Here is a 41,543-nt window from a genome sequence, read left to right as displayed (position 1 = left end):
CATCGCGTTCAACATGCGCCGATGGGCGACAATCGCAGCATAAGCTTCACCCCGAACACAGCCACCTAGCCTTCAGCCCCAATCCGAAAGACGTCCCTCTTCCCTCTCACGGCCAATAAGTCCAATTACGCAACAGGCCCGCAAGGGGAGAGGGTAAGAAAGGAGCGAATACATGGCCGCCCTCCCCGACATTCCGCTCCCCGCATCGATCCGCTCGCGCTACGTCGAGAACATCAACGGCCTGCGCATGCATGTGCTGGAGGCGGGCTACGAAACACGCGGCCGGCCCTGCCTGCTCCTGCTGCACGGCTTCCCCGAGCTCGCCTTCAGCTGGCGCAAGGTGATGCCTGCCCTTGCCGAAGCCGGCTACCACGTCCTCGCGCCGGACCAGCGCGGCTATGGCCGCACCACCGGCTGGGACGCGAGCTATGACGGCGACCTCGCGTCCTTCCGCTTGCCCAATCTGGTGCGCGACGCGCTCGGGCTGGTGCATGCCTTCGGTTATCGCCATGTCGATGCCGTGATCGGCCACGACTTCGGCAGCTCGGTTGCGGCATGGTGCGCGCTGATCCGGCCCGATGTGTTCCGCTCGGTCGTGATGATGAGCGCGCCGTTCGGCGGTCCGCCGTCGCTGCCGTTCAATACCGTGGATGGGCAAGCAAAACCCACGGCGGAGGATCCCGTGCATCGCGAGCTCGCCGCGCTGCCGCGCCCGCGCAAGCACTACCAGTGGTACTATTCGAAGCGCGAAGCGAACCGCGACATGCACGAGGCGCCGCAGGGCGTGCACGATTTCATGCGCGCCTACTACCACCACAAGAGCGCGGACTGGAAAGCCAACGCGCCCTACCCGCTCCAATCCTGGTCGGCCGGCGAGCTTGCGAAACTGCCGACCTACTACATCATGGATCTCGCGGACGACATGGCCGCCACCGTGGCGAAGGAGATGCCGTCGGCCGCGGAGATCGCCGCCAACAAGTGGCTGCCCGACAGCGAGCTTGCCTTCTACGCCGCCGAGTATCGGCGCAACGGATTCCAGGGCGGCCTGCAATGGTATCGCTGCGGCACCTCGGGCGCGTTCGTTCCCGAGCTGCAAACCTGGTCCGGCCGCAGCATCGACATCCCCTCCGCCTTCATCTCGGGCAAGCAGGACTGGGGCACCTATCAACGCCCCGGCGTGTTCGAGGCGATGCAGGCCAGGGCGTGCACCAACATGATCGGCTGCCATCTCGTCGACGGCGCCGGCCATTGGGTGCAGCAGGAGCAGCCGGCCGAAGTCAGCCGTCTCCTGCTCGCGTTCCTGCACAGCGCTCGCAACAGCGCCTGACACCGATCGCACTTTAACCCGCGTCCGTAACGATCTAGAGTAGCGCCGGATCAGGAAGCGGAGCCCGTCGTGAAGAATTTCGCCGACCTCACCGAGCGCGAAGTGCTGGCTGTCGCGATCTCCTCGGAAGAGGAAGACAGCCGCATCTATATGAGCTTTGCCGAGGATCTCGCCGAGCGTTATCCGGATTCGGCAAAACTGTTCGAGGAGATGGCGGAGGAGGAAAAGAACCATCGCCACATGCTGCTCGAGATGTACGAGCAGCGCTTCGGTCAAAATCTTCCGCCGATCCGCCGCGAGGACGTGAGGGGCTTTCTGCGCCGCAGGCCGATCTGGCTCACCAAGAACCTGTCGCTCGATACCATCCGCAAGGAAGTCGAGACGATGGAGTTCCAGGCCGAACGCTTCTATGCGAGAGCCGCCGAACAGGCCAAGGACGTCAACGTCCGCAGGCTGCTCGGCGACCTCGCGGAAATCGAGAAGGGCCATGAGCACCTCGCCGCCAAGCTGACGGATCAGATACTCAAGCCCGACGTCCGCGCGGAGGAAGACAAGACGCGGCGGCGCATGTTCGTGCTGCAATACGTCCAGCCCGGCCTGGCCGGCCTGATGGACGGCTCGGTCTCGACGCTGGCGCCGCTGTTTGCGGCCGCGTTCGCCACGCACCAGAACTGGCAGACGTTCCTGGTTGGCCTCGCCGCCTCGATCGGCGCCGGCATCAGCATGGGTTTTGCCGAAGCGCTGTCCGACGACGGCTCGCTGACCGGGCGCGGCTCGCCCTGGCTGCGCGGCATCACCTGCGGGGCGATGACGACGCTCGGCGGGCTCGGCCACACCCTGCCCTACCTGGTGCCGGACAGCTGGACGAATGCATTCTGGATCGCCACCGCCATTGCCTGCATCGTGGTGTTCTTCGAGCTCTGGGCGATCGCCTTCATCCGTGCGCGCTACATGGACACGCCGTTCCTGCAGGCGGTGTTCCAGATCGTGCTCGGCGGCGCCATCGTGCTGGGCGTGGGGATACTGATCGGCGCGGCATAGCAATTGCGGTCAAGCGTTGCGATATCGCGACGGATACAACGGCCGCAATTGCCCGCACGATGACTTGATCGCGGCGATCCGGCTTGCGGGCAGTGCGCAACCTGCGCATCATCCGCGACAACGAGAACCGGGAGAACGCCTTGGCCAAATCGCAATGGAGCTTCGAGACCGCCACCAATCTGTCGGCGGCGCTTACCGCAAGGAAGGTGTCTGCGGTGGAGCTCGCAAAGGACGCCATTGCCCGCATCGAGCGGCACGATGCGAAGATCAACGCGATCTGCGTGCGCGATTTCGAGCGCGGCCTTGAAGCGGCGCGCGAGGCGGACGCGGCGCTGGCCCGCGGCGAGCAGAAGGCGCTGCTCGGCATCCCCCTGACGGTGAAGGAATCCTACAACGTCGCGGGCCTGCCCACGACCTGGGGCATTCCGCAACAGAAGAACTTCGTGCCCGGCGAGGACGCGCTGTCGATCACGCGCGTCAAGGACGCCGGCGGCGTCATCCTCGGCAAGACCAACGTCCCGCTCGGGCTCGGCGACTGGCAGAGCTACAACGACATCTACGGCGTCACCAACAACCCCTGGGATCTCGGCCGCACGCCCGGCGGCTCTTCCGGCGGCTCGTCGGCGGCGCTGGCCGCCGGCTACGGACCGCTGTCGCTCGGCTCGGATATCGGCGGCTCCTTGCGCGTGCCGGCGTTCCACTGCGGCGTCTATGCGCACAAGCCGACCTATGCGCTGGCGCCCTCGCGCGGCCATGTGCCGCCGCCGTTTCCGCCGCTGCCGTTCGACCGCGATCTGGCGGTGATCGGCCCGATGGCGCGCTGCGCCGCCGATCTTTCCCTCTTGCTCGACGTCATCGCCGGTCCCGATCCGCTGGAAGCCGGCAAGGCCTACCGGCTCGAATTGCCGGCGCCGCGGCACACGACGCTGAAGGATTTTCGCGTGGTCGTCATCGACACCGATCCGGTGATGCCGACGGACACCGTGGTGCGCGGCAGCATCGACAGGCTAGCCGCCAATCTCGACAGGGCAGGTGTGAAAGTCGCGCGCCGCTCGGAGCTGTTGCCCGACTTCGCCGCCTCGACCGGGCTCTATATGCGCATGCTGATGTCGTTCCTCGCCGCGTCCTATCCGCCCGACGTCTATTCCAGCGCGCAGGCTGCTGCTCATGCCATCCCGCCCGGTGACACCAGCCTCGGCGCGGAGCGATTGCGCGGCATTGCGATGAGCCATCGCGACTGGCTGATGGCCGACGGCGCCCGCGCGCGGCTGCGTGCGCAATGGCGCGAACTGTTCAGGCAATATGACGCCGTGATCTGCCCGATCATGCCGACGCCGGCCTACAAGCACGATCATTCGCCGGAGCAGGAAAGCCGCCAAATCCATATCGACGGCAAGGCCTATGTCTATCCGGACCAGCTGTCATGGCCAGGTATCGCCACGCTGCCGGGGCTACCCTCCACGGCGATCCCCACCGGCTTCTCGCCCGACGGCCTACCGGTCGGCGTGCAGATCGTCGGGCCCTGGCTGGAAGACCGCACCACGATCAAGCTTGGCGAACTGATCGAGCGCGAATTCGGCGGCTTCAAGCCGCCGCCGATGTTTGATGACTAGAGGACTCCTCATCCTGAGGAGCGCGCAACGCGCGCGTCTCGAAGGATGAGACATGACGGCCTTCATGGTTCGAGACGGCGCTGGCGCGCCACCTCACCATGAGGATCAAACGGTATGATTGAGCCATGCAGACTCCAATTCAAATCGTCATCGCGATCGTTGCGGGCTTCCTGCTGATGTGGCCGCTCGGCCAGCTCTATACCGCGCTGAGCTTGCCGACTTTTCATCTCTGGGGGCTGATGCATGGCAGCTTTGTCGCGGCCTGGCCGACGCTGTCGATCCTGGCGTTTCTCGCGCTCGGGTATCTGCGGCCTTTCCGGCGCGTCGATGACACGGCGCTCCTGATCGGCGGTCTCGTCTGGGGCCTGCTGCTGGCCAGCGCGTACAACATCCGCAACGCGCTCGGCTACGAGATCGCCCACGGCATGCTCGGCATCACGACGGTCCTCATTGCCGCATTGTGCTTCTTCGCCAGGCACCGGCTGCGGCTGGCGCTGCTCGTGATATCGCCGGTCGTCTTCCTGAACCTGGATCTCCTGCTGGCGCCGTCGCTCACGGAATTCCTTGCCGGGGCCAGATACGACCTTCGTGGGCTTCTGCCGCCGCTGGCGTCCTCGCTTGCGGGCTATTTGCTTGGATGGCTCGCCCGAGTCGTGCTCAAGCGCTCGCCGACCCCAGCCTGATTGGCGCCGGATATCTGAATTCAGAACGAGAACGAGGGAAGCCATGAACAACGATCTCGCGGAACTCACAAGGCTCAACCACGACTACGTCGCCTCCGTGCAGAATTCCGACGTCAGGCGCTTCGACGAAATCCTCGCGGCCGACTTCTACTGCTCCAATCCCGACAAGTCGCTGGTCGACCGCGCCGCCTTCCTGCAGCAAACGGCAAAGCCGGTGGCGATCAGGAATCTGCGCGCCGAGGACGTGAAGATCCGCATCCTCGGCGACTTCGCCATCATCCATGCCGCAACAAGCTACACCATGCCCGATGGGCAGCAGGCCCATGGCCGCTACACGGATTGCTGGGCGAGGCAGAACGGCAAGTGGCTCGCGGTGTCGGCGCATGTGACACGGTGAGGGCCTGCGCGCGACGGCGCCTTCAACCTCTCCCCGCTCTCTGCGGGGAGAGGTCGACGCCGGAGCGCAGCGCCGGCGGCGGGTGAGGGGCGAGGCGAGATGCTTGCTGCGAAATCACCTATCACCGAATCCTTGACTGGGAAGTTGGAATCGGAAGGAGCGCAACCGCGGAGCCCGCGTGCCCGGCCCCTCACCCGGATCGCTGCGCGATCCGACCTCTCCCCGCAGAGAGCGGGGAGAGGTGAAACACATCGTCGTCAGCTGTCGAACATGATCACGCTGCGCAGCGTCTTGCCGGCTTTCATGTTGGCAAAGCCTTCGTTGATTTCCGACAGCTTCAGCTTGGCCGAGATCCAGTCTTCCAGATGCAGCTTGCCGCGCATGTAGAATTCGACCAGCCGGGGCATGTCGACGCGGAAATGGTTCGAGCCCATGGATGAGCCCTGGATGCGGCGTTCGCGCAGGAAGTCGAAGCCGTGCAGCTCGATCTTCTGGCCGAACGGGATCATGCCGACGATGGTGGCGGTGCCGCCGGGGGCGAGCATGGCAAAGCACTGCTCGGCGGTTTCCTTGCGGCCCAATACCTCGAAAGAGTGATGCACGCCGCCGCCGGTGAGCTCGCGCACCTGCTGCACGACGTCGCCGCGGGCGGGATCGACGATGTCGGTGGCGCCGAGCTTGGTCGCCAGCTGCAACTTCGCGGGATTGGTATCGATGGCGATGATGCGGCCGGCGCCTGCGATTGCCGCGCCGTTGATCGCAGCCATGCCGACGCCGCCGCAGCCGACCACCGCGACGGTCTCGCCGGCCGTGACCTTTGCCGTGTTTACGACCGCGCCATAGCCGGTGATGACGCCGCAGCCGATCAGCGCGGCCAGCTCCAGCGGCATTTCCTTCTTGATTTTGACGATGGCGTTCTCGTGCACCAGCATCTGCTCTGCAAAGGAGGAGAGATTGAGGAACTGGTTCAGCTTCTCCGGCTTGCCCCATTGCAAGCGGTTGGAGGCGCCCGGCAGCATCTTCACCGTGGTGTCGGTGCACAGCACCGTGCGGCCGGTGGTGCAGTTGTCGCAGGTGCCGCAGAACACCGAGAGGCAGGTGACGACGTGATCGCCCGGCTTCACATAGGTGACGTCGGAACCGACCTTCTCCACCACGCCGGCCGATTCATGGCCGAGCACCGCCGGCAACGGATGCGGATAGAGGCCTTCCATGAAATGCAGGTCGGAATGACAGAGGCCGGCGACCCTGGTGCGGATCAGGACTTCGCGCGGGCCGGGATTCGGCACACTGATATCCTCGATCACCAGCGGCTTGTTGACTTCGTACAATACGGCGGCCTTCATCGGTCGTTCCCTCTGCTGTGATTGTTCTTGTGGATTGAATTTGAACCTACGCTGCGGTGAGCAATTCGCCAACCTCGGTCATGCCCACGGCGCGGTCGCCGAGCAGATGCCCCGTGATCGCGCGCTGCGCGGCACTTTCCGTCAGCCGGAACAGATCGCCCGCCGACAGGCGGTGATCGACCACCAGCCGCGATAACAGCATCCGCCGCGCGTCACCCCGCATATCCTGGATGCGGCTGCCTTCCCAGGCAAAGGCCACCGCACTCGCCACATGATAGAGCAGGCTGGTCGCCCGCCGCGCATCGCCCTCATTGTCCATGCGGCTTGCCACTTCGCGCGCAAAACCGACGGCGCGGTCGGTCAGACCGCGCAGGCGGTCGCGCCAGGCGGGCGGCACATTGGCGGATTCGCTGAGCCGCGCATGCAGGTCGGCGGAGAGCGCACTGTCGGCGCCATGGCGGCCGACAGCGCGCTTCAGCGCGTCGATGGCGACGATGTTGCCGGTACCTTCCCAGATCGAGCCGAGATGCGCATCGCGCAAGAGGCGCGCGGTGGCGAATTCCTCGATGTAGCCGATGCCGCCGCGCATCTCCAGCGCATCGCCGCAGACCTTGCGGGCATCGCGGGTGGCGCGGAATTTCAGCGTCGGCGTCAGGATGCGCAACAGCGCCGCCGCATCCTGGCTGCCGGCCTCCGCGCGGTCGAGGGCATCCGCGGTCAGGAAGCTCAGCGAAAGCCCCTGCTCCGTCGGCAGCATGATCTTCATCAGCTGCCGCTGTGCCAGCGGCAGGTCGACGATGCGTTGGCCGAACACCACGCGATTCCTGGCCACCGTCATCGCATCATGATGCGCGCGGCGCATCAGCGCGGTCGACTTCACGCCATTGGAGAGCCGCGAGGAATTGACCATCTCGGCCATTTGCACGAAGCCGCGGTCGAGCTTGCCGACGGCGTAGGCGATCGCGCCTTCCAGCTTGATCTCGCCCGATGCCATCGAGCGGGTGCCGAGCTTGTCCTTCAGGCGCACGATCCGGTAGTGGTTCTGCGAACCGTCATCGAGCCGCCGCGGCATCAGGAACAGGCCGACGCCGCGCGTGCCCGGCCCCGCGCCCTCCGGCCGCGCCAGCAGCATCACGACCTCGGCGTCCGCATTGGAGCAGAACCACTTCTCGCCATGGAGCCGCCAATGGTCGCCCTCCTGCACCGCCGTCGTCGTCAGCGTGCCGACGTCGGAGCCGCCTTCCTTCTCCGTCATGAACTGGCCGCCCTGGGTCAGCTTGCTCATGTCGGTCTGGGTCAACCCGTCGAGATACTTTGCCTTCAGCGCCTCGCTGCCGAAATTGTTGAGCAGCTTGGCGCAGCCATCCGTGACGTTGATCGGACAACCCATGCCGAATTCAGTCTGGTTGAACAGGAAGGTGAAGGCGTGCTTGGCCACAACGGGATATTTGTCCGGCCAGCCCAGAATGCCCTTGCGGATCGACATCGCATGAATGCCGAACTCGCCGAACGCGGCGCGCTCCAACTCGCGATACGCAGGGTGATATTCGATCCACTGGGTATCGCCACCGAACTTGTCGCGCTGGTGCAGCACCGGCGTGTGACGGTCGGCAAGCCGCGCACATTCGTCGAGATGGCCGCCGGCCATGGCGCCGAGGCGGTCGAGGTGCGGCTCGATGTGGCGGAATGTCGCTTCCGGCAGATGCAACCGCAGCAGATCGGTCAGCGCCGGATCGGCCCGATAGAAGTTCATTCCCGTCGTGTCGGGCGCGAGCAAGCCCGGCTGGTCGGGAAAGGCGGCCCTGCGATCGTGCTTGAGTGGCTGCATATTTGGCTCTTGTCGTTTCCGCCCGGTATCGATGTTATAGACCATTACCGATACCGCACGCCCAAGCGCGGTCAACAAGCATAATTGGAGGAGCACCCCGTGGCTGAGGGATATCGCATCATCGGCGCCGAGATGTCGCCCTACTCGGTCAAGGTCCGTTCCTATTTTCGATACAAAGCCATTCCGCACCAATGGGTTTTGCGCAATGCGGCGAGCCAGGCCGAATATGAGAAGCACGCCAAGATACCGGTCATCCCGCTGGTGGTGACGCCTGAAGGTACTGGCATCCAGGATTCCACTCCGATCATCGACCGGATGGAGAAGCTGTTTCCGGAGCCGTCGATCCATCCCGACGATCCCGTGGCGCGCTTCATGTCCATGCTGATGGAGGAATTCGGCGACGAGTGGGGCAACAAGTGGATGTTTCACTACCGCTGGGCGCGCGACGTCGACCAGCGCGCTTCCGCCGGCCGCATCGCGCGGATGCGCGCACCGAGGGCCGACGAAGAACAGCACGGGCTGTTCGCCGAACAGGTGCGCTCGCGCATGACCAGCCGGGTCTGGTTCGTCGGCTCCAACGAATTGACCGCGCCGCAGATCGAGAGCGGATTTCAGGAGATGCTCGATCTGCTCGACGCGCATCTCGCCACCCGGCCCTATTTGTTCGGCGGACGGCCGGCCTATGGCGATTTCGGCTTGTGGGGCCAGCTCTACGAGCTGTGGACCGATCCGACCGCCGGTGCGCTGATCGAGGGCAACACGCCGCATGTGCTGGCCTGGATTCACCGCATGCTGTGGCCGAGAGCCGAAGGCCCGTTCGAGAATTGGGCGTCGCTGGCGCCGACGCTGATGCCGATCCTGACAAAACAGGTCGGGCGGCTGTTCTGGCCCTGGACGCTGGCGAACGAAAAGGCGCTCGCCGAGGGCGTGGAGGAATTTTCAGTCCGGCTTGGCAATGACATCTGGACGCAGAAGCCGCAAAAATATCACGCCCGCTCGCTGGCCATGCTGCGAGCAAAATATGCGGATATGCCCGGGAGAAAGGATCTCGATATGATCCTGGCGGCAGCCGGTTGTCTCGCGGGGATGCGCCCCTAGATACGAATCCCGGCCAACAGGAGCGCGCGCATGGCAAGACAAAAATACAACACTGCGCTGATCGTCGGCGCCGGCGAAGGTCTCAGCGCCTCGCTGGCACGGCTGTTCGCGCGCGAGGGCATCAAGGTCGCGCTTGCCGCGCGCAAGATCGAGAAACTCGGCGAGCTCTGCGGCAAGACCGGCGCAAAGGCCTTTGCCTGCGATGCCACCAACGCCGACGAGGTCGAACGCCTGTTCGGCCTGGTCGAGCGCGAGATCGCGACGCCGGATATCGTCGTCTACAATGCCAGCGGGCGGTCGCGCGGCGCCTTTGTCGATCTGGTGCCGGCGGAAGTGGCGAACGCCATCGCTGTCAGCGCCTTCGGCGGCTTCCTGGTGGCGCAGCAGGCGGCCAGGCGCATGCTGCCCAACAAGCACGGCGCGATCCTGTTCACCGGCGCTTCCGCCAGCGTGAAGGGCTATCCGCAATCCGCGCCGTTTGCGATGGGCAAGTTCGCGCTGCGGGGGCTGGCGCAAAGCATGGCGCGCGAACTGTCGCCGCAGGGCATCCATATCGGGCATTTCGTCATCGACGGCGGCATCCGCAGCGCGGTGCGCGCGGAACCCGCCGACCGGCCAGACTCCTTCCTCGATCCCGATGCCATTGCGGAGAGCTACTGGAACGTGCTCCAACAGCCGCGCAGCGCCTGGACCTGGGAACTCGAGCTGCGGCCGTGGGTGGAGAAGTTCTGAAGAGGCCGTAGGGTGGGCAAAGCGCAGCGTGCCCACCTTCACGAGCATGGACGGCAAAGGTGGGCACGGCGCAAGAGCGCCTTTGCCCACCCTACAAAGCAACAACAACAAATCGGGGGACTCATGAGCACCGAAATCACCATCGACACCGGCACCAATGAGCTGCTCTGCGTGATCCGCGACCGCGTTGCCATCATCACGCTGAACCGACCGGATGCCCGCAACTCGCTCTCCGACGAGCTTACGCCGGCGCTGCGCACCATGATCAGGACCTGCGGCGAGAACCCGGAAGTCGGCGCTCTGCTCATCACCGGCGCGGGCAAGGCGTTCTGTTCCGGGGGCAACGTCAAGGGCATGGGCGCCCATCGCGACCAGAAGCGGCAGGAAATGCCGGACGCCGACAAGGTCGCGGATCTGCAGGAGAGGCAGCGCCTGCTGACCGGCGCGCTGGTCTCGGTGCGCAAGCCGACGATTGCGGCGCTTCCCGGCCCCGCGGTCGGCGCTGGCCTGGCCATCGCCATGGCCTGCGACATCCGCATCGCAGCACAATCGGCGTTTCTCTCGACCGGTTACCTCAATGTCGCGCTCAGCGGCGACTACGGCATCGCCTGGCTGCTCACCCGCCTCGTCGGCACTTCGCGCGCACGCGAACTGATGTTCACGGCCGAGCGGGTGACGGCCGCGCGCTGCGAGGCGATCGGCCTCGTCAACCGCGTCGTGCCGGACGAGAAGCTGCAGGAAGAAGCCTTTGCCCTCGCCAAGACCATGGCTCAGGGACCGACCATTGCGCTGCGCTACATGAAGGACAATCTGGACGAGGCGCTGATGTTCGATTTCGCCACCGCCCGGGATCACGAAGCCGAACGGATGATCCGGTCCCAGAAGACCGCCGACCACCGCGAGGCGGTGCAGGCCTTCATCGACAAGCGCAAGCCGGTGTTCGCGGGGAAATGACCTTCTCCTTCTCCCCGCTTGCGGGGAGAAGGTCGGGATGAGATGAGGGGCTGCGTCCGCAATCAAGGCAGCCGTTGGACTCGCGGAGACTCCCCCTCACCCGCCGCGCAAGAGCGCGGCGACCTCTCCCCGCAAGCGGGGCGAGGTTGAAGAAAGATCTGCGCAAGAGAAGATGGGCCCGGTCCTGTTGCCGCAGGAGCCGGGCCCAGTCATCAACCCGCGATCGCGGGGGAGGACATGCGGGAAAGCGCGGCGAGCTTCCAGCTGGCACAGGGAATGTCATGCGGCGCGAGGTTGATCTCTTTGCCGAAGCGCACCAGCTTCCAGTCGCCGGGGCTGTTGGAGAAGGCATAGCCGGACTTCTTCGCCAGCGCGATCATGGCATCGTTGGAGCGCAGCGTGTCGCCGAACAGTCTTGAGGCGCCGACGGCCGCCGCGCGACATTCCAGATTCTTCAGCAGCGCCGCGCCGATGCCATGGCCCTGCCAGCGGTCGTCGATCGACAGCCCGAACTCGAAGCTCGACGTTTCGAAATCGAAGGCGTAGCGGGCCTCACCGACGATGGTCTCATGGCCGTCGACCAGGATCGTCGCGATCACGCTGAACTGGTCGGCCTCGCCGACATGGATGAAGCGGTCGAGCTGGCCGGGCGGCAGCTCGCTGATCGCGCCGAAGAAGCGGTTGTAGCGCGAGCGCGCGGAGAGCCCGCGGAAATAGTTCTGGATGCCATCGGCATCGCGCGGCTCGACGAAGCGCACGGTGACGGCCTCGCCACGGCGCGAGCGCAGCACGTCGGAATGCTGGCGGAGATCATCGAGGCGGAACGCAGTCATGGCACGCTCCCAAAGTCGTGAAGAAAGCCGGCGCCCCTGTTTGCAGGCGGCGCCGGCGTTAACGGCGGCCCATCAGGCCCGCCAGAACGGCTTGTCGAGTTCGTAGGCGACGTCGGCGATGGACACGCCGATGTCGTGGAGGTCCCGTTCGGACCAGGTGCCAAGCTCGCGCCGCATCGCGTAGCGATCGCGCCAGACACGGAAGGTCTCGACCAGCTGCGAAAAAAGGCTCGGTCCATGATGATTTATCATCGATTCGTGGGTGAAAACGCTCATTTTGAGCTCCTATATCTGATCGGTTGAGGCTAATATCTGCGCGATTTGGCACTGCATCAAACGACACTTTGTACCCCTTCGAATGATATAATCTCATGAATTGGACAGGCGGCAGATGGCAGCACGGCTCCCCTCGCTGAACGGCTTGCGGGCCTTCGAGGCGGCAGCGCGGCACATGAGCTTCACGCTGGCGGCGTCGGAGCTGAACGTGACGCAGACCGCGATCAGCCATCAGATCCGGCGGCTGGAGGAGGAACTCGGCGTCCGCCTGTTCATCCGGCAGAACCGCACGCTGTCGCTGACATCAGAGGCGAAGGAATATCTCCCGGGCATCCGCGCCGCCTTCAATGACCTGCGGCTCGCGACCGACCGCCTGTTGCGCAAGGACGACGGCAACGTGCTGACCGTCTCGACGCTGGCCTCGCTGGCCGCCAAGTGGCTGCTGCCGCGCATCTCCGCGTTCCAGGAAAAACATCCCGGCATCGATGTGCGCATCACCACCTCCACCGCGCTGGTCGATTTCAGGCGCGACGGCGTCGATGCCGCGATCCGCTACGGCCGCGGGCAATGGCCGGGCCTGCGCGCGGACTGGCTGATGGCCGACAAGATGTTTCCGGTGTGCAGCCCTGAACTCCTGAAGGGCAAGAAACCGCTCAGGAAGCCGCAGGACCTCGCCGACCATGTGCTGCTGCACACCAGCGCCAACAATGACGATGACTGGCGGCTGTGGCTGACCGCTGCGGGCTTGCCGACCGACCTATCCAAGCCACCCGGCGTCACCTTCGACATGGTGTTCATGACCATCCAGGCCGCCATCGACGGGCTTGGCGTCGCCATGGGCCGCACGTCCTACGTGCAGGACGACATCGCCAAGGGCCGCCTGGTCGTGCCCTTCGAGATCGAACTGCCGGTCGATGCCGGCTTCTATCTCGTATCGCCGGAAGCGAAAGCCGACTCGCCAAAGGTCTCCGCGTTCCGCAAGTGGCTATCCGACATTGTGAAAGCAAAGCCAGAACCTCTGGCCGAAGCGACGATGCCCATGCGACGGCAGCAGTTGTGATTGCCGTCTAAACTTGGCAAGACGTCGTGATGGTCGATCTCTCCCGCAAATTCGACGTGCTGGTCATCGGCGGCGGCAACGCGGCTTTGTGCGCTGCAATCAGTGCCCGCCGCGCCGGCGCCTCCGTGCTGGTGCTGGAAGGCGCGCCGAAATTCTATCGCGGCGGCAACACGCGCCACACCCGCAACATGCGCTGCGCCCATGACGCGGCGACGGAGATTTTGACCGGTCCCTATACCGAGCAGGAATTCTGGGACGATCTCCTGCGCATCACGGGAGGCCAGACCGACGAGGAACTGGCTAGGTTCATGATCGCCGAGTCCAAGGACATCCTGGACTGGATCGTCGAGCAGGGCGTGCGCTGGCAGCCGTCGCTCGGCGGCACGCTCAGCCTCGGCCGCACCAACTCCTTCTTCCTCGGCGGCGGCCGCGCCATGCTGAATGCGCTGTACCTCACCGCGGAAAAGCTCGGCGTCGAGATTCTCTACGATGCCGAGGTGACCGACCTCCAGATCGAGGACGGCATGTTCCTCTCCGCACGGCTGAAGCAGGCGGTCAACGGTGCAAGCGAGATCCGCGCCTCCGCGCTGGTTGCCGCCGCCGGCGGCTTCGAGGCCAACATCGAATGGTTGAAGGAATATTGGGGCGAGGCCGCCGACAATTTTCTCATCCGCGGCACGCCCTATAACCGCGGATCGATCCTGAAAATGCTGCTGGCCAGGGGCGTGCAGGACGTCGGCGATCCCACGCAATGCCATGCGGTCGCGATCGACGCCCGCGCGCCTAAATTCGACGGCGGCATCATCACGCGCCATGACTCCGTGGTGTTCGGCATTGTCGTCAACAAGCACGCGCAGCGCTTCTACGACGAGGGCGAGGACATCTGGCCCAAGCGCTACGCCATCTGGGGCCGGCTGGTCGCAGCCCAGCCCGACCAGATCGCCTACATCGTGTTCGACGCCAGCGTACGACACAGCTTCATGCCGACGCTGTTTCCGCCGATCGAGGGCGCCACGATCGCCGAACTCGCGACGAAGCTCACGCTCGATCCGGCCGCGCTGGAAAAGACCATCAGTGAATTCAACGCCGCAGTGCGGCCCGGCACCTTCGATCACACCATCCTCGACGATTGCCGCACTGAAGGCTTGAGCCCGCCGAAGACGCACTGGGCGCGCAGGATCGAGACCGCGCCCTATTACGCCTATCCGGTGCGGCCGGGCATCACCTTCACCTATCTCGGTACCCGCGTGAACCGCGAGGCGCGGATGCTGATGAAGGACGGCAAGCCATCCGCCAACATGTTCGCGGCCGGCGAGATCATGGCCGGCAATGTGCTCGGCAAGGGTTATGCAGCCGGCATCGGCATGACCATCGGCAGCGTGTTCGGCCGCGTGGCCGGACGGGAAGCGGCGAGAAATGTACGGAATTGACTGCGGCGGGCCTGCTTCACCTCGCCCCGCTTGCGGGGAAAGGTCGGATTGCGAAGCAATCCGGGTGAGGGGGACTCTCCGCGAGTCGAACTCGTGGATCGAGCCCCTCACCCCAACCCTCTCCCCGCGAAGGGCGGGGAGAGGGAGTCGGGGGAGACAGGAAGCGGCGCGACATGCACGGAACTAGAATCCTCGACGAAGCCGACCGTCTGATGACGGTCTGCAATTCCTGCCGCTACTGCGAGGGCCTGTGCGCGGTGTTCCCGGCGATGGAAATGCGGCGCTCGTTCTCGGACGGTGACCTCAATTATTTCGCCAACCTCTGCCACGCCTGCGGCGCCTGCTACACCGATTGCCAGTTCTCGCCGCCGCACGAGTTCAACGTCAATGTGCCGCAGACGCTGGCGATCGCGCGCGCGGAGTCCTACGCCGCCTATGCCTGGCCGCGCGCCTTTGCCGGCATATTCGCGCGCAACGGGCTGGTCATCAGCCTGATATCGGCACTCAGCGTCGCCGTCTTCATCCTCGGCTTCGCCGCCTGGCACGACAGGCAGATCCTGTTCGGCGTGCACACCGGCCCTGGCGCGTTCTACAAGCTGATGCCGCACAACGCGATGGCCGCGCTGTTCGGCGCCGTGTTCCTCTATGCCATCGTCGCGCTCATCATGGGCGTACGCGCGTTCTGGCGCGACATCGGCGAGCCCGTCGGCATGAAGGCAGATGCCGGCTCGCTCTGGCAGGCGATCCGCGACGCCGGCGAATTGCGCTATCTCGACGGCGGCGGCGTCGGCTGCTTCAACGAGGACGACCGTCCGACCGACCGCCGCAGGCTTTATCACCACTTCACCTTCTACGGTTTTCTGCTCTGCTTTGCTTCCACCAGCGTCGCCACGCTTTATCACTATCTGCTGGCGCGCGAGGCGCCCTATGCTTGGTGGGATGCGCCCGTCGTGCTCGGCACGTTCGGCGGCGTCGGGCTGTTGATCGGGCCGATCGGGCTATTGGCCGGGAAATGGAAGCGCGATCCCGTGCTGGTCGATCAGAAGCAAATGGGGATGGATACCGCCTTCATCGTCATGCTGTTCCTGACCAGCCTCACCGGCATGGCGCTGCTGCTGCTGCGCGCGACATCGGCGATGGGCCCGCTGCTGGCGCTGCATCTCGGCGTGGTATTCGCCCTGTTCCTCACCATGCCATACGGCAAGTTCGTCCACGGCATCTACCGCTTCACCGCGCTGGTGCGCTACGCGCGGGAGCGTCGGGCGGTGGGGCATGTCTGAGCGAGCAGCTACCTAGTATCGCTCGACGATCTGCTCGAGCTTCCTGCTGAGGAACCAGGACAGCCCCAGGAATGCGATCAGCATCACCGCACCCAGGCCCGAAGAGGCGTCGTTCATCGACTTCTCCGAGAAGTGACCGAAGGCATAGCCGGCCGAGACAACCGTGCCGGACCAAAGGCCTGCCGCGACGAAGTTGAGCGCAAGGAAAGTGGACCAGGGCAGCCGCGACATGCCGTAGGCAAACCCGGCGACCCCGCGGATGCCGTGCGGGAAACGATGAAACAGGATCATCCAGCCATAGTGACGGTCCGCCAGCCGGACGACCGTCTGCACGATGCGCCCGAACCGCGGAAAACGTTCGAGCAGGCGGGCGCCATAACGCCGCCCGACCCAGAAGCGGAGGACATCGCCGGCAAAACTGCCGAACCAGCAGACCACGATGAGCGTGCCCAGGCCCAGCGCGCCGGAATGCGCCGCGTAGCCCGCGAACAGGGCAAGTAGCAGGCTATGGCCGGCCGCATAGGCAAACATGAAACTGTAGGCCACATCGCCGTGTTGGCGGATGAGGTCGAGAAACGAAGTCAGATCTGCAGGGAACAGCAAGGTGGGTCCGCTCAACTCAACTGCCGCCGGGATGAGCGGGTTCGGTGCGAACGCTAGCATCCCGGGAGAACAGACAGAAGCGATCGGGCGCGCCTCCGCCTGCTACAAATCGACCACCCCATCGGCCCCATGCCACGCCGTCACGAGCGCCGCGTGACGACGCCGGTAGGGGTGGCAAAACCCTCCAGCGTCCTGATCCGCTTCTCCAGCCACCAGCCATATTCGGGCGACCAGTCCTCGAACCGCGCATTGATGCCGAGGTCGTGCGCCCAATGCAGCGCGATGTTCGGATTGAACTGCGACTGCCGGCCGACCGCAATCAGATCGGCTTGTCCGTTCTGGAGAATGGCCTCGGCCTGCTGGGCTTCGAGAATGATGCCGACCGCCATGGTCGGAATATCAGCTTCCTTGCGAACCCGCTCCGCAAACGGTACCTGGAATCCGAGGCTGCGTTGCACCTGCGCCGCGGTGGCAGCACCGGCGATCCCGCCCGAGGAGCAGTCGATCACATCGACACCGCGCACCTTCAGTTCGCGCGCGAAGGCGACGGTATCGTCCATATTCCACCCCTCCACCGTGCCATCGACCGACGAGACACGCAGGAACAGCGGCATCGAGGCCGGCATTTCGCGGCGCACGGCTTCGACAATCTCGAGCGGCAGCCGCATGCGCCCGGCGCGATCGCCGCCGTACTCGTCGTTGCGCGTATTGGAGACCGGGGACAGGAACGAGGCGAGCAGATAGCCGTGCGCGGCATGGATTTCGATCACGTCGAATCCCGCTGACACCGCGCGCCTCGCGGCGGCGGCCCAGGTGCCGACCATCGCCCTGCATTCGCTTGTGGTCAGTTGCCGCGGCGTCAGCCAGCCCTTGGCGACCGGTTCGGCCGTCGGCCCGACCGGTTGCCACAGCTTGGCGCCGGCCTTCAAATTCTCCTCGGTCAGGGGTCCCATGCCCTGCATGGCGGTCTGGGAGGACGCCTTGCGGCCGCCATGGGCGAGCTGGATGCCGATCGCCGTGCCCTGGCGCTTCATGAAGGCGATCAGCGGCTTGAAACTGTCGGCCTGTGCATCGTTCCAGATGCCGAGGTCGTGCTCGTTGATGAGGCCGACCTCCTCGACGCCGGTCGCCTCGACGAAGACGAGGCCGAAACCGCCGAGCGCATAGCGGCCGAGATGGACGACGTGAAAAGTGCCGCAGGTGTTTCCGGGGTCGCAGCGATAGTGGACCATCGGAGGCACGACGAGGCGATTCTTCAGCGTGAGCCCGCGAATCCTGAGCGGCTCGAACAGCATTGGCCGCGGCGGCTGCCCGGCATTGATCGGTGCATCATTCATTCCGGTGTCTCGCTTCCCGACACTACAAATCGACCACCACGTAGTCGCTCTCAACCGAGACCGCGATGGTCTCCGCGATATACGGGCCCTTCACCACCGCGGTGCCGGGCTCGACGGTCGCCGGATAGGCCCGCGCGCGGAAGCGGCGCGGGTCGCAGTAGGACTGCCCGGTGCGGACGTCGAACTCCCAGCCGTGCCAGGGGCAGCGGATGATCTCGCCGAGTTTCGTGTATTCGATTTCGCCGGGCATGCTGGATTGCGCAAGCCCGATCAGCGGGCCCTCGCACAGCGAAGCGCCTTGGTGTGGGCAGCGGTTCAACAGGCCGAAATACTCGCCCTTGATGTTGAACACCGCGATCGGCCGGCCATCGATTTCGAGAAACTTTCGCGTTCCCGGCGGCAGTTCATCGACTGCCGCCACCACATGTCGCGCCATCAGACTCTATCCTTGCGCATGATCTGATTCGGAAAACCGGTCCCCACTTTTCCGGATCATGCGACCCCGTAAACCTTCCGCGCGTTGTCGAGATAGAACGCCTGCTTGTTGGCGTCGCTGACACCGGCGGGCAGCACCCGCGACGGCTCGTCATAGTCCCAATGCGGATAGTCCGTCGCAAACAGCAGCTTGTCCCAACCGATCCATTCGATGGTCTCGAATAGATGCTCGCGCCGCTCCGGGTCTTCCATCGGCTGCGTCGTCCACCAGATGTGATCCCTGATGTATTCCGACGGCCTGCGCTTGAGATGCGGTACCTCGCTGCGCAGCTTCTCCCACACCTTGTCCAGCCGCCACGCCAGCGACGGCGCCCAGCCGAATCCGGCCTCCACCATCACCATGTTCAGTTTGGGGTAGCGCTCGAACACGCCCTCCAGCACGATGCTCGCCAGCGCGGTCTGCTGGCACTGCGAATGCCCGACCATCTCCTCGATGTAGTAGCTCGGCCAGCCCGAGGCCGTGATCGGATTGCCGCCGAAGCCGAAGGCGTGCACGCCGACGGGAAGCCCCGCCTCTTCCGCCGCCTCGTAGATCGGCCAGTAGCGGCGCTGCCCGAGCGGCTCGACGTTGCGGCTGAGCAGCAGCACCTGCACGAAGTTCGGATCGCCGGCGCGCTTGCGGATTTCCTTCGCCGCCGTCACGCCATCCTCATTGGCGACGACGACGGAAGCCTTCAGCCGCTTGTCCTTGCTGGTCCATTTCTCGATCTGCCAGTCGTTGATGGCGCTCGCCAGCGCCGCGGCGAGATCGTGATTGCGCATGCCCTGCCCGGTGGCGCCGAGCGGATTGAGCACGCCGAGCACGACGTTGTTGGGGTCGAGATGCTGCTTCTGCATGAAGGACAGCGATGAGCCCTGCTGCCCGCCCTCCGGCGGATACGCATCGCGGCGCGACGCGTTGGGCTGCGCCTTCGGATAGGGCGGGCCTTCCATCATGCCCTGATAGGCATGGACACCATAAGTCTCGAGATGCGCGTGCCAGCGTCTTGCGAGCCAGGGATACAGCTCATCCCTGGTCGCGCGCGCCGGATGGATGTCGCAATCGGCTATCGCGGTCTTGATGGCTGTGGTTGACGCTGCTTCCGGACGGTCGCGCAGCTGCACGTTCATCGCGTCTTCTCCGTTGTTCAGGCCCGGACCGGCTGTTTCAGCCGGCCGTAAGTCGCCATCGGATTATCGATCATGATCTTGCGCACGAGATCCGGAGATAATCCTTTCGGCAGCACCTCGTCGCCGTCGAACTGCCAGTGCGGATAGTCGGTCGAGAATAGGATCAATTCGTCCGACTGCATATGGTCGAACAGGCGGTTCAGCACTTCCGGTTCCGGCGGAGCGTCCACCGGTTGCAGCGAAAAACGGATGTTGCTGCGCACAATTTCCAGCGGCGCACGGTCCACCCACGGCGTTTCCATGCGCACGCCGCGCCAGAACTTGTGCAGCCGCCACAGGAAGGCCGGCAGCCAGGTAAAGCCCGACTCCAGCATCACCATCTTGAGATTGGGATGCCTGGCAAACACGCCTTCCACGATCAGGCTGGTGAGCTGGGTCTGGAACGCCTGCGCCTGCGCGACGTAATCCTCGATGTGATAGGAGCCCCAGCCGACCGAGGTCGGCGGATTGTGATAGGCACTGCCGGCGTGAATACCGACCGGCAGGCCGTGCTTCTCGGCCGCGGCATAGATCGGCCAGTAGGCGCGCTTGCCGAGCGGCACGTCGCCCATCACCAGCATCAGCACTTGCACGAAGCGCTTGTCGGCGGCGCAGCGCTCGATCTCGGCCACTGATTTTTCCACGCTCTGCGTCGGGATGACGATCGAGCCGCGCAGCCGCGCGTCCCGGTCCAGCCACTCCCTGGCGAGCCAGTCGTTCAGCGCGCGGCAGAACGCATCCTGCATGTCCTCGGAAAACACCATCTGCACGCCATAGAGCGGATTGCAGATCCCATAAGCCACGCCGAAACGATCGAGCGCCTGGCGCTTCATGTCGTCATAGCCCGAGCCGGGCTTACCCTGCGCCGGGCGCCAGTCCGGCCGCGACGAGATCGGCGAGTTGGTGGGATAGGATTGCGAGACGAGGTCGGTCATGCCGCGCGTCGTCACCTGATCGCGCCAGTAGTCGTTCATGTAGGGCAGAAGGCTCGTCAGATGCGGTACGGCCGGATGCAGGTCGCAATCCACGCCGCCCGGGATCGGTGACGTCATTTCGTTTCCTCCGCGGGCCTTATGGCGCCGTCTCTCGCACCGCATTCAAGCAGGCCCGCCCCGCCCCCGCAACTCGGCAAGCCATGCATTACTGTGCTAGGGATTCGGCAGAAATCGGCGGGGGAGAGACGCTCATGATTCGCACGCGATTGGCTGTCGCCATGGCCGCGCTGTTGCTGACAGGGACTGCGCACGCCCAGCAGCAATCCCCGGCCGCCGCACCGCCGCCCGACTTTGGCAAGGCCGAGATCAAGACCGTCGACCTCGGCGACAAGGTCTACATGCTGGAAGGTGAGGGCGGGAACATCACCGTGGCCGTCGCCAAGACCGGCATCATCATGGTCGACGGCCAGTTCGCGCCGCTGCACGACAAGATCAAGGCGGCGATTGCGAAGCTCTCTCCCTTGCCGATCAAATATTTGATCAACACGCAGTATCACGGCGATCACACCGGCGGGAACGAACCATTTGCGATGGACGGCGTCATCGTGGTCGCACAGGAGAACGTCAAGAAGCGGCTGGAGGCCGGCACCACCAACGGCCTGACCGGCGCAAAGACGCCGTCGGCGCCGTCAGGTGCGCTGCCGACCGACACCTACACGAACTTCTCGAAGATCCGCCTGCCCGGCCGCGTCGCCGATCTCAAATACATTCCGAATGCGTACACCGACGGCGACACCTATGTGTGGTTCAAGACCGCCAATGTGCTCGCCACCGGCGATACCTTCACCAACGGCCGCTACCCCAGCATCGACTTCGCCAATGGCGGCAACATCAAGGGCATGATCGCGGCGACCGACGTCTATCTGAAACTCATCAATGCGAAGACGCGGATCGTGCCCGGCCACGGGCCCGTCGCCGACAAGGCGGCGCTGGCAGAATATCGCGCCATGCTGGTCACCGCGCGCGACCGCATGGACAAGCTCGTCAAGGAAGGCAAGAGCGAGAAGGACGTACTCGCCGCAAAGCCCTTTGCCGACCTCGACAGGAAATGGGCGCCGACCGAGCTTGCAAGCCAGAATTTCATTCGCGTGGTCTGGCACTCGCTCGCCGACAAGCCGGCGACGCCGGAGAAGAAGGGCCTAATCAAGCGGATCCTGAAGCGGAGCTGAGATCACATGAAAGAGTTGACAAGCATCGCCGAACAGATCGCCGCAAGGCTGATTGCGCGCAAGGAAACGATCGCCGTCGCAGAGTCTTCGACCGGCGGGCTGATCTCGGCCGCGCTCTTGTCAGTGCCCGGCGCCTCCGCCTACTTCCTCGGCGGCGCCGTGGTCTACACCCGCGATGCGCGGCGGCTGCTGATGGACATTCCGAACGAGGACATGAAGGGCATCCGCTCGGCCTCCGAGCCCTACGCGCAGCTGCTGGCCAAGCAGATGCGCGGGCGTTTCGCCACGAACTGGGGCCTCTCCGAGACCGGTGCCACCGGCCCCACCGGCAACCGCTACGGCGACGCCGCCGGCCATTGCTGCATGGCGATCGCGGGCCCGGTGCACAAGGTGATCACGCTTGAGACCGGCAGCGGGGACCGGCAGGCCAACATGCAGGCGTTTGCGAAGACGGCGCTGAATCTCTTGCTGCAAAATCTCTAATTTGGCTGTCGTCCCGGACAAGCGAGCGACCAGCGAGCGCGATCCGGGACCCATAACCACGGGGAGTGTTTTTGCGAAGGCTGGAGCTCCAGCTCGCCCTAACAATTTAGCCCTGTTGTTATGGGTCCCGGCTTTCGCCGGGACGACATCGCGTGTGTGGCAACAGTAGCAGATCTACCGACAGCTCACCGCCCTCGGAACGAGCGCATCAACTGGTCGCTGAACGGTTTCAGGAAATAGGACAGCAAGGTGCGCTCGCCGGTCTGCACGAAGGCTTCCACCGGCATGCCCGGCACCACCTTGACCTCGCCGAGACGAGCGATCTCGTCGGCCGGCAGCGAGATGCGGATGGTGTAGTAGCTTTGCCCGCTGCGCTGGTCGGTGGTGACGTCGGCCGAGACGCGGCTGACCTTGCCGTTCAGCTCGGGCGTGGTGCGCTGGTTGAAGGCGGAGAAGCGCAGCACCGTCTTCTGGCCGATCTGCAGCTTGTCGATGTCCTGCGGGTTGACCTTGGCCTCGACCGAGAGATCGTCGGCCTGCGGCACGATCATCATGATGGCGTCGCCCGCGGTGATGACGCCGCCGACCGTGTGCACCGTCGACTGCAGCACCATGCCGTCCTGCGGCGCGCGGATGTCGATGCGGCGCAGCTGGTCCTCGGCGGTGACCTTGCGCTCGATGAACTCGCCGATCTTGTCGGTGGTCTCGCGCAGGTCCTTGGAGACCTCGCTCACCATGTCCTTGTCGACCTGGATGATCTGCAGCTCGGTCTCGGTGATCTTGCCCCTGGCTTGCGCGCGCGCAGCGACGTATTGCCCGCGCTCGCCGTTGAGCCGGGCCGCGTCGCGCTCCAGGACGGTCAGGCGCGAAATCTGGATCAGCCGCTGCTCGTAGAGCTGGCGCACGCCGACCAGTTCCTTCTCGACCAGCGCGATTTCCTTTTCCTTGGCCCTTTCCTGCGCGGAGAGACCCTCGATTTCCTCGTTGAGCTGGGCGACGCGCTCGCGCAGCTGCGCCTTCTGGCCGGCACGGCCGTTGACGCGGACATCGAACAGCTTCGTCTCGCTCGCGATCACGTCGCGGACTTCGGGCTCGCCGGCCCGATCGAGCAGCATCGGCGGAAACTTGACGGCGTCGTTGCCGCGCTGCTCGGCCTCGAGCCGCGCCTGCCGCGCCCACAGGCCGTAGAGAGTCTTGTTGACGATGGCGAGATTGGCGCGCACCACGGTCTCGTCGAGCCGCACCACGATGTCGCCGGCCTTCACCAGGTCGCCGTCGCGCACGCGCACCTCGCCGACCACGCCGCCGGTCGGATGCTGCACCTTCTTGACGTTGGATTCGACCACCACCTGCCCCGGCGCGATCAGCGCGCCCGAGATCGGCACGGTGGCGCCCCAGCCGCCGATTCCGCCGGCGAGCAGCAGCACCACCGCGAGCCCCGCGACGAGGTGCCTGCGGATCGAGCGCTGTGACTTCTTCAGCTCCGCGCTGCTCATGATTTCGCTATCCCGCCTTCGGACACCACCTTGATCGGCGCCGGCGCGGGCACGCGCTGCAGCACCTGGCCCAGCACCTGCTCCTTCGGGCCGAACGCCTGCTGGCGGCCGTCCTTCAGCACCAGCAACTGGTCGACGGCCTCGATGCCGACGGGCCGGTGCGCGACCACCACGACAATGGCGCCGCGCTCGCGCGCGCCGCGCACCGCGCGGGTCAGCGCCTCGTCGCCCTCGGCGTCGAGATTGGAGTTCGGCTCGTCGAGCACGATCAGGAAGGGATCGCCGTACAGCGCGCGCGCCAGCGCCACGCGCTGCGCCTGTCCTGCGGAGAGGGCGCCGCCCTGCTCGCCGACCTGGGTGTCATAGCCCTCGCGCATCTTGATGATCATCTCGTGCACGCCGGCTTCCTTGGCCGCAGCGATGATCGCCTCCGACTTCGCCTCCGGATCGAAACGGGAAATGTTCTGTGCGATGGTGCCGCCGAACAGCTCGACGTCCTGCGGCAGGTAGCCGATGTGCCGGCCGAGCACGTCGGACGACCATTGGTCGAGCGCGGCGCCGTCGAGCCGCACCTTGCCGCGCGCCGGTTGCCACACGCCGACCAGCGCGCGCACCAGCGACGACTTGCCGGAGCCGGAGGGACCGATGATGCCGAGCCCGTGGCCGGCCTCGATCGCGAGATTGACGTCGGACACGATGACGCGCTGCTCGCCGGGCGGCACGATGGTCACGGCCTCGACCGTGAGCTTCTTCTGCGGCGGATGCAGCAGCGTCTGCGCCAGCGGCGCCGGCAGTTTCGCCAGCAGCTCGTTCAGCCGCCGCCAGCTCTGCCGTGCGGCGACGAAGCCCTTCCAGTGCGCGATCGCAAGGTCGACGGGCGCAAGCGCGCGGGCGGACAGGATGGAGCCCGCGATGATGATGCCGGCAGTGGCTTCCTGGTAGATGACGAGATAGGCGCCGACCGCGAGCACCGCCGATTGCAGCATCATGCGCAGCACCTTGGCGATGGCGCCGAGGCCGCCGGTGACGTCGCTGGCGTGCTGGTTGCCGACGATATATTCCTCGTTGATCTCGCTCCAGCGCTTGGTGAGGCGGCCGGACATGCCCATCGCCACCAGCACTTCGGCGTTGCGCCGCGTCGTCGCGGCAAGGTCGTTGCGCCTGGCCGCGAGCGTCATCGCGTCCTTTGCCGGCTGGCGCGACATGAATTCGGTGATCAGGGTGAGCGTGACCAGGACGATGGCGCCGGCCAGCGCGGTGACGCCGAGCAGCCAGTGGAACAGGAAGCAGATCGCCAGGTAGAACGGCAGCCACGGCAGGTCGAAGAACGCGCCGGGCCCCATGCTGCCCAGGAAGGAGCGGACATTGTCGAGGTCGCGCAGCGGCTGCAGGCCCTCGTTGCGGCTGCCGACCAGCAGCGGCAGCCGAACCACGGTCTCGAACACGCGCTCGTTCATCGCTTCATCCAGCGAGGTGCCGATGCGGCCGAGTACGCGGCTGCGCAGCATGTCGAGAACGCCCTGGGCGATGTAGAGGAAGGCGGCAAGCACCACGAGGCCGATGAGGGTCGGCACGCTGCGGCTCGGCAGCACGCGGTCATAGACCTCGAGCATGAAGATCGAGCCGGTCAGATAGAGCAGGTTGATCATGCAGCTCATGACGCCGACGCCGATGAAGGCGTTGCGGCATGCCCGCAGTGCGTCGCCGAGCTCGGAGCGCCGGAAGCCGGGAGCGGCTGCCATCAAGTATGATCTCTATGAAATGGGTCGCGATTCCCTGCCTTTTAGCGATGTTTGCCCCGACCGTCCATTTACGGTCGTGTTAACCCTAAACGATCCGCCCGCCGGACGGCGAAAAAGCCGCCGAATGCGCCGAAATGTGACGGTTTGTCGAACCGGCGACCCTGCCGCTAGCCGGCCGCCATGGCCGGCTTGGGAAACGGCACCAGCACGACCGACATCGAGACACGGCCGATCTCGCCCTCGACGTCCAGCAGGGTGCCGCTGCCGACCCCGAGCCCGGCCGCCGGCAGCCAGCGCGCCTGCGCCCGCACGCCGATCCATGTTCCGCGCGGCCGGCGCAACAGCTGCACCGTCAGGTTCGGATTGGGATCCGCCACCGCGTTCTGCACGGGACGGCCGATGCCATGGGTCCAGTCGGCAGGTCCGAGGATGGACGACAGGGGACCTGCGCCCGCGATGATCTCGTGGTTCATGCGGAACCAGGCGACGCCGTCGCCGAGCCGCGCCTCCATCGCGTCCATGAACCACTTTCGTCCCGTCACGATATGCAGCGTGCGCACCGGATATTGCGTGGGATCGACTGGCGAGCTGCCCGTTTCCACAAAGCCCGCCACCTCGACGGCGCGCTCGCGTGACAGGGTCACGCGCACGGTGGCGCAAGGGGCGTCCTCGTTCACCGGCCACAGCGTGTTGTCGATCACGCTGACGCGGCCACCCTCGCTGATCACCCTGATCTCGCTGCGCAAATCCGCCATCGGCGCCGGCCGCAGGAACCATGCGGCGGAGGCGATCGCCGTGCCCCAGTTTCGCCGGCCGGCCTCCGCCTCGACTTCGGCGGTGAGGAGACTTGCGACCGCGCCGCCCTGCAGCCCGGCAAAGGGACCGGCGGCGAGCGGCGAGGGCCGCCAGTGGTTCGGCGCATCCAGCGCTTCGAAGATCGGCAAGGCGAATTCTCCATAGATGAACGATATTGAGCTATGGGCCAATCTGGACGAGAATTGCCTGCCTCACAAAAGGGAATTCGTCACCTCAGATGAATGAAATTCATCCATCGGAATCTCCCCTGCGAACCATCCCGCCGCTCGCGGCGCTGCTCGCCTTCGAGCGCGCCGCCACGCAACTGAGCTTTCGCCGCGCCGCGCGCGACCTTTCGCTCAGTCCGTCCGCGATCAGTCACCAGATCCGCGGGCTGGAGGAACAGTTCGGCGTCAAGCTCTTCATCCGCGGCACGCGCGCGGTGCGGCTGACGCCCGAGGGCGAGCGCTATCTGGCGAAGGTCTCGGCGGCGCTGGCGACCCTGCAGGAAGCCTCGCGCGAGATGACGCGGCAGCGCCGCGACGGCGGCGGCGAATTGTGGATCTCCTCGCTGCCCTTCTTCACCAGCGCGGTGCTGTTGCCGGCGCTGCCCGAATTCAAGCGGCGGCATCCGGCGCTGACGCTGCGCATCGAGGCCACGCATCAATATGCCGATTTCAACGTCTCCCGCGTCGACCTCGCCATCCGCTACGGCCGCGAGCATTCCGCCGGCCTCAAATTCGAGCCGCTGGTCGAGGTGAAGGGTTTGCCGGTCTGCACGCCGGCGCTGGCGAAGGCCGGACTGCGGCGGCCGGAGGACCTGGCAGGCGCCGTGCTGATCCATCTCACCACGCAGCCGCGGGCCTGGCCGGCCTGGCTGAAGGAGGCAGGCTTGCCACAATTGCAGCCGCGCGGCCATCTCTGGCTCGACAGCGTGCCGGCGATGCTGGAAGCGGCCGAGCAAGGCCTCGGCGTGACGCTGGCGATGGCGCCCTTGATCCGCGCGCGGCCGGGCTTCGGCAGGAAGCTGGTCGCGCCGTTCGACTTCATGCCGGCGCGCGGCGAGACGATCTATCTCGTGACGCGAACCGAGCAGGCCCGCGACCGCAGGATCGCGGCGGTACGGCGCTGGATCGCCGAGGCAGTCAGGAAAGCCAGCTAGAATCTTCCGCGGGTTCGCACCAGCCGGACGACCAGCAAGAGAAGGACCGCGCCGATTGCGGACTGGATGATTTCCGCGACGAGACCCGAGCCGAGGCGAATGCCCAGCTTCGGAAAAAGGAAGCTCGCCACCAGCGCGCCGGCGATGCCGACCAGGATGTCGCCGATGATGCCAAAGCCCGTTCCGCGCACGATCTTGCCGGCGAGCCAGCCCGCGACCAGGCCGACGAACAAAATGACCAAAATGCCTTCGTTGGAAATATGCATCGAGAACCCCCTGTCCTTCCCCCGCCGTCGATCCTACCCGCAATGACTGAACGCGACGACTGGATTCCGGTTCCACGGTGAAACTTTCGCGCTGCACCCGCGTTATGGATGCATGACAAAGCCTGACATCTGGTACGTGGCGTTCAGCCCGGACCGGAACAGCCATTTCAACGACGGTGCGGTCAACGATGGTGCGGCGCGCGCGACGCGCACGTTCAAGTCGGAGATCGACGCAAAGCTGTTCGCCATGCAGATACTGGCGAAGGGCTGGAGCGCGACCGCCGGCACGCTCAATCCCCACCAGCCGAAGCAGGTGATCGCCTCCTCGCAAATCGAGCGCTGGGCCGATCCCAACGGTGGCGCTTCGCTGATCATGGAAGCTTCGGGACCCTCCGGTGAAAATCGGTCGCGCGCTGGAACGCCGCGCCGATCCTGACCAGCATGGCTTCATCGAACGAGCGGCCGATGATCTGCATGCCGACTGGCAGGCCCGATCTGGTGAAGCCCGATGGAATCGAAAGCGACGGCAATCCGAGATAGTTGATCGGGCGGGTGAAGCGGGTGATGCGCTGGATCACCGCTTCGGCTTCCATGCTGTTGCCGACGTCACTCTCGGCGATCGTCGCCGCCGGCATCGGCGCGGCCGGCGCGATCAGGGCATCGGTCCCTTCGACGGCCGCCAGATGGGCCGATAGCGCCGGGCCGCGCCAGCGCATCGCCTCGAGATAGGACACGGCCGGGATCGCGAGCCCGTTCTGCAGCCGCATCAGGACCTGCGCACCGTAGTCCTGCGGACGTTCGATCATCCACCGCTTGTGCAGGCTGGCGGCCTCGGTCGCCAGTACGAACTGGCAGGCCGCGGAGAGCTGGCGCTGATCGGGCAGCTCGACCTTGACGATTTCGGCGCCCTCTTTCTTCAGCACGGCCAGCGTCTCGTCGAGAACGCGTGCGACCTCGGCATCGAGATCGTCGACATAGAATGCGGCGGGAACGCCGATCTTCAATCCCTTGATGGACTGCTTCGCCGCCGCCAAATAGTCCGGCACCGGCAACTGCGCGGCGGTTGGATCCTCGGGATCGGCGCCGGCCATCAGCCCCGTCAGCAGGGCGCAGTCCTCGACCGTTTGCGCCAGCGGACCGACCGTATCCAGCGACCACGACAGCGGCATTGCGCCGGCGCGGCTGATGCGGCCGACGGTGGTCTTGAAACCCGTGACGCCGCAGAAATGCGCGGGCATTCGGATCGAGCCGCCGGTGTCCGATCCCAGTGCTGCAAAAGTCAGCCGCGCGGCGACCGCCGAGCCGGAGCCCGAGGACGAACCGCCGGTGATGTGATCGGTGTTCCAGGGATTGCGCACCGCGCCATAATGCGGGTTGTGCCCGGTCGGCCCATAGGCGAATTCCACCATCTGCAGCGAGCCGAGCCGCACCGTGCCGGCATCCTTCAGCCGCTGCAGCGCAGTAGATGTCGTCGGCGCGACGAAATCCTTGCGGATCTTCGAGCCGCAGGTGACGACCTTTCCCTTGTCGTAATACATGTCCTTGTGCGCGAGCGGCACGCCGTGCAGCGCGCCCTTGGCACCGCCTCTTGCGAGCGCGGCGTCCGCGGCATCGGCCGCCTTCAGCGCATCCTCGGCTTCGATCGCCATGAAAGCGTTGAGCGCGGGATTCCATTTCGCGATGCGGTCGAGACAGGATTGCGTCACCTCGCGCGAGGACAGGCGCTTGTCCGCGATCGCCTTGGCGACCGCCGTCAGCGACATCAGGGCCGGCTCATCGCTCATTTCGTCACCCTGGGCGCATGCACGAGCAGGTACGTCGCGGGCTCCAGATCGAACGGCAAGGTGCCGGCGACGGGGGAAAACCCCTCGAAGGCGGGCCCGATGGAATTGGCGATGCGCGCTGCGACGTCGCTGTCGACGGGCACACCCGCCACCTCGCTCAATGCCTTGATCTGTTTCGCTGTCGGTCTTGTCATGCCGCGTCTGCTCCCTGTCTCCCTGCGCCATTGTAGCGGCACGAACGGGTTTTGGCGCGGCATTTGCGCGGGGCGGCTCCGCAAGCCGGCATCTTCCGCTCCCGTAGGATGGGTTGAGCCCTTGCGAAACCCATCATTCTTGCCGCGGAAAGGATCGATGGGTTTCGCTTCGCTCTACCCATCCTACGGACTACGGACTGAATTCGGTGGTTGTGAGCCCTGTCGCTACTTCGTCAGCAACGCATAGGCGCCGTTCCAGTCGTCCGGCGGGGGCGTCTCGATGTAGCTGCGGATGCGGGCCTCGTAGAGCTTGTAGAGCGAGGCAAGCGATTCGCCGTCTTCGCTCTTGCGGCCGCGCTCGATGGCGGCGAGCGCACCGTTCCAGTCGCGGTTGCGATAGCAGGTGAGCATCTCGATGGTGAGGTTGCGCAGGCGCTGGAAACTGCCGGACTGCGCGACGTCGTCGCGGCCGGCGATGGCGTAGATCACTTCCGGTTCTTTCTTGCCCTTCACCATGATGAAGTCGAGCTCGAGAATGGCGAACTTCTCCTTCACGGCCATCGCCGTCTTGGAGCCGATGATGATGGGAAATCCGTACTCCTTGCTCTGGCCTTCGAGGCGCGAGGCAAGGTTGACGCTGTCGCCCAGCACCGAGTAGTCGAAACGCAGATCGGAGCCCATGTTGCCGACCACGCATGTGCCGGTATTCAGGCCGACCCCGACATTGAGCGGGAAGTAGGGATGTCCGCCCTCCGCCGCCTCTTCCTCCCGGATCTTGTTGAGCTCGTCGATCCGCTCGAGCATGTCGATGGCAGCGTTGCAGGCGTTGATCTGGTGCTCCTTGTCGTCGAGCGGGGCGTTCCAGAACGCCATGATGGCGTCGCCCATGTACTTGTCGATGGTGCCCTTGCGGGCGATGATCGCGTTGGTCAGCGGGGTGAGGAAGCGGTTCATCAGCCGCGTCAGCCCCTGCGGATCGCTCTTGAATCTTTCCGAGATCGTGGTGAAGCCGCGCACGTCGGAGAACATGATGGTCATTTCGCGCTGCTCGCCGCCGAGCACGAGCTTTTCCGGCGATTGCGCCAGCTGCTCGACCAGCGCGGGCGACAGGTATTGGCCGAAGGCGGAACGGATCTGGCGGCGCTGCGACTGCTCGCGCACGAAGCTCGCGAAGATCAGGGTGGCATAGATCGCCGTGGTCGACATCAGCGGATAGGTGAAATCGATCAGCAGCTTGTAATGGCTGTAGAAGAACCAGGACGCACCGATCAGGACCGTGGCGAACAGCGCGCCGACCCCGACCAGCGTGATCGGGCCGAAATTCGGCGCAAAGGCGATGACGAGGAGGCCCAGAATCAGCGCACCGAAGAACTCGACGGCGATGCCGTAGTTCGGCTGCGCCACGATCGCGCGGGTCAGTGCGCTTTCCAGCACCTGGGCGTGGATTTCCACACCGGGCATCGCCGGCGATACCGGCGTCGTCTTGATGTCGTTGAGCCCGGTCGACGACGTGCCGATCAGGATCAGCTTGCCGGCGATCCTGTCCTGCGGCACGCGGTTGTCCAGCACGTCGACGGCCGAGACGTAGATCGAAGGATCCTGCGCCGCATAATGCACCCATAGCTGGCCGTTGGCGTCGGTCGGGATCGGAAAGCCCTTGACGCCGATGCTTTGAATGCCGGCCTTGTCGGCCTTGATCAGGATAGTGCTGGAGCCGGAGGCGACGCGCAGCATCTCGAAGGTCAGCGACGGCATGGTGATGCCCTGGGCCACCATGATCATCGGCACGCGGCGAACGATGCCGTCGCGTTCGGGCCGGATGGTGAACAGCCCGCGACCGGCGGCGGCCTGCTCCAGCACCTCGACATTCCTGAGCAGGCCGGGGAACTGATACATGAACGGCTGCGGCTCCTCGCCGAGCATCGCAATCCCCGTCACCGGCAGGTTCTGGTCGACCTTGTGAAGGTCGGGACCGCCGGATTCGCCGAGCACCACGCGCGAGGCGCGGATGGCGTCGGCAAAGACCTGGTCGTTGCTCGGCAGCGCCCGCAGTTTCTCGCGCGTCGCCTCGTCGAGATTACGGAAGGTGTCGGCGGCGATATCGGGATTGAGCCGGTCGGGCTCGGAGAACACGGCGTCGAAAGCGATCACGACAGCGCCGAGCCTGGTCAGGTTGGCGATGATGTCGGCGATGCGGGTGCGCGGCCACGGCCATTGCCCGAGCCTGGGATCGGCGAGGCTCTTCTCGTCGATGTCGACGATGGTGACCGGACGGATCGCCTTCACCCGGGGCTCGATCCGCTGGAAATTGTCCCAGGTGCGGACCCGCATTTCCTCGACCGGGTGCGGATCCCAGACCCTGAGCGCCGCGAAGCCGAACAGCAGCACGAGGCAGACCAGCCGGGCATACCCGAACTTCCGCTTGAACCAACGTCGCAGGGCTTTCAGCCGTTTCATGGTGTCTGGGTATCACGCCGGGAAGAATTGATCACGCAGGGATTTCGAGCGAGCGCAGCGCGCGTATCCCCGCGTGAGGCATGGAGAGGCCTGACGGCTAGTTGAAGCCGCCGCCCGGATGAAGGATGAAGTCGCTCGCACGAAGGCCCGCAATGGAGGCATTCTGCAACAGGATCGTATTCTGGTTGACCCCGTTGCTGTCGAGGTCGATCAGCAGGTCGCCCCCATTTGTCGTGACGTGGCCGGCCAGCCAGGTATTGAAGCTGGCGGCGTCATTGGGGTCGAACGGGGCATCGAGGGTGTAGTCGATCTGAATGTGATCCTCGCCCGACTGGAAATCGCCGATGGTGTCGTGGCCGATGCCGGTCTCGCTGAACACGAAGGTGTCGTTGCCGCTCTGGCCGAAGAACGAATTTTCGGCGCTGTTGCCGGTGATGACGTCGTTGAACTCCGACCCCCACACGTTCCGGATGTTGGTGAGGATGTCGTTGCCGGCCCCGCCCTGCGCGATGCCTTCCACAAGGTCCACGGTAACGCCGGCCGCGGCGTGCTGGTAACTGGCGGTGTCGCTACCTACGGCCTGGCCGATCAGGGTGTCGTTGCCCGCGCCACCCTCAAGCACGCTGTTGCCGCTTCCGGTCAGGGTGTCGTCCCAGGCCGAGCCGCGCACGCCTTCGAAACCGGTAAGCGTATCGAGACCCGCGCCGACGGTATCCTGCGACACGCCGACGATATTGAGGTCCACCGACACCGCCGACGTGGCATGCTCATAGCTGACAGTGTCGCCGCCGTTGAAGCCATTGCCGCCGCCATCGAGCAGGTCGTCGCCGAGCCCGCCCTCGATAACGTTTGCCTGGCCATCGCCGGTCAGGGTGTCGCTGAAGGCCGTGCCGCGCAGATTCTCGATCGAAATAAACGTGTCACCGAGAGCCGCGGTACCGCTCTTCGCTCCCGTCTGCAGATTGACGCTCACGGCCGAAGTCGCGTGTGAATAGTCCACGGTGTCGCTGCCGGGATCGAATGCGCCGAACGGGCCCGGCAGGCCGTTGAACACGTCGGCCTGATCGCCGCCGAAGAAGACGTCGGCGCCGGAACGGGGCTGGCTGTGGAAATCGGCATAGCCTGCGCTGCCGACGGCGCTGTAGCTTGCTGGATTGAAGAGATCGTCGAGATCGGTGGTCTGGCTATTGTCCGCCTGGAACTGTGCGATAGCGTCGAACAGATCGTTCGCGGTGAAGCCCCAGCCATTGGTGTTGACCAGGACATGATCCTGCGTGTTCTTGGTCGGGTCGGTGGTGTCGAGAATATTGATGGCGGTAACCGTAGCGCCCGCAGGAGACCCGCCGGCGAAGATGCCGGTTCCGATCAACTCGTAGGTGACGCCCCTGGCCGTGTCGACGACGTAGATGCGATCGCTGGTGCTGGCCTGCGTATCGACGACGCCCGCCGCGAGGCTGTCATAGAGCGTCGAGAAATCGTAGCCGTCGAGCGTCTGCACGGAGACTGCGACCTGGCCGGTGAAGATGAAATCGCTGGCCGTCAGACTGCCCGCGCTTACGCCAACAAGGAGAATTGAATGGCTCGAGCTCGAGCCGAAATGGGTCGTATCGGTGATGCGCGTATCCGGCCCTCCCACGCCCGCCGTGAACACGCCCGTAAGGGGATTGAAGGTGCCCTCGGTGAAAACGAGAGTCGATGTTCCCGCGACACCCGCCGTGCGCAGATCGATACGGTCGCCCTGAGACCGGTTGAAATCGTTGATGCGGTCGTTACCGCCGGCCGAGCCGTACACGAAGATGTCCGCACCGGTGCCGCCGGTCAGCCTATCGTTGCCGCCCCTGCCGTCGAGAACATCGTTGCCGGCACGGCCGTCCAGCGTATTGCCGGCACCGGTGTCGTTGCCGGTAATGATGTCGTTGAATTCAGAGCCGTTGACGTGGCTGACGCCGCTGACGATGTCATCGACGCCACTGGAGGCGCCGACAGCGCTGCCATGGACAGCGGCGTTATCGCCCAAGGTGACGACCACACCTCCGGTCGCACTGTAGAATGCGATCCGGGTGTTGCCGTTGCCGGTGATGACATCGTCACCGCCGCGGCCCTCGAATTCGTTGAAATCCGACGGATTCGGATTGCTCGCGGAGATCTGGGTGCTGCCCGAATTGATGCTCGGATTGCTTGCGTCAGAACGCGTAAACCCGACGGCATTGTAGACGTCGGCGAAATCTGTGCCGCTGATACCTTCGACCGAGTTGAGGGTATCGGTGCCGACGTCGGACGCCCCGGTCACCGTGCCAGCCGCCAGATTGACGACGATGCCGGCACCCATGAAGGCGCCGCCATAGATGGCGCGGTCGAAACCGCCGCCGCCATGGATGATGTCGTTGCCGCCGAGGCCTTCGAAGTTCTCGCCGGTACCGGCCGAATTGGTGCTGCCGTAGAATGCGTCGTCGAAGAACGAGCCACGCACCCGCGACACGCCGGAGAAGGTGTCGGTGCCGACAGAGGCGTCGCCGACGGCCTGTCCGGACGCACCCTGGCCGGGTACCCAGCCGTTGAACGTGACGGTGACGCCAGAGGTGGCGTGACTGTAGGAGATCCTCGTATCGCCGTTACCGGTGATGGTATCGTCGCCGCCGCGGCCCTCGAACTCGTTGAAGGTGCCGTTGACGTTGAAGGCGACCCTGCTGCCGGCATTGGTGCTGAATGCACTGAAGCCGGGAGGAATAACGGGAAAAGAGTTGGGGTTGCCGGGGTTGCTGGCTGTCGCGCCGGCATTGAATATGTCAGCGAAGTTACTGCCGGTCACCAGTTCAATCGACTGAAGAGTGTCGGTGCTGAGCAAGACCGGAACGACGTCCGGGCTGTATTCCTTGACGGTGCCGTCCGCCAGCTGCACATCGATCGGACCGGTCGCATGCGTATAGGCCGCACGATCGAAGCCGAACGCACCGTCGAACCCGTCATTGCCGCCATTGCCGGTGAAGACATCGTTGACTTCGGCGGCGCCGAAGAAATCGCCGCCGGCATTGCCGATGAAATTGAAGCTCCACTGACTGACCAGCGCTTCGATCTGGCTGTTGTCGCCGGCTGCACGGGCGACGACGGCCGCATACCACTGGTCGGCCGGGACATTGAGCGAGAAAAGCGCCAGTTCAGTTTGGGTATCGTGGGTCACTTCCAGGATCGAGACGATGGTCCCGCCGGGGCTGAAGCTATGGGCTTCCGGGTTGTAGACCAGACCGTTGCCCGTGAAGATGAAATCGCGGTTCGTCGCCGTGTTGACAATGCGGAACGAATGATCGTCGACCGGCACGACCGTGCCCGACCCCATGCCGTCGATCGGATCGACCTGGTCGAAATCGTAGCCGCCGGCCGTGAGAACACGGAACTCGGCATCGACGATGCTGACGCCGACGAACACGGCCTGGTCGGGCGTGGCCCGCGTCACGCCGTCGGACAGCGTGAGCGCAATGCCGCCGGCACCGGCATAGGTCGCGTTGTCGGCGACGAAGAGGACATGACCGGCGATCACGTCGGCGAGCATGAAGTGGCCGCCCGGCGCAATGGTATTGGCCGATAGCGAATCGACCAGGTGGCCACGGCTGGTTTCGACGACCGTGAAGGTGAGATTCACGGGCCCGCTCACCAGGTCGGTGGCGTTGAGATCGGCCGTGGTGAGGGCGACGCCGCTGCCCTTCACCAGGGTGATCGCCATGTCGCCGGAGACCGTCGGCGGCGCGTCCGCGACAACATTCACCGTCACCGTCGCGCTCGACAGCGCGCCGCCGGGCGTCGCGTTGAGCAGGACGGAGACATTGTCGCTCAATTCGTTGGGCGCGGCGATGTCAGGACGGCCGTCGCCGTTGAGGTCGGCAACCGCCACGCCATAGGTGTCCCAGGCGGTCGCATATGCGACCGGCCCATCAAGCGTTCCATCGCCGTTGCCGAACAGCACAGACACGCTGTTGGTCGCCGCACCGACATTTCCATCGCGGCTGTTGCCGACGACGACGTCGAGTAAGCCGTCCTGGTTGAGGTCAGCCAGCGCGATGCCCTTGGTCCTGACGCCGGCAGCATAGGAAGTCTGCGGCTGGAAGGTTCCGTCGCCGTTGCCTAGGAAGACACTGACGGTGCCGTTGGAGCTGACGATGTCCAGAATGCCGTCGCCGTTGAGATCGCCGATCGCGACCGCGTTCGAGCCCGCCGGTGTCGCGTAGTTGACCGCCGCATTGAACGTGCCGGTACCGGTGCCCAGCAGAACAGAGATGTTGCTGCTGCCCGCGTTGCCGACGACGATGTCCAGCTTGCCGTCGCCGTTCAGGTCGGCCAGCGCATTCAGATAAGGCAGCGACCCGGCGCTGCCCCCGACCGAGTACTCCACCGGAGCCTGGAACGTGCGATTGCCGTTGCCGAGTGTCACCGAAATCTTGCCGGAGTTGTAGTCCGAGACGACAAGGTCGATGTTGCCGTCGCCGTTCACGTCCGCCGCGCTCAGACCTTCCGGACCGTCGCCGGCGGAGTAGCTGGACGAGGTCGAGTAGGTTCCGTTGCCGTTGCCGTACCAGATCGTGATGTCGTCGGAGCCAAAATTGCCGACCGCGATATCCACGGCCCCGTCGTTGTCGAAATCGGCAACGACGACGGGCGTCGCGGGCCTGTCGCCGGCCGACAGCGTGCCGTAGTTCTGGAAGGTGCCGTTGCCGTTCCCAAGCAGGACGCCAATGACATTAACGGTGTAGTCCGACGTCAGGAGATCAAGCTTGCCGTCGCCGTTGATGTCGGCAATCGTCACCGCCTGTGGATACGTGCCTGAAGCGTAGTTGACAGCCGCATTGAACGTGCCCGGCGGCGTCGGGTTCGCGGTCTCGCTGATCCAGTAGGAGAAGCTCGCCTGGCCGGCAAAGCCGGCATCCGGCGTGAACACGGGCACGCCGCCGTTGAGATCGACGGTACCGTGCTGGGCGTCGTAGACGGACACGATTTTTGGCGCGGAACTCCCGACGGTCGTGTCGTTTGCCGTCAGGTTCGACAGCGTGATCGGTGCGTTCTCGTTGGTCGTGACGGTGTCGGCAGAGGCCTGCAGGACGGTAAACAGCCTGGCGTAGATCTCGTTGCCGCCGACGTTCGGCTCGCCAAACCAGGTCGAGACGATCGCGCCCGAGGCGAGAACCGCCGTCGGATTGGAGCGGTCGCTGAGGAAATTCTGTTCGCCGGTGGTGGTCTGGTTGATCTGGAAGGCGGCGCCGTTCAGCGTGTCGGACGCGCTGACGCATTGGCCGAACAGGCCGACATTGCTGCCGTCGGACGCCTTGTAGGTGACGAAGTAGCCGCCATCCGGCAGCGCCTGGACCGTATCGTCGGTGCCTATGCCGATCGTCACTTCGCCGCTGATCGCCTGGCCGGAGGCATTGAAATGCCGGGCCACGATGGTGCCTGCCGACTGATCTTGCCAGGTTACGACGAAGCTGCCGTCGGTGAGCACGGCGAGCTTGCCGCCATACTGATCGCCCGCCGTGGTGACGTTGGCCCGGACTTCGCCGCCGAGCTTGGCGCCGCTGGCGTCGAAGCGCTGGAAATACACGCCCCACGAACCGTCGACGTTATCCTGCGCGGAGGAATGCCAGGACACGATGAAACCGCCATTGGAGGTGCCGACCACCGAGGCGGGCTGCTGCTGGCCGGCAGTGGTGGTGTTGACCAGGAACGGCCCGCTGGGTGGGTCGTTGACGTTGGCACCGTAGATCACGGCATAGGTGCCGGAGAGATTGGCATCGCCCGTCGTGTAGGTGATGACATAGCCGCCATTGGTCAGCGCCGCGATGGACGAATTCTCGCCATACGTGCCGACGTTGAGCTCGCCGCCGACCGTCGCTCCGGAACTGTTGTATCGCTGCGCGTGAATGGTCGCGCCGTTATTGCTTCCGGAAGACCAGCTGACGACGTATCCGCCATCCGCAAGTCCCTCCACGAACGGACCGGATTGATTGTCGGTGGTCACCGTATTGACGAGGAATTCGCCGCCGACGGGCGCGCCAGAGCTGTCATAGCGCTGGGCGTAGATGCCGGTGCCGGAGCCATCCTGCCCCGTCGAGACCCAGGCAATGACGAAGCCGCCGCCGGTCAGCGCGCCGACCGCGCTGTACTGTTGCGCGTTCGCCGTGGTCGTGTTGACGCGGAATTCGTCGTCGACGACGGACAATGTGACGTCGTTGCCGTCTCCGCCGGCATAGCTGATCCTGAAGTCATGCCCGCCGGCCGTAAACACGGCGCCCTCGGTCAGCCCGGCGAAAGTGCCGCTGACGGCGTCGGAGGTGCCGTCATTGTCGATGATCGTGAAGGTCCCGCTGGCAGGATCGAACGCGTTGACCAGCGATGTCGAAAGCGTGGCGCCATTCAGATAAACCGTGCCGCTGACATGGATCTGGTCGTAGCCGCCGACACCCGCGCTTGCGCCACCGAGTTCGACTGCAAACGTCGCGCCGACCTCAAATGAGAGATTGCCGGTGTTGAGCAGTCCGGCACTGGCGCCCGGCGCCAGCGTCGCGCCGGCCTCCAGCGTGACCGCACCGGTGGCGCCGTTGCCGCCGAGCGTGCCGCCGTCCTGCACGGTGACGGCGGAATTCGCGATCGAGCCATCGACCTGGAGCGTGCCCTCCACGATCGTGGTCGCGCCGGTGTAGGTGTTGGTGCCGGACAGAACGAGCTTGCCGGCGCCGTCGAGAACGAGTGCGTAAACGCCTGCATTGCCGCCGGTGCCGCCTGAGCCCGATTGATCGGCGATCGCATCGGAGATCGTTGCGGTCTGGCCGGCGCCCGGCGCAAACGTGATGGTGCCGGAAGAGCCTGCGAGGAAAATGCCGCCGCCAAACGCGCCGCCGTTGCCCGCGCCGCCACCGCCGCCGGCGCCGCCGGCCACGGTATCGCCGTTGATTGAAAGTGTGCCGGCAATGGTGAGCGAGCCACCGTCCATGACGAAGATGCCGCCGCCCATGCCGGCGCCGCCACCGCCACCGGACTGGTTCTGGGTGTAACCACCCACATTGCCCGTACTCGCGCCGCCGCTGCCGCCAGCAAAGCCGCCGGAGACAGGGACGCTGGGTCCGGCGCCGTACGCGTGTCCGTAGCCGCCGCCACCGCCAGCAAAGCCGCCCGTGCCAGGAATGCCAGAGGCGGAGCCGTCCATCCCCCCGGCATCACCGCCGCCACCACCGCCGCCGCCATAGCCGCCATTGCCGCCGTGCGCGTCGCTGTTCGGTCCGCCGCCGCCGCCGCCGCCGCCGAATCCTCCGCTGCCGCCCTGGTTCGGGCTAAGCGACGCCGACCCGCCACCGACACCGCCGCCGCCGCCTGCGCCGGCATATCCGCTGCCGCCGCCACCGCCGCCATTCGCGCCGCCAGGTCCGCCCGGACCGTACCCCGTCGCAGTAAATCCAATGCCGGCGCCGGCCGCGGCGCCGCCTGTGAAATCACCCGCAGCGCCGGTGCCACCGCCATAAATATTCTGCACGCCGCCATTGGCACCAATACCGAAGCCACCGCCACCGCCGCCCGCTTCGCCGGGCCCCGTACCGCCGGCCGCGCCGGCTCCGCCCATGCCGCCGCCACCGCCACCGGCGCCATAAAAGCTAGCTGGACCGGCGGCGCCGCCGGCTCCGCCGACCGCGCTGTTGTTCTGCACGGACGCATTGATCAGGTTCAGCGACGCGTTATGGCTGACGAAGATCGCGCCGCCGAGACCTCCGCCGCCGCCACCGCCACCGGATCCGCCCGCGCCGCCCAAGGCCGCGCCATGCGCGATGGTGAGATTTTCGATCGTGACGTGGACGGTCGAGGTCGTGTCGCCGATGAAGAAGGGACGGAACTGGTCGTTGCCGCTGATCGTGACGTTGTTGCTGCCGCCGTCGATCACCGTTCCGTTTCCGGTGATCAGCGGCAGTTCGTTCGTCAGCGTGATCGTCGAATTGGCGATCGAGTTGCTGAAGGTAATGACCGTGTTGGGATGGCTGTTGGCGTAGGCGATCGCGCTACGCAGCGTTCCTGCGTCGGTCGTATCGGCGGTCGAGGTGACCAGGTAGGTGGGGTTCTCCGCGACGTTGGTGACGGTGACCGAAATGGTCTGGAGATCGGTACCGCCTGCCCCGTCGGAGGCCTGGACCTGAACGGTATAGACGTTGCTCCCGGCCGCGCTGCCCGGCGCTTCGAAATCGGGCGCGGTAGCGAAGCTCAACGCACCGGTATTGGAATCGATGGCGAACTTCAGCTTGTCGGGCGAGCCGGCGCCCGTGACGAGCGAGTACGTGACTGTCGCATTGTCAACGTCGGCGGCCTGAACCGTGGTGACGGCCGTGGTATTTTCAGCCACGGATACCGACGCCGTCGTCCCCCCGCCGTTGGAGTTGATGACCGGCGCATCGTTGACGCCGCTGACGGTCAGCGTTGCGGTCGCGGTCGACGTGCCGCCCAGCCCGTCGCTGACGGTGTAGGTGAAGGTGTCGGTCGCAGACTGACCGGCAGCGAGCGCCTGCAACTGAGGTGCGTTGCCCGGATCGTAGCTGATCGTCGTGCCGTTGAGCGTCACCGTGGCGCCGAGCGCACTGGTGGCGCTGACGTTGGTAACAGCGAGCACCGCGCCCTCATCGACATCGTCGTCGTTGGCGAGCAGCGTCGCCGTGGCTATCGTCTGGGCCGTGTCCTCGTCGGTGAAGGAACCGTCGCCCGGCCGGCCGACCTCGGTTTCCACCACATATCCGGCAACCGCACTTCCGCCGGGATAGTCGAACCAGTTGCCGTTGTTGCCCATGAAGACGTAATCTTCATTGCCGACGTTGTTGGGCTCGATCGGGTTCCAACTGGCGTAGATGAAGGTCGTGCCGGGCGACTGCCAGAATGCCTGTCCCGCCTCCGGACCCGCCTGCCACACCCAGGTGCCCTCGACCGCTGCGTCCGCGCCGCCAAGCCACGCGCCCCGCTGCGCGTACGGATCGGCAATCGCGCCGTTGGCCGGGATGCCCTGGACCAGCGAGTGGACGAACGCGTTCTCCTGCCCGTCGGTGATGGTGGCGAGATAGCCGCCAGAGCTCTCGGCCAGGGCCTGCGCCTGCGCGTAGGTCAACGCCCCCTGATCGACGCGATACCAGTGGCCATTGGCCGAGTTGAAAGTGTAGCCGCTGTTTTGCAGCCCGATCGTGTCGAGATTATCGGCGCCGCCTGTCGGCTCATCGTTGACATCGGTGACCTGCAGCGTTGCGATGTCGGAGGTCAGCGAGTAGGCCGTCGTTCCGCCGGTGGCCGACACGTTCGCCGTCGTGCCGTGCGTTCCCGTGGTCCGGTCCCACGCCACATAGGTCAGCGTATCGGTGCCGCCGTTCGTGCCATCGGGAACGAACTTGATCTTGTCGGTGGCCGCCAGCAGCAATGCCGCACCGGTCGAAACCGCCGGGAAGTTTGTGAACGTGCTGCCGTCGGTGGAATATTCCCAATGGCCGTGCTGGCTGGTCGTTGCCGTGATCGCGATG

The 41,543-nt window shown here is 65.2% G+C and carries 32 protein-coding genes; 15 read left to right on the top strand and 17 right to left on the bottom strand.

What is annotated here, in order from left to right; genetic code table 11:
• Positions 1 to 172 precede the first annotated feature (172 nt).
• The 5 genes from HZB49_RS30000 to HZB49_RS29980 all read left to right on the top strand — a co-directional run bounded on the left by HZB49_RS30000 (position 173) and on the right by HZB49_RS29980 (position 5,061).
• The gene (locus tag HZB49_RS30000) at positions 173 to 1,327 is read left to right on the top strand and encodes an alpha/beta hydrolase (RefSeq protein ID WP_291617771.1); all 1,155 of its coding nucleotides are present in this window, start codon (positions 173 to 175) and stop codon (positions 1,325 to 1,327) included.
• Between the two features lie 69 nt (positions 1,328 to 1,396).
• Positions 1,397 to 2,368, top strand: a complete 972-nt coding sequence (mbfA, locus tag HZB49_RS29995) for an iron exporter MbfA (protein WP_291617770.1) — start codon at positions 1,397 to 1,399, stop codon at positions 2,366 to 2,368.
• 140 nt (positions 2,369 to 2,508) lie between these two features.
• Positions 2,509 to 3,981 carry an amidase gene (locus HZB49_RS29990; protein WP_291617772.1) on the top strand — a complete coding sequence of 491 codons (1,473 nt, stop codon included), beginning with the start codon at positions 2,509 to 2,511 and terminating at the stop codon, positions 3,979 to 3,981.
• A 125-nt stretch (positions 3,982 to 4,106) separates the two neighbouring features.
• Positions 4,107 to 4,664 carry a hypothetical protein gene (locus tag HZB49_RS29985; protein ID WP_291617769.1) on the top strand — a complete coding sequence of 186 codons (558 nt, stop codon included), beginning with the start codon at positions 4,107 to 4,109 and terminating at the stop codon, positions 4,662 to 4,664.
• A 43-nt stretch (positions 4,665 to 4,707) separates the two neighbouring features.
• Complete coding sequence (locus HZB49_RS29980) at positions 4,708 to 5,061, top strand: nuclear transport factor 2 family protein (protein WP_291617768.1); 354 nt, start codon at positions 4,708 to 4,710, stop codon at positions 5,059 to 5,061.
• A 257-nt stretch (positions 5,062 to 5,318) separates the two neighbouring features.
• Here HZB49_RS29980 and HZB49_RS29975 read toward each other — a convergent pair whose 3' ends face one another.
• Together HZB49_RS29975 and HZB49_RS29970 are read right to left on the bottom strand one after the other, a co-directional pair.
• Entirely contained in the window at positions 5,319 to 6,407 is a 1,089-nt protein-coding gene (locus HZB49_RS29975; protein WP_291617767.1) for a Zn-dependent alcohol dehydrogenase, read from the bottom strand.
• Between the two features lie 46 nt (positions 6,408 to 6,453).
• Positions 6,454 to 8,235 (bottom strand): acyl-CoA dehydrogenase family protein, encoded by a 1,782-nt coding sequence (locus tag HZB49_RS29970; protein ID WP_291617766.1) that lies wholly within the window; start codon positions 8,233 to 8,235, stop codon positions 6,454 to 6,456.
• 99 nt (positions 8,236 to 8,334) lie between these two features.
• Here HZB49_RS29970 and HZB49_RS29965 point away from each other — a divergent pair, with 99 nt between their 5' ends.
• The 3 genes from HZB49_RS29965 to HZB49_RS29955 all read left to right on the top strand — a co-directional run bounded on the left by HZB49_RS29965 (position 8,335) and on the right by HZB49_RS29955 (position 11,019).
• Complete coding sequence (locus tag HZB49_RS29965) at positions 8,335 to 9,333, top strand: glutathione S-transferase family protein (protein ID WP_291617765.1); 999 nt, start codon at positions 8,335 to 8,337, stop codon at positions 9,331 to 9,333.
• Positions 9,334 to 9,363: 30 nt separating this feature from the next.
• The gene (locus HZB49_RS29960) at positions 9,364 to 10,065 is read left to right on the top strand and encodes an SDR family NAD(P)-dependent oxidoreductase (RefSeq protein ID WP_291617764.1); all 702 of its coding nucleotides are present in this window, start codon (positions 9,364 to 9,366) and stop codon (positions 10,063 to 10,065) included.
• 123 nt (positions 10,066 to 10,188) lie between these two features.
• On the top strand, positions 10,189 to 11,019 hold the full coding sequence (locus HZB49_RS29955; protein WP_291617763.1) for an enoyl-CoA hydratase: 831 nt from the start codon (positions 10,189 to 10,191) through the stop codon (positions 11,017 to 11,019).
• Positions 11,020 to 11,231: 212 nt separating this feature from the next.
• Here HZB49_RS29955 and HZB49_RS29950 read toward each other — a convergent pair whose 3' ends face one another.
• Positions 11,232 to 11,852: a GNAT family N-acetyltransferase gene (locus HZB49_RS29950; RefSeq protein WP_291617762.1), complete on the bottom strand. Its 621-nt coding sequence runs from the start codon at positions 11,850 to 11,852 to the stop codon at positions 11,232 to 11,234.
• A 72-nt stretch (positions 11,853 to 11,924) separates the two neighbouring features.
• Complete coding sequence (locus tag HZB49_RS29945) at positions 11,925 to 12,128, bottom strand: DUF1127 domain-containing protein (RefSeq protein WP_291617761.1); 204 nt, start codon at positions 12,126 to 12,128, stop codon at positions 11,925 to 11,927.
• 115 nt (positions 12,129 to 12,243) lie between these two features.
• Here HZB49_RS29945 and HZB49_RS29940 point away from each other — a divergent pair, with 115 nt between their 5' ends.
• The 3 genes from HZB49_RS29940 to tcuB all read left to right on the top strand — a co-directional run bounded on the left by HZB49_RS29940 (position 12,244) and on the right by tcuB (position 15,898).
• Positions 12,244 to 13,188 carry a transcriptional regulator GcvA gene (locus HZB49_RS29940; protein WP_291617760.1) on the top strand — a complete coding sequence of 315 codons (945 nt, stop codon included), beginning with the start codon at positions 12,244 to 12,246 and terminating at the stop codon, positions 13,186 to 13,188.
• A gap of 29 nt (positions 13,189 to 13,217) precedes the next feature.
• Entirely contained in the window at positions 13,218 to 14,618 is a 1,401-nt protein-coding gene (tcuA, locus tag HZB49_RS29935; protein WP_291617759.1) for an FAD-dependent tricarballylate dehydrogenase TcuA, read from the top strand.
• 173 nt (positions 14,619 to 14,791) lie between these two features.
• Positions 14,792 to 15,898 (top strand): tricarballylate utilization 4Fe-4S protein TcuB, encoded by a 1,107-nt coding sequence (gene tcuB, locus HZB49_RS29930; RefSeq protein WP_291617758.1) that lies wholly within the window; start codon positions 14,792 to 14,794, stop codon positions 15,896 to 15,898.
• 12 nt (positions 15,899 to 15,910) lie between these two features.
• Here tcuB and HZB49_RS29925 read toward each other — a convergent pair whose 3' ends face one another.
• The 5 genes from HZB49_RS29925 to HZB49_RS29905 all read right to left on the bottom strand — a co-directional run bounded on the left by HZB49_RS29925 (position 15,911) and on the right by HZB49_RS29905 (position 20,534).
• Positions 15,911 to 16,501, bottom strand: a complete 591-nt coding sequence (locus HZB49_RS29925) for a DedA family protein (protein WP_291617757.1) — start codon at positions 16,499 to 16,501, stop codon at positions 15,911 to 15,913.
• A gap of 140 nt (positions 16,502 to 16,641) precedes the next feature.
• Positions 16,642 to 17,838: an NADH:flavin oxidoreductase/NADH oxidase gene (locus HZB49_RS29920; RefSeq protein ID WP_291617756.1), complete on the bottom strand. Its 1,197-nt coding sequence runs from the start codon at positions 17,836 to 17,838 to the stop codon at positions 16,642 to 16,644.
• A gap of 22 nt (positions 17,839 to 17,860) precedes the next feature.
• Positions 17,861 to 18,274: a Rieske (2Fe-2S) protein gene (locus HZB49_RS29915; RefSeq protein WP_291617755.1), complete on the bottom strand. Its 414-nt coding sequence runs from the start codon at positions 18,272 to 18,274 to the stop codon at positions 17,861 to 17,863.
• 56 nt (positions 18,275 to 18,330) lie between these two features.
• Positions 18,331 to 19,443, bottom strand: a complete 1,113-nt coding sequence (locus tag HZB49_RS29910) for an amidohydrolase family protein (RefSeq protein ID WP_291617754.1) — start codon at positions 19,441 to 19,443, stop codon at positions 18,331 to 18,333.
• Positions 19,444 to 19,460: 17 nt separating this feature from the next.
• Positions 19,461 to 20,534, bottom strand: coding sequence for an amidohydrolase family protein (locus tag HZB49_RS29905; protein ID WP_291617753.1), 1,074 nt, complete (start codon positions 20,532 to 20,534; stop codon positions 19,461 to 19,463).
• A gap of 134 nt (positions 20,535 to 20,668) precedes the next feature.
• On the opposite strand from HZB49_RS29905, the gene HZB49_RS29900 reads away from it, so the two are divergent.
• Both HZB49_RS29900 and HZB49_RS29895 read left to right on the top strand, forming a co-directional pair.
• Positions 20,669 to 21,646, top strand: coding sequence for an MBL fold metallo-hydrolase (locus tag HZB49_RS29900; protein ID WP_291617752.1), 978 nt, complete (start codon positions 20,669 to 20,671; stop codon positions 21,644 to 21,646).
• 6 nt (positions 21,647 to 21,652) lie between these two features.
• Positions 21,653 to 22,129 carry a CinA family protein gene (locus tag HZB49_RS29895; RefSeq protein ID WP_291617751.1) on the top strand — a complete coding sequence of 159 codons (477 nt, stop codon included), beginning with the start codon at positions 21,653 to 21,655 and terminating at the stop codon, positions 22,127 to 22,129.
• 185 nt (positions 22,130 to 22,314) lie between these two features.
• On the opposite strand, the gene HZB49_RS29890 is transcribed toward HZB49_RS29895, so the two are convergent.
• From HZB49_RS29890 to HZB49_RS29880, 3 genes are all read right to left on the bottom strand, one after another.
• Positions 22,315 to 23,625, bottom strand: a complete 1,311-nt coding sequence (locus tag HZB49_RS29890) for an HlyD family type I secretion periplasmic adaptor subunit (protein WP_291617750.1) — start codon at positions 23,623 to 23,625, stop codon at positions 22,315 to 22,317.
• The gene (locus HZB49_RS29885; RefSeq protein ID WP_291617749.1) at positions 23,622 to 25,367 is read right to left on the bottom strand and encodes a type I secretion system permease/ATPase; all 1,746 of its coding nucleotides are present in this window, start codon (positions 25,365 to 25,367) and stop codon (positions 23,622 to 23,624) included. Before HZB49_RS29885 ends, HZB49_RS29890 begins: the two co-directional genes overlap by 4 nt.
• A gap of 167 nt (positions 25,368 to 25,534) precedes the next feature.
• Positions 25,535 to 26,311, bottom strand: a complete 777-nt coding sequence (locus tag HZB49_RS29880) for an acyl-CoA thioesterase domain-containing protein (protein WP_291617748.1) — start codon at positions 26,309 to 26,311, stop codon at positions 25,535 to 25,537.
• 89 nt (positions 26,312 to 26,400) lie between these two features.
• Here HZB49_RS29880 and HZB49_RS29875 point away from each other — a divergent pair, with 89 nt between their 5' ends.
• On the top strand, positions 26,401 to 27,324 hold the full coding sequence (locus HZB49_RS29875; RefSeq protein WP_291617747.1) for a LysR substrate-binding domain-containing protein: 924 nt from the start codon (positions 26,401 to 26,403) through the stop codon (positions 27,322 to 27,324).
• On the opposite strand, the gene HZB49_RS29870 is transcribed toward HZB49_RS29875, so the two are convergent.
• Positions 27,321 to 27,590 carry a GlsB/YeaQ/YmgE family stress response membrane protein gene (locus HZB49_RS29870; RefSeq protein ID WP_291617746.1) on the bottom strand — a complete coding sequence of 90 codons (270 nt, stop codon included), beginning with the start codon at positions 27,588 to 27,590 and terminating at the stop codon, positions 27,321 to 27,323. The two genes, HZB49_RS29875 and HZB49_RS29870, sit on opposite strands and share 4 nt — an antisense overlap.
• Positions 27,591 to 27,702: 112 nt before the next feature.
• Between HZB49_RS29870 and HZB49_RS29865 the strand changes: the two genes are divergently transcribed.
• Positions 27,703 to 28,026: a hypothetical protein gene (locus tag HZB49_RS29865; RefSeq protein WP_291617745.1), complete on the top strand. Its 324-nt coding sequence runs from the start codon at positions 27,703 to 27,705 to the stop codon at positions 28,024 to 28,026.
• Here HZB49_RS29865 and HZB49_RS29860 read toward each other — a convergent pair.
• From HZB49_RS29860 to HZB49_RS29845, 4 genes are all read right to left on the bottom strand, one after another.
• The gene (locus HZB49_RS29860; RefSeq protein ID WP_291617744.1) at positions 27,962 to 29,374 is read right to left on the bottom strand and encodes an amidase; all 1,413 of its coding nucleotides are present in this window, start codon (positions 29,372 to 29,374) and stop codon (positions 27,962 to 27,964) included. The two genes, HZB49_RS29865 and HZB49_RS29860, sit on opposite strands and share 65 nt — an antisense overlap.
• A complete protein-coding gene (locus tag HZB49_RS29855; protein WP_291617743.1) occupies positions 29,371 to 29,568 on the bottom strand; it encodes a hypothetical protein in 198 nt (65 codons plus the stop codon). The genes HZB49_RS29860 and HZB49_RS29855 overlap by 4 nt, the downstream gene beginning before the upstream one ends.
• Before the next feature lie 225 nt (positions 29,569 to 29,793).
• A complete protein-coding gene (locus HZB49_RS29850) occupies positions 29,794 to 32,025 on the bottom strand; it encodes an adenylate/guanylate cyclase domain-containing protein (protein WP_291617742.1) in 2,232 nt (743 codons plus the stop codon).
• Positions 32,026 to 32,122: 97 nt separating this feature from the next.
• Complete coding sequence (locus HZB49_RS29845) at positions 32,123 to 41,443, bottom strand: FG-GAP-like repeat-containing protein (RefSeq protein ID WP_291617741.1); 9,321 nt, start codon at positions 41,441 to 41,443, stop codon at positions 32,123 to 32,125.
• Positions 41,444 to 41,543: the final 100 nt, after the last annotated feature.

The sequence above is a fragment of the Bradyrhizobium sp. genome, from assembly GCF_016219575.1.
GTDB lineage: Bacteria > Pseudomonadota > Alphaproteobacteria > Rhizobiales > Xanthobacteraceae > Bradyrhizobium.
This window is presented reverse-complemented; position numbering and strand designations above follow the sequence as displayed.

Bases quoted from the DNA above. Each gene is read 5' to 3' on its own strand.
- HZB49_RS30000 (WP_291617771.1), top strand. From the start codon at position 173: ATGGCCGCCCTCCCCGACATTCCGCTCCCCGCATCGATCCGCTCGCGC.
- HZB49_RS29985 (WP_291617769.1), top strand. From the start codon at position 4,107: ATGCAGACTCCAATTCAAATCGTCATCGCGATCGTTGCGGGCTTCCTG.
- HZB49_RS29980 (WP_291617768.1), top strand. From the start codon at position 4,708: ATGAACAACGATCTCGCGGAACTCACAAGGCTCAACCACGACTACGTC.
- HZB49_RS29975 (WP_291617767.1), bottom strand. From the start codon at position 6,407: ATGAAGGCCGCCGTATTGTACGAAGTCAACAAGCCGCTGGTGATCGAG.
- HZB49_RS29970 (WP_291617766.1), bottom strand. From the start codon at position 8,235: ATGCAGCCACTCAAGCACGATCGCAGGGCCGCCTTTCCCGACCAGCCG.
- HZB49_RS29960 (WP_291617764.1), top strand. From the start codon at position 9,364: ATGGCAAGACAAAAATACAACACTGCGCTGATCGTCGGCGCCGGCGAA.
- HZB49_RS29955 (WP_291617763.1), top strand. From the start codon at position 10,189: ATGAGCACCGAAATCACCATCGACACCGGCACCAATGAGCTGCTCTGC.
- HZB49_RS29950 (WP_291617762.1), bottom strand. From the start codon at position 11,852: ATGACTGCGTTCCGCCTCGATGATCTCCGCCAGCATTCCGACGTGCTG.
- HZB49_RS29945 (WP_291617761.1), bottom strand. From the start codon at position 12,128: ATGAGCGTTTTCACCCACGAATCGATGATAAATCATCATGGACCGAGC.
- HZB49_RS29940 (WP_291617760.1), top strand. From the start codon at position 12,244: ATGGCAGCACGGCTCCCCTCGCTGAACGGCTTGCGGGCCTTCGAGGCG.
- tcuA (WP_291617759.1), top strand. From the start codon at position 13,218: ATGGTCGATCTCTCCCGCAAATTCGACGTGCTGGTCATCGGCGGCGGC.
- tcuB (WP_291617758.1), top strand. From the start codon at position 14,792: ATGCACGGAACTAGAATCCTCGACGAAGCCGACCGTCTGATGACGGTC.
- HZB49_RS29920 (WP_291617756.1), bottom strand. From the start codon at position 17,838: ATGAATGATGCACCGATCAATGCCGGGCAGCCGCCGCGGCCAATGCTG.
- HZB49_RS29915 (WP_291617755.1), bottom strand. From the start codon at position 18,274: ATGGCGCGACATGTGGTGGCGGCAGTCGATGAACTGCCGCCGGGAACG.
- HZB49_RS29910 (WP_291617754.1), bottom strand. From the start codon at position 19,443: ATGAACGTGCAGCTGCGCGACCGTCCGGAAGCAGCGTCAACCACAGCC.
- HZB49_RS29905 (WP_291617753.1), bottom strand. From the start codon at position 20,534: ATGACGTCACCGATCCCGGGCGGCGTGGATTGCGACCTGCATCCGGCC.
- HZB49_RS29900 (WP_291617752.1), top strand. From the start codon at position 20,669: ATGATTCGCACGCGATTGGCTGTCGCCATGGCCGCGCTGTTGCTGACA.
- HZB49_RS29895 (WP_291617751.1), top strand. From the start codon at position 21,653: ATGAAAGAGTTGACAAGCATCGCCGAACAGATCGCCGCAAGGCTGATT.
- HZB49_RS29890 (WP_291617750.1), bottom strand. From the start codon at position 23,625: ATGAGCAGCGCGGAGCTGAAGAAGTCACAGCGCTCGATCCGCAGGCAC.
- HZB49_RS29885 (WP_291617749.1), bottom strand. From the start codon at position 25,367: ATGGCAGCCGCTCCCGGCTTCCGGCGCTCCGAGCTCGGCGACGCACTG.
- HZB49_RS29875 (WP_291617747.1), top strand. From the start codon at position 26,401: ATGAATGAAATTCATCCATCGGAATCTCCCCTGCGAACCATCCCGCCG.
- HZB49_RS29870 (WP_291617746.1), bottom strand. From the start codon at position 27,590: ATGCATATTTCCAACGAAGGCATTTTGGTCATTTTGTTCGTCGGCCTG.
- HZB49_RS29865 (WP_291617745.1), top strand. From the start codon at position 27,703: ATGACAAAGCCTGACATCTGGTACGTGGCGTTCAGCCCGGACCGGAAC.
- HZB49_RS29860 (WP_291617744.1), bottom strand. From the start codon at position 29,374: ATGAGCGATGAGCCGGCCCTGATGTCGCTGACGGCGGTCGCCAAGGCG.
- HZB49_RS29855 (WP_291617743.1), bottom strand. From the start codon at position 29,568: ATGACAAGACCGACAGCGAAACAGATCAAGGCATTGAGCGAGGTGGCG.
- HZB49_RS29850 (WP_291617742.1), bottom strand. From the start codon at position 32,025: ATGAAACGGCTGAAAGCCCTGCGACGTTGGTTCAAGCGGAAGTTCGGG.